General features: G+C 69.2%; 35 protein-coding genes, 2 tRNA genes and 1 pseudogene (1 of these 38 running past the window's edge). 23 read left to right on the plus strand and 15 right to left on the minus strand.

The genetic code is table 11. The features are described 5' to 3' along the window. The 7 genes from ACFPA8_RS15675 to trxA all read left to right on the plus strand — a co-directional run. Positions 1–283: the 3' end of a DUF6049 family protein gene (locus tag ACFPA8_RS15675; protein ID WP_386448585.1), read on the plus strand. The gene continues 2,276 nt to the left of window position 1, outside the view; the window shows 283 of its 2,559 coding nt (coding positions 2,277–2,559); its start codon lies beyond the left edge, outside the window; the stop codon is at positions 281–283. Between the two features lie 34 nt (positions 284–317). Next, positions 318–2,843: a murein biosynthesis integral membrane protein MurJ gene (gene murJ / locus ACFPA8_RS15680; RefSeq protein WP_386448588.1), complete on the plus strand. Its 2,526-nt coding sequence runs from the start codon at positions 318–320 to the stop codon at positions 2,841–2,843. A gap of 110 nt (positions 2,844–2,953) precedes the next feature. Continuing rightward, a complete protein-coding gene (locus tag ACFPA8_RS15685) occupies positions 2,954–4,846 on the plus strand; it encodes a protein kinase family protein (RefSeq protein ID WP_386448591.1) in 1,893 nt (630 codons plus the stop codon). Positions 4,847–4,905: 59 nt separating this feature from the next. After that, positions 4,906–5,706 carry an RNA polymerase sigma factor SigM gene (gene sigM / locus ACFPA8_RS15690; RefSeq protein WP_386448594.1) on the plus strand — a complete coding sequence of 267 codons (801 nt, stop codon included), beginning with the start codon at positions 4,906–4,908 and terminating at the stop codon, positions 5,704–5,706. Continuing rightward, positions 5,703–6,653, plus strand: coding sequence for an anti-sigma factor (locus tag ACFPA8_RS15695; protein WP_386448596.1), 951 nt, complete (start codon positions 5,703–5,705; stop codon positions 6,651–6,653). Before sigM ends, ACFPA8_RS15695 begins: the two co-directional genes overlap by 4 nt. Positions 6,654–6,774: 121 nt before the next feature. Beyond that, entirely contained in the window at positions 6,775–7,806 is a 1,032-nt protein-coding gene (gene trxB, locus ACFPA8_RS15700; protein WP_386448599.1) for a thioredoxin-disulfide reductase, read from the plus strand. Between the two features lie 66 nt (positions 7,807–7,872). Further along, complete coding sequence (trxA, locus tag ACFPA8_RS15705; protein WP_386448602.1) at positions 7,873–8,202, plus strand: thioredoxin; 330 nt, start codon at positions 7,873–7,875, stop codon at positions 8,200–8,202. A 187-nt stretch (positions 8,203–8,389) separates the two neighbouring features. On the opposite strand, the gene ACFPA8_RS15710 is transcribed toward trxA, so the two are convergent. The 9 genes from ACFPA8_RS15710 to rpmH form a co-directional block, all read right to left on the minus strand. After that, the gene (locus ACFPA8_RS15710) at positions 8,390–9,007 is read right to left on the minus strand and encodes a GNAT family N-acetyltransferase (RefSeq protein ID WP_386448605.1); all 618 of its coding nucleotides are present in this window, start codon (positions 9,005–9,007) and stop codon (positions 8,390–8,392) included. Between the two features lie 110 nt (positions 9,008–9,117). Next, positions 9,118–10,266 carry a ParB/RepB/Spo0J family partition protein gene (locus ACFPA8_RS15715; RefSeq protein ID WP_386448608.1) on the minus strand — a complete coding sequence of 383 codons (1,149 nt, stop codon included), beginning with the start codon at positions 10,264–10,266 and terminating at the stop codon, positions 9,118–9,120. Next, positions 10,263–11,333: a ParA family protein gene (locus ACFPA8_RS15720; RefSeq protein WP_386448610.1), complete on the minus strand. Its 1,071-nt coding sequence runs from the start codon at positions 11,331–11,333 to the stop codon at positions 10,263–10,265. Before ACFPA8_RS15720 ends, ACFPA8_RS15715 begins: the two co-directional genes overlap by 4 nt. A 352-nt stretch (positions 11,334–11,685) precedes the next feature. Then, complete coding sequence (gene rsmG, locus ACFPA8_RS15725; protein ID WP_386448613.1) at positions 11,686–12,474, minus strand: 16S rRNA (guanine(527)-N(7))-methyltransferase RsmG; 789 nt, start codon at positions 12,472–12,474, stop codon at positions 11,686–11,688. Beyond that, complete coding sequence (locus ACFPA8_RS15730) at positions 12,471–12,989, minus strand: Jag family protein (protein WP_386448615.1); 519 nt, start codon at positions 12,987–12,989, stop codon at positions 12,471–12,473. Before ACFPA8_RS15730 ends, rsmG begins: the two co-directional genes overlap by 4 nt. A gap of 18 nt (positions 12,990–13,007) precedes the next feature. Beyond that, positions 13,008–14,144, minus strand: coding sequence for a membrane protein insertase YidC (gene yidC / locus ACFPA8_RS15735; RefSeq protein WP_386449472.1), 1,137 nt, complete (start codon positions 14,142–14,144; stop codon positions 13,008–13,010). A gap of 8 nt (positions 14,145–14,152) precedes the next feature. Beyond that, the gene (gene yidD, locus ACFPA8_RS15740) at positions 14,153–14,443 is read right to left on the minus strand and encodes a membrane protein insertion efficiency factor YidD (protein ID WP_386448618.1); all 291 of its coding nucleotides are present in this window, start codon (positions 14,441–14,443) and stop codon (positions 14,153–14,155) included. After that, positions 14,440–14,817, minus strand: coding sequence for a ribonuclease P protein component (rnpA, locus tag ACFPA8_RS15745; protein ID WP_386448621.1), 378 nt, complete (start codon positions 14,815–14,817; stop codon positions 14,440–14,442). The genes yidD and rnpA overlap by 4 nt, the downstream gene beginning before the upstream one ends. Before the next feature lie 23 nt (positions 14,818–14,840). Beyond that, a complete protein-coding gene (gene rpmH, locus ACFPA8_RS15750; protein WP_027748981.1) occupies positions 14,841–14,978 on the minus strand; it encodes a 50S ribosomal protein L34 in 138 nt (45 codons plus the stop codon). Between the two features lie 441 nt (positions 14,979–15,419). On the opposite strand from rpmH, the gene dnaA reads away from it, so the two are divergent. The 9 genes from dnaA (at position 15,420) to ACFPA8_RS15795 (ending at position 28,258) form a co-directional block, all read left to right on the plus strand. Continuing rightward, on the plus strand, positions 15,420–17,360 hold the full coding sequence (gene dnaA / locus ACFPA8_RS15755) for a chromosomal replication initiator protein DnaA (RefSeq protein WP_386448624.1): 1,941 nt from the start codon (positions 15,420–15,422) through the stop codon (positions 17,358–17,360). 821 nt (positions 17,361–18,181) lie between these two features. Next, entirely contained in the window at positions 18,182–19,312 is a 1,131-nt protein-coding gene (gene dnaN / locus ACFPA8_RS15760) for a DNA polymerase III subunit beta (protein WP_386448627.1), read from the plus strand. A gap of 180 nt (positions 19,313–19,492) precedes the next feature. Continuing rightward, positions 19,493–20,425: a phosphogluconate dehydrogenase (NAD(+)-dependent, decarboxylating) gene (gnd, locus tag ACFPA8_RS15765; protein WP_386448630.1), complete on the plus strand. Its 933-nt coding sequence runs from the start codon at positions 19,493–19,495 to the stop codon at positions 20,423–20,425. A 10-nt stretch (positions 20,426–20,435) separates the two neighbouring features. Beyond that, positions 20,436–21,566 carry a DNA replication/repair protein RecF gene (gene recF / locus ACFPA8_RS15770; RefSeq protein WP_386448633.1) on the plus strand — a complete coding sequence of 377 codons (1,131 nt, stop codon included), beginning with the start codon at positions 20,436–20,438 and terminating at the stop codon, positions 21,564–21,566. Between the two features lie 125 nt (positions 21,567–21,691). Beyond that, a complete protein-coding gene (locus ACFPA8_RS15775) occupies positions 21,692–22,180 on the plus strand; it encodes a DciA family protein (RefSeq protein WP_386448636.1) in 489 nt (162 codons plus the stop codon). Between the two features lie 247 nt (positions 22,181–22,427). Then, on the plus strand, positions 22,428–24,530 hold the full coding sequence (gyrB, locus tag ACFPA8_RS15780; RefSeq protein ID WP_386448638.1) for a DNA topoisomerase (ATP-hydrolyzing) subunit B: 2,103 nt from the start codon (positions 22,428–22,430) through the stop codon (positions 24,528–24,530). A 67-nt stretch (positions 24,531–24,597) separates the two neighbouring features. Continuing rightward, positions 24,598–27,258 (plus strand): DNA gyrase subunit A, encoded by a 2,661-nt coding sequence (gene gyrA, locus ACFPA8_RS15785; RefSeq protein WP_386448641.1) that lies wholly within the window; start codon positions 24,598–24,600, stop codon positions 27,256–27,258. A 318-nt stretch (positions 27,259–27,576) separates the two neighbouring features. Beyond that, complete coding sequence (locus ACFPA8_RS15790) at positions 27,577–28,113, plus strand: DUF3566 domain-containing protein (RefSeq protein ID WP_417801321.1); 537 nt, start codon at positions 27,577–27,579, stop codon at positions 28,111–28,113. 68 nt (positions 28,114–28,181) lie between these two features. Then, positions 28,182–28,258, plus strand: a tRNA-Ile gene (locus ACFPA8_RS15795). A 69-nt stretch (positions 28,259–28,327) separates the two neighbouring features. On the opposite strand, the pseudogene ACFPA8_RS15800 reads toward ACFPA8_RS15795, so the two are convergent. The 3 genes and pseudogenes from ACFPA8_RS15800 to ACFPA8_RS15810 form a co-directional block, all read right to left on the minus strand. Next, positions 28,328–29,062 (minus strand): annotated as a pseudogene (locus ACFPA8_RS15800) (tyrosine-type recombinase/integrase); the annotation flags it as partial. Then, entirely contained in the window at positions 28,944–29,966 is a 1,023-nt protein-coding gene (locus ACFPA8_RS15805; protein WP_386448647.1) for an IS110 family transposase, read from the minus strand. The pseudogene ACFPA8_RS15800 and the gene ACFPA8_RS15805, both read right to left, overlap by 119 nt. Positions 29,967–31,997: 2,031 nt before the next feature. Continuing rightward, on the minus strand, positions 31,998–32,768 hold the full coding sequence (locus tag ACFPA8_RS15810) for an IS5 family transposase (RefSeq protein ID WP_386449476.1): 771 nt from the start codon (positions 32,766–32,768) through the stop codon (positions 31,998–32,000). A gap of 408 nt (positions 32,769–33,176) precedes the next feature. Here ACFPA8_RS15810 and ACFPA8_RS15815 point away from each other — a divergent pair, with 408 nt between their 5' ends. Together ACFPA8_RS15815 and ACFPA8_RS15820 are read left to right on the plus strand one after the other, a co-directional pair. Beyond that, complete coding sequence (locus ACFPA8_RS15815) at positions 33,177–33,944, plus strand: hypothetical protein (RefSeq protein ID WP_386448649.1); 768 nt, start codon at positions 33,177–33,179, stop codon at positions 33,942–33,944. 82 nt (positions 33,945–34,026) lie between these two features. Further along, positions 34,027–34,632: a hypothetical protein gene (locus tag ACFPA8_RS15820; protein ID WP_386448652.1), complete on the plus strand. Its 606-nt coding sequence runs from the start codon at positions 34,027–34,029 to the stop codon at positions 34,630–34,632. A 22-nt stretch (positions 34,633–34,654) separates the two neighbouring features. Here ACFPA8_RS15820 and hemC read toward each other — a convergent pair whose 3' ends face one another. Continuing rightward, positions 34,655–35,644: a hydroxymethylbilane synthase gene (hemC, locus tag ACFPA8_RS15825; RefSeq protein WP_386448655.1), complete on the minus strand. Its 990-nt coding sequence runs from the start codon at positions 35,642–35,644 to the stop codon at positions 34,655–34,657. Positions 35,645–35,838: 194 nt separating this feature from the next. On the opposite strand from hemC, the gene ACFPA8_RS15830 reads away from it, so the two are divergent. The 4 genes from ACFPA8_RS15830 (at position 35,839) to ACFPA8_RS15845 (ending at position 40,174) form a co-directional block, all read left to right on the plus strand. Then, positions 35,839–36,051 (plus strand): hypothetical protein, encoded by a 213-nt coding sequence (locus ACFPA8_RS15830; RefSeq protein ID WP_386448663.1) that lies wholly within the window; start codon positions 35,839–35,841, stop codon positions 36,049–36,051. Between the two features lie 174 nt (positions 36,052–36,225). After that, entirely contained in the window at positions 36,226–36,360 is a 135-nt protein-coding gene (locus tag ACFPA8_RS15835; RefSeq protein WP_386448666.1) for a DLW-39 family protein, read from the plus strand. 210 nt (positions 36,361–36,570) lie between these two features. Continuing rightward, positions 36,571–38,553 carry a vWA domain-containing protein gene (locus ACFPA8_RS15840; RefSeq protein ID WP_386448669.1) on the plus strand — a complete coding sequence of 661 codons (1,983 nt, stop codon included), beginning with the start codon at positions 36,571–36,573 and terminating at the stop codon, positions 38,551–38,553. Positions 38,554–38,626: 73 nt separating this feature from the next. Further along, positions 38,627–40,174 carry a hypothetical protein gene (locus ACFPA8_RS15845; protein ID WP_386448672.1) on the plus strand — a complete coding sequence of 516 codons (1,548 nt, stop codon included), beginning with the start codon at positions 38,627–38,629 and terminating at the stop codon, positions 40,172–40,174. Between the two features lie 59 nt (positions 40,175–40,233). On the opposite strand, the gene ACFPA8_RS15850 is transcribed toward ACFPA8_RS15845, so the two are convergent. Continuing rightward, positions 40,234–41,577: a serine/threonine-protein kinase gene (locus ACFPA8_RS15850; RefSeq protein ID WP_386448675.1), complete on the minus strand. Its 1,344-nt coding sequence runs from the start codon at positions 41,575–41,577 to the stop codon at positions 40,234–40,236. Positions 41,578–41,809: 232 nt separating this feature from the next. Further along, positions 41,810–42,364, minus strand: a complete 555-nt coding sequence (locus tag ACFPA8_RS15855) for a helix-turn-helix domain-containing protein (RefSeq protein WP_386448678.1) — start codon at positions 42,362–42,364, stop codon at positions 41,810–41,812. A 127-nt stretch (positions 42,365–42,491) separates the two neighbouring features. On the opposite strand from ACFPA8_RS15855, the gene ACFPA8_RS15860 reads away from it, so the two are divergent. Next, a tRNA-Ala gene (locus tag ACFPA8_RS15860) sits at positions 42,492–42,564 on the plus strand. The last annotated feature ends 74 nt before the right edge of the window (positions 42,565–42,638 follow it).

The raw sequence follows: 42,638 nt of genomic DNA on the forward strand, positions 1-42,638 counted from the left end.
CGACGGCACCGAGGGCCCCGGAGACGGCGACGAGGACGGCGACGGCGACGGCGACGGCGACGGCGCAGGTGACAGCGGTCAGCCGGAGGAGCCCGCGAAGACCGGGACCGCCGAGCAGGCCGCGATGGCCGGTTCGGCGGAGGCGGCCGGGCCGGCAGAGGAAACGGAAAACGCCCGGGCCGGGACGCCCGAGAAGCCCGGCGCCCTCGGCGGCGCAGGCGAGCACGACACCGGTCATGGAAGCGACAGCGCCTCCGACGCGGGTGAGAAAGTGGACCGTTGAGTCAGCTGGCGAGCAGGGGCAGGGATCAGTAGCGATGAATGCGCCGCACGACGGTCACGGGGGCCGTGGCACTCCGGACGACGGCTCGCAGCCGCCGGAGGACCCCTACGTGCGGGACGCGTACACACGCGACCCGTACGAGGACCGCGACCCGGCCGCGAAGGACCCTGTCGGCGAAGCTCTCCACGACAGGGCCGCCAACCCCCCTCCTCCGCCCGGCACGCTCCCCGACCCGCAAGCCCTCTACGAGCAGCCCGAGCCCGGTCCTCACGCCCCCGACCCGCGCCGCTGGGCTCCCACACCGGCGCCCGAGCCGGAGGGCCCGTCGCGCCGGCTCCCCCACGGCGACGACCCCGCCACCGTGCAGTACACCGGACTCGACGGCCTGCTGAGCGGCCCCTCCGACGCGTCCGACCGGAGCACCCCGGACCCGGAACGGGCGGAGCGGACGGGCCCGCCACAGGAGCAGCCGAACGCACCGCAGTCCACTCAGCCCACCCCGGACGACGCCTTCGCCCATCTCTTCCGCGACCAGGGCCGTACGGCCTCCGGCGGCCCGGCCGCGCCCCACCCCACCCCTCGGCCCTCGGCAGCGCCGCCGCAACCCCGCTCGGAGAGCGCTCCCGCGCCCACTCCGGGCTCCGGCTCCGGCTCCGCACCCCAGCCGTCCGGACCCGCCGCACCCGCCGCCCCACCCGCCACGCCCGCCACGCCCGCCACGCCCGCCACCACACCGCCGACCGCCTCCGCACCACCGCCGGCCGGGCCGGAGCAGGGCGCGGCCCGGCAGCCGCTCCCCGCGGAAGAGCCCGCCGGGCCCGGTCAGGGCCCCGGATTCGAAGCAGCGCACGCGGCACCGTCAGAGGTCACTCCGCCCCCTCCCGAACCGGACGAGGAGCCCGCTCCCGAGTCCGGCGGCGGAGGCAAGGGCGGGGGACTGCTGCGCTCCAGCGCCATCATGGCGGCCGGCACGATGGTCTCCCGGCTGACGGGCTTCATCCGTTCGGCTCTGATCGTCGCCGCCCTCGGCGCCGCCGTCCTCGGCGACACCTATCAGCTGGCCATCACGCTGCCGACGATGCTGTACGTGCTGACCGTCGGCGGCGGCCTGAACTCCGTCTTCGTCCCGCAGCTCGTCCGCGCGATGAAGGAGGACGGCGACGGCGGTGAGGCCTACGCGAACCGCCTGCTGACGCTGGTGTCCGTCATCCTCGGGCTGCTGGCCGCAGTGGCGGTCTTCGCCGCTCCGGCGCTGGTGTGGGTCATGTCGCCGAAGTTCGCCTCCAATCCCGAGGCGAACGAGGTCACCGTCACCTTCGTGCGCTACTGCCTGCCCTCGATCTTCTTCATGGGCATCCACGTGGTGATGGGTCAGATCCTCAACGCCCGCGGCCGGTTCGGCGCGATGATGTGGACGCCCGTCCTGAACAACATCGTCATCATGGCCACCGTCGGCGCGTTCCTCTGGATCTACGGCAGTGCCGACGACTCCGGACTCGGCGTCGGCAGCATCCCGCCCGAAGCCGTCCGGCTGCTGGGCGTCGGCACGCTGCTGGGCCTCGTCGTCCAGTCCCTCGCGATGATCCCGTACCTGCGCGCCTCCGGTTTCCGCGTCCGTCCGCGCTTCGACTGGCGGGGGCACGGGCTGGGCAAGGCCGCACGGCTGGCCAAGTGGACGGTCTTCTTCGTACTCGCCAACCAGGCGGGCATCCTCGTCGTCACCCAGCTCTCCACCTGGGCGCAGGCGACCGCCGCGTCCGAGGGACACGCCGGCGCCGGCTGGACCGCCTACTCCCAGGCGCAGCTGATCTGGAACATGCCGCAGGCCATCATCACCGTCTCCGTGATGGCGGCCCTCCTGCCCCGCCTCTCCCGCGCCGCCAACGACGGGGACACCGGCGCCGTCCGCGACGACATCTCGCAGGGACTGCGCAACTCGGCCGTCGCGATCGTCCCCATCGCCTTCGGCTTCCTCGCACTGGGCGTGCCGATGTGCACCCTGATCTACGGATCCTCCGGCACCGGTGCGGCCCGCTCGATCGGCTTCGCGCTGATGGCCTTCGGCGTGGGCCTGATCCCCTTCTCGGTCCAGTACGTGGTCCTGCGCGCCTTCTACGCGTACGAGGACACCCGCACCCCGTTCTTCAACACCGTCATCGTGGCCCTGGCGAACGCCGCCGCCTCGGCTGCCTGCTTCCTGCTGCTCCCCGCCCGCTGGGCCGTCGTCGGCATGGCGGCCTCCTACGGCCTCGCCTACGCCGTCGGCGTGGGGATCGCCTGGCGGCGCCTACGCCTCCGGCTGGGCGGCGACCTGGACACAGCGCGCGTACTCCGTACGTACATCCGGCTCGCGGGTGCCGCGGTCCCGGCCACCGTTGCCGCCGGCGCCGCGGTCTACGGCATCACCCAGGCTCTCGGCAGCGGAACTCTCGCCTCGATCGCCTCGCTGGTCGCGGGAGGGATCGTATTGGGCGCCGTTTTCGTCCTAGCCGCGAAGCGGATGCGGATCGAGGAGATGACCGCCATGGTCGGTATGGTGCGTGCCCGACTCGGGCGCTGACGTACAACCATCCGTGGTCACTGCGTGTCGTGCATAACGGCGGCCTGCGGGCACAATTGTCGAGCCGTTGCACACAGTGGCTGCAACGAATTGGGGAGGCAGGAACGACGGTGGCAGAACGGAGCACAGCTGCCGTCGGCGTGGCTGACAACAGCGGTGAGGAAGACGCACTCACCGCCAGGGCGGACGAAGCCCGCGCCGACAGCGCTACGGACGGACACAGCGGCGGCAGCCGCCCCTCCGAGGAGACGAGAACGGACGCCGAAGCCACCGGCGGCAACGCGGACACCAGCAGCCCCGACGCGGGCGGCAGCGACGTGAACGGGGCCCGGAGCGACCTCACAGCAGGCAGTGACACCCCGACTGAGACACTTCCCACCGACGCGGGGAGCCCCGCGGGAACCGCAGCCGCCGCCGGGGCCGACACCGCCCTCGGCGACTCCTCGGACGAGCCGGCCGCGCCTCCCGCGGCACCGGAACTGCACAGCGGTCACAAGATCGCCCGGAGGTACCGTCTGGAGGAGTGCGTCACCCGTCTGGACGGATACAGCAGCTGGCGTGCAGTCGACGAGAAACTGCGCCGCGCCGTCGGCGTCCACGTCCTCCCCTCGGGCCACCCCCGCGCCCGGTCGGTCCTCTCCGCCGCGCGCTCCTCGGCGCTCCTCGGCGACCCCCGTTTCGTCCAGGTCCTCGACGCGGTGGAGGACCACGACCTCGTCTACGTGGTGCGCGAGTGGCTTCCCGACGCCACTCCGCTCAGCGAGATCCTCGCCTCGGGGCCGCTGGAGCCGCACGACGCCTACCAGCTCGTCAGCCAGCTCTCCCAGGCGATGACCGCCGCACACCGCGAGGGGCTCGCACATCTCCGGCTGACACCGGGCACCGTGCTGCGCACCGGCTCCGGGCAGTACCGCATTCGCGGTCTGGCGGTCACCGCGGCCCTGCGCGGCATCCGCAGCGACACCCCGCAGCGCACGGACACCGAGGGCATCGGTGCCGTTCTCTATGCGGCGCTCACCCAGCGCTGGCCGTACGAGGAGGACGCGTACGGTCTCACCGGCGTCGGCTCACTCACCAAGGACAGCCTCCTCGCCCCGGAGCAGATCCGCGCCGGGGTCCACCGAGGGCTCTCCCAGCTCGCGATGCGGGCACTCGTCAACGACGGCGCCACCGCCTCCAGCGAGGCGCGCCCCTGCGCCACTCCCGAGGAGCTGGCCAAGGCGGTCTCGGGACTCCCGCGTATCCGGCCGCCGGAGTCCCCCTTCAGCGCGCCACGGCAGTACCAGCGCACCGCGTACCAGCAGGGCGCGCACGGGCCCGGCGGTCCGGCACGCAGCACAGCGGCGGTCCGTGGTCCCGGCGGGGAGCCCCCGGCGCCGCCCGCGCTCCCCGGCCGTACCGGCAAGGCGCTCAAGTGGGGCGTCTCGGCGCTCCTGATCGCCGCTCTCGGCCTCGGCAGCTGGCAGGTCGCCGACACCCTTCTCAAGGGCGACAGCTCCGCGAGCGACGAAGGCGGTCAGGTCAGCGGCCCGGACGAGCAGGGCACCGGCAAGCCGGTCAAGATCGTCGACGCCCAGGACTTCGACCCGCCGCCCGGCGGCAACGGCAGCGAGAACCCGGCGGACGTTCCCGACGCCTACGACGGCTCCCACAGCACGTACTGGCTCACGCAGGAGTACATCGGCCGACCCGACTTCGGGAACCTCAAGCCGGGTGCCGGACTCATCCTGGACCTCGGCAAGCAGCAGCAAGTGAGCTCGGTGAAGGTCGACTTCATCGGCGCCACCACGGCCGGTTTCCTCGCCGCGCCCAAGAGCGCGACGGGCATGCCGAGTTCACTGGGCGGTTTCAACAAGGTCAGCGAGGGGACAGGAGAGCACCTGACTCTCAAGGCGAAGAAACCGATCCGGACTCAGTACGTACTGGTATGGCTCACGAAGCTCCCACTCTCGGACGACGGCAACTACCGTGGCCGGATCACGGAGATCCAGGTCCAGAGCTGATACCTCGACACTGACGCACGGCCCAGCCGGCGGGCGAGGATGACGGGAGGCGTCCGACGGTGAGCGACGACCGCGGCGGCAAGGCGATACGCCGCCGCCCCAAGCGCAGGAGAGGCGGCCGCAACGCGGCCGACGCGCCCGCCGCCAGGCCCCCCGTCCCCGCGCAGGGGGGCAGTCCGGACGCACTCGACGACCGCGAGCTGCTCGCACGCCACGTCGACGGCGATCCCGAGGCGTTCGGCGAGATCGTCCGCCGTCACCGGGACCGGCTGTGGGCCGTCGCCGTACGCACCCTCGGCGACCGGGAAGAAGCGGCCGACGCCGTCCAGGACGCGCTCATCTCCGCCTACCGCGCGGCGCACACCTTCCGCGGCCAGTCCGCCGTCACGACGTGGCTGCACCGGATCACGGTCAACGCCTGCCTGGACCGCGCCCGCAAGGCCACCTCCCGGCGTACCTCGCTCACCGACGACACGGAGCGCCTGGACCTCCTGCTGGAACCGCACGAGTCGGCAGACCTGCCCGCGGAACGTGAGGACCTCCACCGTCAGCTCGTCACCGCCCTCGCGCAGCTGCCCGCAGAGCAGCGCGCCGCTCTCGTGCTCGTCGACATGCAGGGTTACCCGGTGGCCGAGGCGGCCGACGTCCTCGGCGTCGCCGTGGGCACGGTCAAGAGCCGATGCGCACGGGGAAGAGCCCGGCTGCTGCCGCTCGTCAGCCACTTGCGCCCGAACGGGGAGGAGAGGGGTACGTCACCGCACCAGGGGGGAAGGAACCGGAGCCAGGGACGATCCGTCCCACCGTCGGAAGGCGTCACAGGACCACCCGGAGCCGTGAAGGGAGGAGGAGAGCAGGCATGACATCCACCCCTTTCACGTCCGACGTGCACAGCACCGACGGCCACCCGGAAGTCGCAGAGATCTCCGCGCTCACCGAGGATCTGCTCAGCCCTGAGCGTGCAACGGCGGTCCATGCGCATCTCTCCGCCTGCGAGCTGTGCGCGGACGTACGGACGTCCCTCGAGGAAATCAGAAGCACGCTCGGCACACTGCCGGGCCCCGTGCGCATGCCGGAAGACATCGCGGGGCGCATCGATGCCGCGCTCGCTGCTGAAGCGTTGCTCGACGCGTCCCCGTCGGGCGCCTCCCGTGTTTCACGTGAAACCGACGCCGGTTCCCGGAGCTCGTCCCGCCCGGGTGCCGCCGTTTCACGTGAAACGAGCCTCGCTCGCAAGGGTCCGACCACCCATCCTGCCGGTCACCCCGGCGGCGCCAGCCGTCCAGGACGGCACCGCCCCACTCGCCGTTCGCGCCGTTGGCGCTCGGCTGTCCTGGCAGGCGCCGGTGCCGTCGTCGCACTCGGCATCGGCGGTCTGGTCCTCCAGTCACTCGATTCGCCGGCGCCTCCCACGGCGGCTGACGGCGCTGAGCACGGCAAGGAGAACGCCGCCGACGGCGCTCTCGAGAAGCAGGTCCACACGCTGCTGGCCCAGCAGCAGTCTGCTGAGAAGTCCCGGGGCTCGAAGACACCGGACCTCAAGAGCAAGCAGAGCCCTGGCGACACTCCGCTCGCCGGACCGGAGACGTCCGTCCCCTCCTGCATCCGAGAGGGCCTGGAGCGCGCGGAGACACCACTCGCCGTCGACGAGTCCGCCTCCCACAACGGCGACAGGGGTTACCTCGTCGTCCTGCCGCATCAAGGCGACTCCCAGCGCGTCGACGCCTACCTCGTCGAGGCCGCCTGCGTCAGCGGTGAGAAGCCCGGCCCGGCCGAGGTGCTCACGAAGCGCACCTACCAGCGACGCTGAGACGCGCCCCCGCCACGACCCCCGCCGGGCGCCCACTGGGAATGTCTGCCCCCTAGGATCCGTTGGGTGGGGTGAGAACCACACAGGTCCGGAAAGCAGTCGGCAGACAAGGAAGACTCCCGTGAGCGACCTCCGCAACGTGATCATCATCGGCTCTGGGCCCGCTGGCTATACCGCCGCGCTCTACACAGCACGCGCGTCACTGAAGCCGCTGGTCTTCGAGGGCTCCGTGACCGCGGGCGGTGCGCTGATGAACACCACCGAGGTGGAGAACTACCCCGGCTTCACCGACGGCATCATGGGTCCGGAACTCATGGACCAGATGCGCGGCCAGGCCGAGCGCTTCGGCGCCGAGCTGATCCCGGACGACGTGACTTCCGTCGATTTCTCGGGCGAGATCAAGAAGGTGACCGACTCCGCGGGCACCGTGCACGAGGCACGCGCCGTCATCGTCTCGACGGGATCCGCCTACCGGACGCTCGGTCTTCCCCGCGAGGAAGAGCTCTCCGGCCGTGGCGTCTCCTACTGCGCCACGTGTGACGGCTTCTTCTTCCGCAACCAGGCCATCGCCGTCGTGGGCGGCGGGGACACTGCCATGGAGGAAGCGACGTTCCTCTCCCGGTTCGCCGACTCCGTCACGGTCGTCCACCGCCGGGACACGCTCCGCGCCTCCAAGGCCATGCAGGAGCGCGCCTTCGCCGACCCGAAGATCTCCTTCGCCTGGAACAGCGAGGTCGAGTCGATCCACGAGAAGGACGGAAAGCTCTCCGGCCTGACCCTCCGCGACACCGGGACGGGCGCCACGTCCGACCTCCCAGTGACGGGGCTCTTCGTCGCCATCGGCCACGACCCGCGTGTGGAGTTGTTCAAGGACGTCCTGACGATGGACGAAGAGGGTTACCTCAAGGTCGACGCTCCCTCGACGCGGACCAACGTGCCCGGTGTGTTCGCCGCCGGCGACGTGGTGGACCACACCTACCGGCAGGCGGTCACCGCTGCGGGCACCGGATGCGCCGCAGCGCTCGACGCCGAGCGCTACCTCGCCGCCCAGCTCGACGGCACCCAGGTGTCCGAGCCGGAGATGGCCGAGGAGTCGGAGCGGGCAGCCGAAGAAGCCGCCAAGGAGGCGGCCAAGAAGACCGCGGCGGCCTGACGGGCCGCTGCCACCCGGACTCACCCTCACCCCCTGAAAGTTCACGAGAAACAAGGAGAGCCCACAATGGCCGGTGCCACCGTGACCGCCACCGACGCCGACTTCGACGAGGTCGTGCTCAAGAGCGACAAGCCTGTGCTCGTCGACTTCTGGGCTGCCTGGTGCGGTCCGTGCCGTCAGATCGCCCCCTCCCTGGAAGCGATCGCCGAAGAGAACAGCGACAAGCTCACCGTCGTGAAGCTCAACATCGACGAGAACCCGGCTGTCGCCGCCAAGTACGGGATCATGTCGATCCCGACCATGAACGTCTACAAGGGTGGCGAGGTCGTCAAGACCATCGTCGGCGCCAAGCCGCGAGCAGCCATCGAGAAGGACCTCGCCGACTTCATCGGCTGAGTCGCATGGCGTGAACCCAGCGAGGCCGGTTGACGACCGGCCCGCAGCAGAAACGGCCCGACGTTCGCGTCGGGCCGTTTCACGTGAAACCACCGAGGGACGGCGGTCCGGCCCCGTGGCATGCCGTCGCCCGGAGGTTCCGGGGCGCCGCAGGGGGTTCGCCCAGCGCGCCTCAGCCGTCCCGCCCTCAGAGCGGACGCAGCATCGGATCCTTCTGGACCGCCCCCAGCAACTGGTCGAGGGCCCTCTCCATGTCCTCCCGCCAGGAGACAGTCGAGCGCAGCTCCAGTCGCATCCGGGGATACGAGTGATGCGGCCGTACGGTCTTGAAGCCGACGGCCAGAAGATGATCCGCCGGGATCACGCACGCCGGTTCAGTCCAGCGCGCGTCCCCGAATGCTTCGATCGCCTTGAAGCCCCTCCGCAGGAGATCCTTGGCCACCGTCTGAACGATGACGCGTCCCAGCCCCTGCCCTCGGTGGCTCGGAGAGAGCCACGCCGTCATCAGCTGCACCGCGTCCGGCGCCACAGGGCTGGTCGGGAAAGCCAGCGAACCGGGTACGTATGCCGGAGGCGCGTACAGCACATACCCCACCGGCTTCTCATCGACGTAGACGACGCGGCCGCATGAGCCCCACTCCAGAAGCACGGCGGAGATCCATGCTTCCTTCTCCACCTCCGGTCTGCCCCCTCGCACCGCCGCCTCACCGGACACAGGGTCGAGCTCCCAGAAGACGCAGGCACGGCAACGCCTGGGCAGATCCGGGAGGTTGTCCAAAGTGAGCGGAACGAGCTGTCGCCCCATGGATCCATCGTATCCATGGGGCGACGCATCTTCCGGTCGAGCGGAGGCCGATTCAATCCGGACGAATGAACTCCCGCGAGTCGACGACGTCCGACCGCTTCCGCTGTGTGTCAGCTCTCATCGGTCTCCACCTCGGCTTCGGCGGCCTCGGCCGACAGCTGCTTGCCCAGCACGCGGCCCTCCCCCGGAGCGAACTGCCCGAGGATCCGCTCCAGGTCGTCGACAGAGGCGAACTCCACGACGATCTTGCCCTTCTTCTGCCCGAGGTCCACCTTCACCCGTGTCTCGAAGCGGTCGGAGAGACGGCCGGCGAGTTCGTCCAGTGCGGGGGAGACCCGCTTGCCTGCCCGGGGCTTCGACTTGGGGGCGCTCTTGGGCGACGACCCCATCATGGTGACGATCTCTTCGACCGCCCGCACCGACAGTCCCTCTGCCACGATGCGGTGAGCGAGCCTGTCCTGCTCCTCACCGTCCTCCACGGACAGCAACGCACGCGCGTGCCCCGCCGAGAGCACCCCCGCAGCGACGCGCCGCTGAACCGACGGCGACAGCCGCAGCAGACGCAGCGTGTTGGAGACCTGGGGCCGCGAGCGCCCGATGCGGTCGGCGAGTTGGTCGTGCGTGCAGCTGAAGTCCTTGAGCAGCTGGTCGTACGCCGCCGCCTCCTCGAGCGGGTTCAGCTGAGCCCGGTGCAGGTTCTCCAGCAGCGCGTCCAGGAGCAGCTTCTCGTCGTCGGTCGCGCGGACGATCGCCGGGATGCGCTCCAGGCCGGCCTCACGGCAAGCCCTCCAACGCCGCTCGCCCATGATGAGCTCGTAGCGCGAGGGCCCCAACTGCCGTACGACGACCGGCTGAAGCAGGCCCACCTCCTGGATGGAGGTGACCAGCTCCGACAGAGCGTCTTCGTCGAACACCTCACGCGGCTGACGCGGGTTCGGCGTGATCGCTTCGAGCGGCACCTCTGCGAAGTGCGCTCCGACGGGCTCACCTTCGAGGTTCGGAGTGCTGTCCGTGCCTGCCTCCCCTTCGGGCCGGCCAGCCGTTTCACGTGAAACGTCGTCCCGCGCTTCACTGTCCGGCAGTGACGTGACCTTCGCGGCTGCCACCCCCCGCTCCGGTGACATCACCGGCACCGCGCTGGGTGAGGTCGCGCCATTTCCGCCGACGGCCGGTCCGCCGGATTCATCGGCGCCGGGCGCCGGTGCCGCCGGGATCAGTGCGCCAAGACCCCGGCCCAGTCCCCTACGTCGATCACTCACTGCGTGCCCTCCGACATGGTGCTGTTCTGCTGCTGCAGTTGCTGAACCGACTGCTCGTGGCGCCTCTGGACGTTCGGATCACGCAGCGCGATCTCGCGAGCCGCCTCCAAGTAGGACAGCGAACCACTGGAACCAGGATCGTAGGTCAGCACTGTCTGCCCATAACTGGGGGCCTCCGAGATACGGACGGAGCGGGGGATGTTGGTGCGCAGAACCTCCGCGCTGAAGTGGCTCCGCACCTCGTCGGCCACCTGCGAGGCAAGTCGCGTCCGCCCGTCGTACATCGTGAGGATGATCGTCGAGACGTGCAGCTTGGTGTTGAGGTGCCCCTTGACCAGATCGACGTTCCGCAGCAGCTGTCCCAGGCCCTCCAGCGCGTAGTACTCACACTGGATGGGGATGAGGACCTCGGCTCCGGCCACGAGCGCGTTGACGGTGAGCAAGCCCAGAGACGGCGGACAGTCGATCAGGACATAGTCCAGGGGCTGTTCGTAAGCGCTGAGCGCCCGCTCCAGCCGGCTCTCACGCGCCACCAGCGACACCAACTCGATCTCCGCACCGGCGAGATCGATGGTGGCCGGTGCGCAGAAGAGCCCTTCGACGTCCGGAACCGGCTTGACGACATCGGCAAGCGGCATGCTCTCCACCAGGACGTCGTAGATCGACGGCACTTCGGAGTGGTGGTCGACGCCGAGGGCGGTGGAGGCGTTGCCCTGCGGGTCAAGGTCGATGACGAGAACCCTCGCCCCGTGAAGGGCCAGGGAGGCGGCCAGGTTCACGGTGGTGGTCGTCTTCCCGACTCCACCCTTCTGGTTGGCGACGACCATCACCCGCGTCTGTTCGGGCCTGGGCAGGCCTTCACCGGCGCGGTTCATCGCCTCTACCGCCTGCTGGGCGGCGCGGCCGATCGGCGTATCGTCCATCGGAGGCGGCGTTTCACGTGAAACGTCGACCGTTTCTGAACGGGGGCCGGGGACCGGATCGGCCATCGGTCCCGCGGTATTGGCGTCGGACCGCAAGGGTTCACTCTCCTCGACATCAGGCTCGTGCTGAACAGAGCCTGCCATGCTTTCGGCGTTATGAACCAGCGAGCCCCGCTCAGTTGTGGACGAATCCACCTTGGAACGGGATTTGTGGGTGGGTTTCTGGTCGCGCTGCTCGGCCTGTGCGCGTCCGCGGCTGATGATTCCATGCAAGAGAGAGCGGCGTTTCACGTGAAACACGATGCACAGTCGGCGACCGCACACCAGGGCGACACACCGCGATGCCTAACCGAAAGGGCTTTTATGGAGTAGACGGACATAACTATCGGGAGGTGTCCACCCTCGTCCGTCTCTCTGATCCCTCGTTCTGCTCTTCGGTTTCTGCGACGGTGCAGCGACGCACAGCACGGCCGACGCCGTGCTGTGCCATCAGGGATCAGCGCCTACGTCGCCCGCCTCGCGCCGCTCTCCCCGAGCGCGCCTTCTGGGCCTTGGCCCTCCGGGCCGCGAAGCGCACACCGCCCGGACTCTCACCGACCTCGGCCCGCACCACTGTCGACAGGGGGTCGACCACACCCTCGCCCACCTGCACCACGGACGTCTCCACCACGCCGAGCTTGTGCAAGGCGTCCCGGGCGCCGCGCAACTCCTCTTCGGCCGTGTCGCCCTTGATGGCCAGCATCTCGCCGTACGGCCGCAGCAGAGGGACACCCCAGCCCGCCAGCCGGTCCAGCGGGGCAACGGCCCGAGCCGTCACCACGTGGACCGGGTTCAGTGAACCCAGCATCTCCTCGGCCCGGCCACGCGCCACGGAGACGTGGTCGAGCCCGAGGAGCTCCACGACCTCTTCCAAGAAGGTCGTCCGACGCAGCAGGGGCTCCAGCAAGGTGATGTCGAGGTCCGGGCGTACGAGCGCCAGGGGGATGCCCGGCAGGCCCGCACCGGATCCCACATCACAGACCGTCACGCCTTCGGGCACGATCTCCGAGAGCACCGCACAGTTCAGCAGGTGCCTCTCCCACAGCCGCGGCACCTCACGCGGTCCGATCAGCCCCCGTCGTACGCCCGAATCCGCGAGGAGCTCGGCGTAGCGCCGCACCTCCGGCAGGCGGTCACCGAAAAGCCGGTGAGCCGCCTCGGGCGGCGGCGCGAGCTCCGCAAGTTCCCCCGCCTTCGCGGGGCCCCCGTCCGGCGGCCCCGCCTGGCCGGCTGACCGGTCGGTCACGGCAGCACGACCACGCAGCGCTGTGGCTCCTCGCCCTCGGACTCACTGCTCAACCCGGCTGCCTTGACGGCGTCGTGCACGACCTTGCGCTCGAACGGCGTCATCGGACGCATCTTGACCGGCTCGCCGGTGCCCTTCGCCTCCTGCGCCGCCTTGGCCCCGAGTTCCGCGAGTTCCTCCCGCTTGCGCGCACGGAAGCCGGCGATGTCCAGCATCAGCCTGCTGCGGTCGCCGGTCTCCCGGTGCACCGCCAGACGCGTCAGCTCCTGCAGCGCCTCCAGGACCTCACCGTCCCGGCCGACCAGCTTCTGCAGATCCCGGCTGGGACCCTCGCTGATGATCGACACGGCGGCACGGTCTGCTTCGACGTCCATGTCGATGTCACCGTCGAGATCGGCGATGTCGAGGAGCCCCTCGAGGTAGTCGGCCGCGATCTCACCTTCCTGCTCCAGGTGGGACAGCGAGTCCGTCTCCTCCACGGCAGTCGCTTCCGAGGTGTCTGTCGTCTCCGTCACGGCTTGGGCTCCTTCTCGCTACTTCTTGGAGGGGTGCTTGGGACGCTGCGGGCCACCCTTGCGCTGCTGCCCCGACTTCTTCTGTCCGGACTTCTGGCCGCCCGACTTCTGACCCGTACGCTGCTGCGACTTCGGCTGCTGGGTCTTCGCCTTCGGCTCGCCCTCGCCGGACGAGTTCGTCGTCTCACCCTCGGCGCTGCCCGTACCACCAGCGGCACCCGGCCGTGCCTGCTGCCGCTGGGACTTCGACTGCCGCTTCGGCTGCTGCCGGCGGGCACGCGCCGCCTCGACGGCTTCCCGCGCCTCGACCTCCTTCGGGTCCTCCTTCAGCTTCCCGGCGGCACGGAGCTTCTCCTGGCGCTGCTGGAAGGCGATGGAGCCCGGCGTCGGGTTGCGCTTGATGACGAACATCTGCTGGCCGAGCGTCCAGACGTTGGTGGTCAGCCAGTAGACGAGCACACCCACGGGGAAGTTGATGCCGAAGACGGCGAACATGATCGGGAAGATGTACATCAGCATCTTCTGCTGCTGCATGAACGGCGTCTTGACCGTCAGGTCGACGTTCTTCGTCATCAGCTGGCGCTGCGTGTAGAACTGCGACGCCGACATCAGCAGGATCATGACCACCGTGACGACGCGCACGTCGACGAGCGAGGCGCTCAGCTCGGCGACCTTGTCCGCGCTGTCGAGGAACTTCGCAGCGATCGGGGCACCGAAGACGGAGGCGTTACGCGCGCTGTCGACCTGCTCCGCGCTCAGCACACCGACCGGCTTGTTGTTCGCGATGTGGTTCAGCACCTGGAAGAGCGCGATGAAGAACGGCGACTGCGCCAGAATCGGCAGGCAGCTGGAGAGCGGGTTCGTACCCGTCTCCTTGTACAGCTTCATCATCTCTTCGGACTGACGCTGCTTGTCGCTCTTGTAGCGCTCCTGGATCGCCTTCATCTTCGGCTGGAGCGCCTGCATGTTCCGCGTCGACTTGATCTGCTTCACGAAGAGCGGGATCAAGGCGATCCGGATCACGACCACCAGGAAGAAGATGGATAGACCCCAGGCCCATCCGCTGTCCTCGTCGAAGAAGAGGCTGAACAGCGAGTGGAACTGGACAATGATCCAGGAGACAGCGGTATAGAGAGGACTCAGGATCGTGTCCAGGAAGTTCATCAGGCTCCTTGGGCGTTGGACGGGGTCCGTTGATGCTGCCGGCGGTCACGCAACCGCTGGTGCCAGACCGGGTGCTTCCGGGCGGGTACGTGGTCGACGCCACCGGGCGACCACGGATTGCAGCGCAGGATGCGCCAGGCCGTCAGTGCCGTCCCCTTCACAGCCCCGTGCCGCCCGATGGCGGTGTAGCCGTAGTGCGAGCACGACGGGTAGTAGCGGCACACCGGCCCGAGCATCGGACTGATGGTCCACTGGTACAGCTTGATCAGCCACAGCAGCGGGTACTTCATGACGAAGGCCCTCCAAGCAGCCGCCCCAAGGCGGCCTCCAGGTCGCGCACCAGCTCCTCGTGGACGGCCTCGCCCGCGCCCGGCAGCGCCCGTACGACAACCAGGCTACCTGCGGGCAACTGGGTCAGACGCTCGCGCATCAGATGCCGGAGGCGCCGCTTGACGCGGTTGCGCACCACCGCGTTCCCGACCGCCTTGCTGACGACGAAACCCGCACGCGCGGGGGGAGCCTCTCCCCCCGCCTCGTGCGGGTCCGATGAGCTGCTGTTGCTGCGCAGGTGTACGACCAGGAGCGGGCGACCCGCCCGGCGTCCTCGGCGTACCGCGGCCGCGAAGTCCTCGCGCCGCCTCAGCCGGTTCTCGGTAGGCAGCACGGCATGGACCTGTGGTCAGGCGCTCAAGCCGACAGGCGGCTGCGACCCTTGCTGCGACGGTTCGCAACAATCGCGCGGCCGGCGCGGGTCCGCATGCGCAGCCGGAAGCCGTGGGTCTTCGCGCGACGACGGTTGTTCGGCTGGAAGGTGCGCTTGCTCACTCGGGGGCTCCAGGAATGCTTCGTGTCCCGCGGGCGGCCGCGAGAACGTGGACGTGTGTCGTGTGTGGCATCGACAAGCTGTCACCGTGCGCCCACGAGTAGCTCGCAACGCTCGAGTGTGCTCCGCTTCATGATCCGCAAAAGCTCTCTCGGATCTTGCCCATCGGAGGCAGGCGGCAGCAGCCGTCGACAACTCGACCTCGTTACGGTACGCGCGGCTACGCCATTCGGTCAAACCGCCGGTGAGCCCCCCGATCGGCTTGCCCGTGGGGCGGAGGCCCGCCGTGCACAGCCTGTGGACAACGACTTGAACGGGGCGCGTCGGCCTGACTACCGTGACTGAACCTCCCATCCCTCCCGACCGACCCAGAACTGCACATTCGCGGGATCCGGCCGGCGTCACCGAACCACCACACCCAGCGAGTGAGAGAAGCGTGCCCCGTGGCTGACCTGCCTGCCGATCTTGCCGCAGTGTGGCCGCGCGTGCTGGAACAACTCCTCGCGGAAGGGCAGGGAGTCGAAGCCAAGGACCAGCGCTGGCTCCGCGACTGCCAGCCGCTCGTCCTCGTCTCGGGCACCGCACTCCTCGGGGTGCCGAACGAATACGCGAAGGGCGTGCTCGAAGGCCGCCTCGCGCCGATGATCAGCGATGCTCTCAGCCGCGAGTGCCAGCAGCCCATCCGGCTCGCGATCACGGTCACCGGGCCCAGCCAGGACGCCGCCCCCTCCGCCGCGGAACAGACGCCCGCCTCGCCCGCAGGGCATGAGGCACAGCCGGCCGGCCCTTCCCTGCCGTCGCAGCACAGCCCCGGACAGCACAGTCCGGCACAGCAGGACGGCAGCGGCAGCGGCAGCGGTTACGACAGCGGCAGGTACGAGCAGCAGCACAGCGGCTACGACGGCGGCAGGTACGACAGCTACCCGGGCCCCGACCTGCCCAGCCCGCGGCCTGCCTACCCGGACTACTCGCAGTCGCCGCGGCAGCCGGGCGCCTGGCCGCAGCCCGACCGCGACCAGTACCCGCCGCCGCACCAGCATCCGCAAGCGCAGCACCACCAGCAATCGCAGCAGCCGCATCAGCAGCAGACGTACGACCAGCACTACGACCAGCGTGGGCCCGGCCCGGCGCAGCAGTACGAGCGTCCGCAGTCACCGTACGAGTCGTACGAACAGCACCAGCAGCACCAGCAGCAGCGGCACCCTCAGCAGCAGTTGCCCCAACCGCAGGTGCCGCCGCAGGGCCAGCCTCCCGCTCCCCGCTACGACGGTCCTTCCCAGCTGCCCGCCCCCAGCGGGGCGCCCGGTCCGCTCGCGGCACAGCCCGCCCCGGCGACCGGACCGGGGGAGCCCACCGCGCGGCTGAACCCGAAGTACCTCTTCGACACCTTCGTCATCGGTGCGTCGAACCGCTTCGCGCACGCGGCCGCCGTCGCAGTGGCCGAGGCGCCGGCGAAGGCGTACAACCCGCTCTTCATCTACGGGGAGTCCGGGCTCGGCAAGACGCACCTGCTGCACGCGATCGGGCACTACGCGCGGAGCCTCTACCCGGGCACGCGGGTCCGCTACGTGAGCTCCGAGGAGTTCACCAACGAGTTCATCAACTCCATCCGCGACGGCAAGGCGGACGCGTTCCGCAAGCGCTACCGCGACATGGACATCCTGCTCGTGGACGACATCCAGTTCCTGGCCGACAAGGAGTCGACGCAGGAGGAGTTCTTCCACACCTTCAACACCCTGCACAACGCCAACAAGCAGATCGTGCTCTCCAGCGACAGGCCGCCGAAGGCGCTCGTCACCCTGGAGGACAGGCTCCGCAACCGCTTCGAGTGGGGCCTCATCACGGACGTCCAGCCTCCGGAGCTCGAGACGCGCATCGCGATCCTGCGGAAGAAGGCGGTGCAGGAGCAGCTCAACGCACCACCGGAGGTCCTGGAGTTCATCGCCTCGCGGATCTCGCGCAACATCCGGGAGCTGGAGGGGGCGCTCATCCGTGTCACTGCGTTCGCCTCGCTCAACAGGCAGCCGGTCGACCTGGGCCTGACCGAGATCGTCCTCAAGGACCTGATCCCGGGCGGTGAGGACGCCACTCCGGAGATCACGGCGCCGGCCATCATGGCGGCCACCGCCGACTACTTCGGGCTCACCGTGGACGACCTCTGCGGCTCCTCACGCAGCCGCGTGCTCGTGACAGCGCGGCAGATCGCCATGTATCTCTGCCGCGAACTCACCGACCTGTCACTGCCCAAGATCGGCAGCCAGTTCGGCGGCCGCGACCATACGACCGTCATGCACGCGGACCGCAAGATCCGGGCGCTGATGGCCGAGCGCCGCTCGATCTACAACCAGGTCACCGAGCTGACCAACCGCATCAAGAACGCGTGACCGCGTAGAAGGACCGCGTCCGCGCGTCCCCGAGCCCTCCGGGAGCAACTCCCGGAGGGCTTTTCGCTGTTCGAATCCACAGCCTGTGGTGGACGTGGTCCACAGCTGGAGGCCGTCGGCGGGGTCCACACCCTGTGGGCCCCTGAAGTTGTCCCGAAAGCGTCCACAGACCCTCCTGTCAACACCGCGTCCTCCGAGGTCACCTGCCTGTGTACTTGTGCGCAACCCGGGTCCACAGGATGTGGAGCAGTTCCGCGGCAAGCGACGGGGGTCCGGCTTTGTCCACTGCCCGCCCACAGACTTCGCCGTCTTGTCCCCAGCCGCAGCTGTCTTCTCCACAGCGCTGTCCACTGTTCGGCAACACAACGCGCCCGCTCACTGGTCCGAGTGAAAGGCGTCACACCAGAGCGCCGGTTTGGGGTGTGGGAAACATGGGGAAACCAACGCCTGTTGCTGTGGGCAAGTCGCCTCTGCCTGTGTACCGGGTGTGCAGAACTTTTCCGCGTCCACAGATACCCCTGAGTACTCCACCGCTGCGCCCACAGGCCCGGTGGACAAAATCTCCGCGCTGAGCTGCGAAAACAGGGTTTTCCACGGTTTCCACAGGCCCTACTACTACGACCACCTATATAAAGCGGGGAATCTGTTTCGAAGTTGGGGCTGTGCACAACTCGCTCGGGACGTCTCCTGGCCGCTGCGCAACGACTTGACCCACACCTGCGCCGACTGTCATCGGAGTGCGTCAGACTGGTCCCCGGCGACGAGCCGACCACGACAGGCAGCAGGGGCGAGCAGCCAGGTACAGCAGGAGGCGGCTGAAGGTGAAGATCCGGGTAGAGCGCGACGTTCTGGCGGAGGCGGTGGCCTGGGCGGCGAAGAGCCTCCCGGCACGTCCGCCCCAACCTGTCCTGGCCGGCCTGCTGTTGAAGGCGGAGGACAGCTCGTTGAGCCTCTCGGGCTTCGACTACGAGGTCTCGGCGCGGGTGTCCGTGGAGGGCGAGGTCGAGGAGGAGGGCACGGTCCTCGTCTCCGGCCGGCTGCTGGCCGACATCTGCCGTTCGCTCCCCAACCGTCCGGTGGAGATCTCCACAGACGGTGTACGGGCGACGGTCGTCTGCGGCTCCTCGCGATTCACACTCCACACACTGCCTGTGGAGGAGTACCCGGCGCTGCCCGAGATGCCCACCGCGACCGGGACCGTGCCGGGTGAGGTCTTCGCAGCCGCCGTCTCCCAGGTGGCGATCGCCGCGGGCCGTGACGACACGCTGCCCGTGCTCACCGGCGTCCGCATCGAGATCGAGGGCGACACCGTCACGCTGGCCTCCACGGACCGGTACCGCTTCGCGGTGAGGGAGTTCCTGTGGAAGCCGGAGACGCCGGACGTGTCCTCGGTGGCGCTCGTCCCCGCGAAGACGCTGCTGGAGACCGCCAAGTCCCTGAGCAGCGGCGACAGCGTGTCGCTGGCGCTCTCCGGCTCCGGCGCGGGCGAGGGGCTGATCGGCTTCGAGGGCGCCGGCCGGCGTACGACGACGCGGCTGCTGGAGGGCGATCTGCCCAAGTACCGCACGTTGTTCCCCACGGAGTTCAACTCGGTCGCCGTGATCGAGACGGCGCCTTTCGTGGAGGCGGTGAAGCGCGTCGCCCTGGTCGCCGAGCGGAACACCCCGGTCAGGCTCAGCTTCGAGCAGGGCGTACTGACGCTGGAGGCGGGATCGAGCGACGACGCACAGGCTGTGGAGCGTGTGGACGCGGAGCTGGAGGGCGACGACGTCTCGATCGCCTTCAACCCGGGGTTCCTTCTCGAGGGTCTGAGCGCCATCGACTCCCCTGTCGCACAGCTCTCCTTCACCACCTCGACCAAGCCGGCCCTGCTCAGCGGGAAGCCCGCGAAGGACGTCGAGGCGGACGACGCGTACAAGTACCTGATCATGCCGGTGCGTCTGTCGGGCTGAGCCGTTCCCGGCTGCCGCACCCCCTTCCCACAGGCGCCCCGAGCCGTGCCGCCGCGCCCGTCCCGGAGTTCCCGGACGGCCGCCTGACCGGCAACTTCTGAGCGGCCGGAGCCCACAGGTGTGCACGAACCTGTGGGCGTAGGGTCGGGCCAGGTACGAATCGTGAGAGAAGGGGCACTGATGGAGCTCGGTCTCATCGGTCTCGGCAAGATGGGCGGGAACATGCGCGAGCGCATCCGCCGTGGGGGCCACACCGTCATCGGCTACGACCGCGATCCCGGACTCGCGGACGTGCACAGCCTCGAAGAGCTGGTGACGTCGCTGAAGACGCCCCGTGTGGTGTGGGTGATGGTCCCGGCGGGGGCCGCCACCCAGTCGACCATCGACCAGCTGGCCGAGCTCCTCTCGCCCGGCGATGTGGTCGTCGACGGCGGCAACTCCCGCTGGACCGAGGACGAGCAGCATGCCGGCGAGCTGAGCGCCAAGGGTGTGGGCTTCGTCGACTGCGGTGTCTCGGGCGGCGTCTGGGGCCTGGAGAACGGCTACGCCCTGATGTACGGGGGTTCGTCCGAGGACGTCGCCAGGGTGCAGCCGGTCTTCGACGCGCTGAAGCCGGAGGGCGAGTTCGGCGCGGTGCACGCGGGCAGGGTCGGTGCGGGCCACTTCGCGAAGATGGTCCACAACGGCATCGAGTACGCGATGATGCAGGCTTTCGCGGAGGGCTGGGAGCTGCTGGAGGCCGTGGACGCGGTGACGGACGTGCGCGAGGTCTTCCGGTCGTGGCAGGAGGGGACGGTCATCCGTTCGTGGCTGCTGGACCTGGCCGTCAAGGCGCTGGACTCGGACGAGCACCTCGAAGAACTGCGGGGCTATGCGGCCGACTCGGGTGAAGGCCGGTGGACTGTGGACGCGGCCATCGACCACGCTGTGCCCCTTCCCGCGATCACCGCGTCGCTCTTCGCCCGCTTCTCCTCCCGTCAGAAGGATTCGCCGCAGATGAAGATGGTGGCCGCGCTGCGCAACCAGTTCGGCGGCCATGCGGTCACCGCGACCGGCGCCCATGTGGACGGGGACACTCCGGGAGCGGACGTCCTTCCGCCGGTGGGCGGCTGACGGGTTCGCGATGCACGTCACGCATCTGTCGCTTGCCGACTTCCGCTCGTACGTCCGGGCCGAGGTGTCTCTCGGGCCGGGCGTGACGACGTTCGTGGGGCCGAACGGCCAGGGCAAGACGAATCTCGTGGAGGCCGTCGGCTATCTGGCCACGCTGGGCAGCCACCGGGTCTCGTCGGACGCGCCGCTGGTGCGGATGGGCGCCCAGCGTGCAGTGGTACGGGCGGCGGTGCGGCAGGGCGACCGGCAGCAGCTCGTGGAGCTGGAGTTGAACCCGGGCAAGGCGAACCGGGCCCGGGTCAACCGGTCTTCGCAGGTCAAGCCGCGGGACGTGCTGGGCATCCTGCGCACCGTGCTCTTCGCGCCGGAGGACTTGGCGCTGGTGAAGGGCGACCCGGGTGAGCGGCGCCGGTTCCTCGACGAGCTGATGACTGCGCGGTCGCCGCGGATGGCGGGTGTGCGCTCGGACTACGACCGGGTGCTGAAGCAGCGGAACTCGCTGCTGAAGTCGGCGGCGATGGCCCGCCGGCACGGCGGCCGGGAGCTGGATCTGTCGACGCTGGACGTGTGGGACGAGCATCTGGCCCGGGTCGGTGCCGAGTTGCTGGCTCATCGGCTGGAGCTCATATCCGCGCTGCGGCCGCTGGCCGACAAGGCCTACGAGTGCCTGGCGCCGGGGGGCGGCCCTGTGGGTCTGGAGTACAGGGGTTCGTCGGGCGGCGCCGGCGACGCGGCTGCTTCCCGCGAGGAGCTGTACGCGCAGGTGAGGTCGGCGCTGCTGGAGGCGCGCAGGTCGGAGATCGAGCGGGGCGTGACGCTGGTCGGGCCCCATCGGGACGACCTGGTGCTGAAGTTGGGGGAGCTTCCCGCCAAGGGGTATGCGAGCCACGGGGAGTCGTGGTCGTTCGCGCTGGCGCTGCGGCTGGCGTCGTACGAGCTGCTCAAGAGCGAGGGGAACGAGCCGGTTCTGGTTCTGGACGACGTCTTCGCGGAGCTCGACGTGAAGCGGCGGGCGCGGCTCGCGGAGCTGGTGGCCCCGGGTGAGCAGGTTCTGGTGACGGCAGCGGTCGGGGAGGACGTGCCGGCGGTGCTGGAGGGAGCGCGTTTCTCGGTCTCGGACGGGGAGGTCGAGCGGCAGTGAGTCACGAACCCCCGCCTGCGGCCGATTCGGAGCCCCCCGGGCCTGCCGGGGAGTCGCCGGGACCGGCTGCGGCGGGGTCGGCGGATGCCGGGCCCGACCGTCCGCAGCCCCCGGAGGCGACGGGCGTGGACCTGGCGAGGGTCGCGCTGCGCGCGGCCAAGGAGCAGGCGAAGGCCCGGGGTGCCGCTGCCCAGCAGAAGCGGGACGTACGGCGTGGGCGCGGACCGCGGTCGGGGGCGGGCCGGGACGGCCGGGATCCGGTGCCGCTGGGGGCGGCGGTGCAGGGTCTGATCACGGAGCGGGGCTGGGAGGCCCCGGCTGCGGTGGGTGGCGTGATGGGCCGGTGGCCGCAGCTGGTGGGTCCGGAGGTGGCTCAGCACTGTGAACCGCAGCGGTACGACGAGGAGGAGCGGACGCTCACGGTCCGGTGCGATTCGACGGCGTGGGCGACGCAGTTGCGCCTGCTGGCACCGCGGTTGGTGGCCCGGCTGAACGAGGATCTGGGGCAGGGCACGGTCGTGCTGCTGAAGGTGCGGGGGCCGGAGACGGGGGCTGCGCGCGGTGGCCGGCTGCGGGCTCCCGGCAGCAAGGGACCGGGTGACACCTACGGGTGATTCGTGACGGCGCTCACGGTGATGGAGCGTTGACAGGCCGAAGCGCTGAGCGCCCCCGTGAGCGTTCTGGCCCCCCGGTCCGTATATGGGGAGTCGGTGGACGCCAGTTCAGGTCGGCACATGCGGACTCAGGCACCCGCAAACCCCCATTCACGGTCTGGCCACCGGTACACTGATGGAAGAATCCGTCCCCGTTGGGGAACATGTCGAACGACGCAGCCGCTCCACTCTGCCCTGGAGGCGGCCTGTGCTGTGCCAGAAAGGGCGCTTCGTGGCCGATTCCGGCGATCTCAACGAGCACGAGAACAACTCCTCCGACACGGGAACCGACGGTGCCCCTGTGGACGGCGCCGGTGTCGAGGTGCAACCGGTCGGTCCCCCGGTCTCGCCGGTCACGGCGGAGGCCGAGCCGTCGTACGACGCGAGTGCCATCACCGTCCTCGAGGGTCTGGAGGCGGTCCGGAAGCGTCCCGGCATGTACATCGGATCGACCGGTGAGCGTGGCCTGCACCACATGGTGCAGGAGGTCGTGGACAACTCCGTCGACGAGGCGCTGGCCGGGCACGCGGACACGATCAACGTGACGCTGCTGGCCGACGGCGGCGTCAGGGTCGTGGACAACGGCCGTGGCATCCCGGTGGACATCGTGCCGTCGGAGGGCAAGCCCGCGGTCGAGGTCGTCCTCACGGTGCTGCACGCGGGAGGCAAGTTCGGCGGCGGCGGTTACGCGGTCTCCGGTGGTCTGCACGGCGTCGGCGTCTCGGTGGTGAACGCGCTTTCGCAGCGCGTCGCGGTGGAGATCAAGCGTGACGGTTACCGCTGGACGCAGGAGTACAAGCTGGGTGCTCCCACGGCGCCGTTGCAGCGCAACGAGAAGACCGACGAGACGGGCACCGTCGTCACGTTCTGGGCCGACGGGGAGATCTTCGAGAGTACGGACTACTCGTTCGAGACGCTCTCGCGCCGCTTCCAGGAGATGGCGTTCCTCAACAAGGGCCTGACGATCGAGCTCACGGACGAGCGTCCCGAGCATGTGGACGAGGAGGGCAACCAGCTCTTCGTCCGCTACCACTACGAGGGCGGGATCATCGACTTCGTGCGCTATCTCAACTCCCGCAAGGGCGAGTTGGTGCACCCCACGGTGATCGGCGTGGAGGCCGAGGACAAGGAGCGGCTGCTCTCCGTCGAGCTGGCGATGCAGTGGAACAACCAGTACAGCGAGGGCGTGTACTCCTTCGCGAACACCATCCACACGCACGAGGGCGGCACGCACGAGGAGGGTTTCCGTGCGGCGCTCACCGGTCTGATCAACCGGTACGCGCGTGACAAGCGGCTGCTGCGGGAGAAGGACGACAACCTCACCGGCGAGGACATCCGCGAGGGTCTGACGGCGATCATCTCGGTGAAGCTGGGTGAGCCGCAGTTCGAGGGCCAGACGAAGACGAAGCTGGGCAACACGGAGGCCAAGACCTTCGTGCAGAAGGTCACCCATGAGCACCTGTCGGACTGGCTGGACCGCAATCCCAACGAGGCCGCGGACATCATCCGCAAGGGCATCCAGGCGGCGACGGCCCGCGTGGCGGCCCGTAAGGCGCGCGATCTCACGCGCCGCAAGGGGCTGCTGGAGACGGCGTCGCTGCCCGGCAAGCTGAGTGACTGCCAGTCGAACGATCCGGCCAAGTGCGAGATCTTCATCGTGGAGGGCGACTCGGCCGGCGGTTCCGCCAAGTCGGGCCGCAATCCGGAGTTCCAGGCGATCCTCCCGATCCGCGGCAAGATCCTCAACGTGGAGAAGGCCCGTATCGACAAGGTTCTGCAGAACGCCGAGGTGCAGGCCCTGATCTCGGCGTTCGGCACGGGTATCCACGAGGACTTCGACATCGCGAAGCTCCGCTACCAGAAGATCATCCTCATGGCCGACGCCGACGTCGACGGCCAGCACATCAACACCCTGCTGCTGACGCTGCTGTTCCGCTTCATGCGTCCGCTGGTGGAGGCCGGGCACGTGTTCCTGTCGCAGCCGCCGCTGTACAAGATCAAGTGGGGTCGTGACGAGCACCAGTACGCCTACTCCGACCGCGAGCGCGACAGTCTGATCCAGCTCGGCCGCGAGCAGGGCAAGCGCATGAAGGACGACTCGATCCAGCGCTTCAAGGGCCTGGGCGAGATGAACGCGGAGGAACTCCGCATCACGACGATGGACGCCGATCACCGGGTGCTGCGCCAGGTGACGCTGGACGACGCCGCCGCCGCGGACGACCTGTTCTCGATCCTGATGGGCGAGGACGTGGAAGCGCGCCGTTCGTTCATCCAGCGGAACGCCAAGGACGTCCGCTTCCTCGACATCTGAGCACGTCGGCCCGTACACCGCCGTGGAGTTCGGCGCGCCGCACACACAGAAGGACTTGAGCTGAGCAATGGCCGACGAGATTTCCCCCACCCCAGAGGGTCCCGAGGGCGACAACGGCATCGAGCCGGTTGTCGCGGGTGATCCCGCACCGGTGCAGATCGAGGGCGCGGCTTCCCGCGTGGAGCCGGTGAGCCTCGAGACCGAGATGCAGCGGTCGTATCTCGACTACGCGATGAGTGTCATCGTCTCGCGTGCCCTGCCCGACGTCCGCGACGGCCTGAAGCCGGTGCACCGGCGCGTGCTGTACGCGATGTACGACGGGGGTTACCGGCCCGAGAAGGGCTTCTACAAGTGCGCCCGCGTCGTCGGCGACGTGATGGGCACGTACCACCCGCACGGTGACTCCTCGATCTACGACGCGCTGGTGCGTCTCGCGCAGCACTGGTCGATGCGGATGCCGCTGGTCGACTCCAACGGCAACTTCGGCTCGCCGGGCAACGACCCGGCGGCGGCCATGCGGTACACCGAGTGCAAGATGACGCAGCTGTCGATGGAGATGCTGCGGGACATCGACGAGGGAACCGTCGATTTCCAGGACAACTACGACGGCCGCAACCAGGAGCCGACGGTGCTGCCGTCGCGCTTCCCCAATCTGCTGATCAACGGCAGTGCGGGCATCGCGGTCGGCATGGCCACCAACATCCCGCCGCACAACCTGCGCGAGGTGGCAGCGGGCGCGAAGTGGTATCTGGAGCACCCCGACGCGTCCAACGAGGAGCTGCTGGACGCGTTGATGGAGCGCATCAAGGGCCCGGACTTCCCGACCGGTGCGCTGGTCGTGGGCCGTAAGGGCATCGAGGAGGCATACCGCACCGGACGCGGCTCGATCACGATGCGCGCGGTCGTGGAGGTCGAGGAGATCCAGGGACGGCAGTGCCTGGTGGTCACCGAGCTGCCGTACCAGACGAATCCGGACAACCTGGCGCTGAAGATCGCCGAGCTGGTGAAGGACGGCCGTGTCGGCGGCATCGCGGACGTGCGTGACGAGACCTCTTCGCGTACGGGCCAGCGGCTGGTCATCGTCCTGAAGCGGGACGCGGTCGCGAAGGTGGTCCTGAACAACCTGTACAAGCACACCGATCTGCAGACGAACTTCGGCGCGAACATGCTGGCGCTGGTGGAGGGCGTGCCGCGCACGCTGTCCCTGGACGCGTTCATCCGGCACTGGGTGAAGCACCAGGTCGACGTCGTCGTCCGCCGTACGCAGTTCCGGCTCCGCAAGGCGGAGGAGCGGGCGCACATCCTGCGTGGCCTGCTGAAGGCGCTGGACGCGATCGACGAGGTCATCGCGTTGATCCGGCGCAGCCAGACCGTCGAGGACGCCCGCGGCGGCCTGATGGGGCTGCTGGAGATCGACGAGATCCAGGCGAACGCGATCCTGGAGATGCAGCTGCGCCGGCTGGCGGCGCTGGAACGGCAGAAGATCACCGCCGAGCACGACGACCTGCAGGCGAAGATCGACGAGTACAAGGCGATCCTGGCGTCCCCGGCCCGTCAGCGGCAGATCATCGGTGACGAACTCGCGGCGCTGGTGGAGAAGTTCGGCGACGACCGCCGTACGAAGCTGATCCCCTTCGAGGGCGACATGTCCATCGAGGACCTGATCGCGGAGGAGGACATCGTCGTCACGATCACGCGTGGCGGCTATGTGAAGCGGACGAAGACGGTCGACTACCGGGCGCAGAAGCGCGGCGGCAAGGGTGTACGCGGGACGAAGCTCAAAGAGGACGACATCGTCGACCACTTCTTCGTCTCGACGACGCACCACTGGCTGTTGTTCTTCACCAACAAGGGGCGCGTCTACCGGGCGAAGGCGTACGAACTCCCCGACGCGGGGCGGGACGCGCGTGGTCAGCACGTAGCCAACCTGCTGGCGTTCCAGCCCGACGAGCGGATCGCGGAGATGATCGCGATCCGTGACTACGAGGCCGTGCCGTATCTGGTGCTGGCCACCAAGTCGGGCCTGGTGAAGAAGACCTCGCTGAAGGACTACGACTCACCGCGCTCCGGCGGCGTCATCGCGATCAACCTCCGGCAGATGGAGGACGGGCGGGACGACGAGCTGATCGGCGCGGAACTGGTCTCCCCCGAGGACGACTTGCTGCTGGTCAGCCGCAAGGCGCAGTCGATCAGGTTCACGGCGACCGACGAGTCGCTGCGGCCGATGGGACGTGCGACGTCCGGAGTGAAGGGAATGAGTTTCCGGGAAGGTGACGAACTCCTCTCGATGAACGTCGTCCGCGCGGGTACGTTCGTCTTCACCGCCACGGACGGCGGATACGCCAAGCGCACGAACGTCGACGACTACCGGGTGCAGGGTCGCGGCGGTCTGGGCATCAAGGCCGCCAAGATCGTTGAGGACCGGGGTTCGCTGGTGGGCGCGCTGGTCGTGGAGGAGAGCGACGAGATCCTCGCCATCACGCTCAGCGGCGGTGTCATCCGTACACGCGTGAGTGGGGTCAGGGAGACGGGCCGTGACACCATGGGCGTCCAACTGATCAACCTGGGCAAGCGGGATGCGGTGGTCGGTGTTGCGCGCAACGCCGAAGCCGGTCGTGAGGCCGAGGAAGTGGAAGCGGCTGCGGAACCCGGCGAGTTGTCGGATCAGGAGCCCCAGGCCACGTCGGAAGAGCCGGACCAGCCGGATGACGCGGACGACGAGGAGTAAGGCGTGAGTGGTGCCCAGCCACAGCCACGTACGCAGCAGGAGGCCGAGGCACAGCAGGAGGCCGGGGCTGTGCAGTATCAGCAGCAGGCGCAGCAGCACGCACAGCCCCAGCAGCAGGCCCAGTCTCAGGCCCCGGCACAGTCGCAGCCTCTGCCTCAGCCGGAGCCGCACCGCCCTCCGCAGGCCTATCCGGCTCCGCCGGTGACTCCGCCGGCGGCGGGGGCCGCCGGGGCGGTGGGTGGTCCGGGCGGCGCCCCGGTGGGGCCGTCCGTCTCGCCGCGTCTGTCCGAGCCGCCGGAGCCGTTGAACCTGGCCGGTATGCCGGGTCCGGCAGGTTCCGGGCAGAGTGCCGGGCCGTCCGGCGCGGCTGCGGGTGAGGGCCCGGGTACGGGTACGGGCCCTGGTCCTGCTTCGGCTGCGGGGCCCGGCGTCACGGCGGGCACCGATGCGGTACGCCGGCCGCGTACGGGCGCCCGTACGGTGCCGCGGACCCGCAAGGCGCGGCTGCGGGTGGCCAAGACCGACCCGTGGTCGGTGATGAAGGTGAGCTTCCTGCTCTCCATCGCGCTGGGCGTGTGCACGATCGTGGCCGTGAGCGTGCTGTGGATGGTCATGAACGCCATGGGCGTCTTCTCCGCGATCGGCGGCACACTCAGTCAGGCCACGGAGTCCGGCGAGGGCGGCTTCGACCTGGAGTCGTTCATGTCGCTGCCCAGGGTGCTGCTGTTCACGTCGGTGATCGCGGTGATCGACGTGGTGCTGGCGACGGCTCTGGCGACGCTGGGTGCCTTCATCTACAACATCTCCGCCGGCTTCGTCGGGGGCGTCGAGGTCACCCTGGCCGAGGACGAGTAGGACCTGCTGAGGCCCCGGAACCGATTTGGGGGCTCGGATGGAAGTGCGCTAATCTTTCGGTGCAGCGCGGGGCTATAGCTCAGATGGTTAGAGCGCATCCCTGATAAGGATGAGGCCGGAGGTTCAAGTCCTCCTAGCCCCACCAGCGCAAAAAGCACCGTGGGACGTCCCACGGTGCTTTTTGACACCCACAGGTGACACCAACGGCGAGATATCAGCCGATGAGTGGGTCTTCCAGTAGCTCAGCGAGCATCGAGACGGCTTCCCGCTCGCCGTCACCGACCACGTGCGTGTAGATGTCCATGGTCATGCTGATCTGGCTGTGCCGCAGGATCGCCTGAGCGACCTTGGGGTGCACCTTCAAGAAGGCGAGCAGGGAGCCGCACGTGTGCCGGGCGAGCCGGACCGTGATGCGCCGGACGCCGGCACGCTTCACCAAGCGGTCGAAGGTGCGGGAGAAGCCGACCGGATCGGTCAGCCCTCCGTGCTCCGACGAGAAGATCACGTCATGGTCCGGCGGTTGGGTCCAGTGATCACCGGCGATCTTGCGTTCCAGCTCTTGCAGCTCGCGCCGTTCTTCCAGGGCACGAGCACAGAACTCCGGCAGCGGCAGGGCGGCTTGTGAGGACTCCGTCTTAAGATCCTTGAGGACCAGGCCGACGCCCTTCCTCCGGTGTACCTGCATGACCGGCGTGAACTGGCGGTTCTCGAAGTCGATGTCTTGCCAGCGCAGGCCGAGCAGCTCGCTCCGGCGGAGACCGAGGACGAGCACCAGGACGCACGCCGCATAGAAGCGGTGAGCGCGGACCGCGCGAAGGAACGTGATCGCCTCAGGCGCGCTCCATGCCGAGCCCTTGTCCTTGCTCACCTTCGGCATGTCCACCAGCAGCGCGACGTTCCGCGTCAGGATCTCTTCTTTGATTGCCCTGTTCAGCGCGTTCCGCAGCAGGCCGGAGGTCCCGGCCGTGTGGGCCTTGTGTTGCTGGTCGTGGAGCAGATTGCGGTAGACGACGTCGGCCAGGCGGCGTTTGAGGACACGCAGGGCCTCGGGCCGGGTCTTGCCATTCGCCCTCAGCCGGTCGTAGAGAGCGCGGGCCGGCGGGTGGATGCCGGGTCTGAGCTGGGTGAGCGCGATGACGTGAGCCGCATTCAGCTGCCGGTTCCCGCCGCGGTTGAGGCGGACGCGAACGTTGTTTCCGCTCCAGACCGGTATCGGAGCCGCTCCGGCATGCAGGGGCGAAGGCCGCCTTGCTGGTGAAGCGGTCGACCCCGGCCGTCTCGCTGACCAGCACAGCCGCGGTCACCGCGCCCACCCCCGGCACGGCCGCAAGATTCGGTGCCAGCGGAGTCACCCGAAGTGTCAGCCGCCGACCCAGCGCCGTGATCTTCTCGGTCAGCGCCCGGATGTCTTCCACCAGCTCCACCGCGATCTCGCGACGCACCGAGACCGGGCACGCGTCCAACCTGCGCAACAGCTCGGCCTGAGCACATTTGCGGCTCAGCTCCCGCAGCCCCGGTGCCAGATCGGGGTCCAGCGCATGGCAGTGCCAGCGAAGGCGGTTGATGATCCGGGTGCGTTCGGCAATCAGCGTCCGGCGATGGTCGACCAACAGCCGCAACTCCAGGGCCTCTTCATCCCGCCGGGCCGCCGGCAACCCCGGCTCACGCTGTGCTGCGCGGGCCACGGCCAGGGCATCGATCGGATCCGACTTCCCGCGCTGACGCACCGAGGCACGAGTCCGGGCCATCAGTATGGGCGGCACCGCCACCACGCTCTGACCACCGGCCAACAGGCCGCAACAGACCGCCGGCCACGTGGCGGCAGTCCTCCACCGCCCACCGCACCGGCTCACCGAACCGATGCGCCCAGCTCACCGCCCGCAGATGACCGTCCTGGCGGGCAGGCATCGTGAGTTGTCCACGTTTGCATCCCGCACCATCCACCGCGACCAGCGTGTGGCTGTCCTTGTGCGGGTCCACCCCGATCACCAGCATCGCCCTGCCACCCTTCGCGCCGAAGTGACGACCGACCGGGGGCATACCTCAGTTGGGGCTGCTGCCACTCTCCTATCAGGCCACTCCGGTCAGCCCGAGCCGCAGCCAGCGGGGACAAATCCCAAGCAAGCCCCGTCACCAGGACAGCGAGCCTCCGAGCCACCCACCGACTACGACCGACCCTGCGCCAACGAAGACGACCAGGCCACAACCACACTCACACTGAGGCGAGCCTCGAAGATCAGGGACCCATCTCGGGCTATTGCGGGCAGGTCAGGAGACTGCCCGAGTCGCGGCAACCTTACGAGCCCCTGATCTCTCGCCCCAAGGCAGTTCCTGCGTAAAGCCTCTCCGCGCCGCAGCTGCATCCTGACCAGGAAGGGGGCAACGCAGCCGCAGCCGCAGCCGCCCGCCGCGACGGGAAACGGGCCGTGGCCTGCATCTTCACGCGATCACATACTTTTATCATTTACTCACTCACCTGATCAGAGTTGAAGTGAACGCGCTCGACAGTCCCGCGAGAACATCGTCTTCTGCTTCCCTCGAACCAGAACTACTAACTGGATCCTGGCATGAAACCGTGAACTTGGGGTGCGCGAAAACTCGCGTATCTGTGATGGGGAACTGTGCACTGGAGGGCGTGAAAGCCGTGGAGGAAACTGCTATCGGAAACCGTGAACTTGGGGTGCGCGAAAACTCGCGTATCTGTGATGGGGAACTGTGCACTGGAGGGCGTGAAAGCCGTGGAGGAAACTGCTATCGGAAACCGTGAACTTGGGATGCGTAAACTCGCGAATCTGCGACGGAAATCGGAGGGAGGGTACTCGGGCGACCGGCCGTTCGGCAGCCCGGCTGGGCGGGAACCCGGCCGTTCGGCAGCCCGGCTGGGCGGGAACTCGATAGGTCCCAGGATTGCGGCGTGCAGCTTGAGGTGCACTACGTCTGCGGAGGCTAGAAAACCGCAGGTGGGAAAGCTTTCCTGGCTTTAATTCGAAGCGGTGGAATCCGTGAAGTGGGGTGCGCCCTGAGCTTGGTCATCATGCAAATGTGATGCGCCTTTGAAATGCTGGCCGTGATGATGTTTACTAATCGCCGTCACGGCCGCCGGGAGGTGGCCCATTCACGAATGCGGCCACCCGCGGAGTCGCTCTTGCCCAGGGACTCGCGGGTGGCCGTGTTCCACTACAGGAACGAGGTGATTATGGTCCACGCGCAGGGAGGAAGGCCAGAGGCCATCCCAGGCACGGGGGAGGACGGCGCGGCTCGGAGTGACTTCGGGCCCACCGTCTTGGTCTTGGTAGCCCAACAGGTTGCCGCGGACGATGCAACCGCCGGGCGGGGCAAGGCGGATTGGAATAGCAAGTTGAACAGGGCGGGTTTGCTTCTCGCCACGGCGACGGTGCTCGTAGTCACGGCCCTGGGCGTGCAGCCATTCCTGGCTTGGAACTGGTACGAAGCCTGTGATGCATGGAGTCGGCCGTGGAGCACATCGCCTGGGCATCCCGGTGACGAGGACATGTTGAGGACGGATGGTGGTCCCTTGACGCCGGGGGCGACATCACCGGTGCCGAGTCCGACTAGCCAGCGCAAGACGCACGCCGCTCCTGGCTGACACCAACAGAGACGGACCCCGGTGGTCGGAGCCGAACCCGGACGGACCACTCTTCGAGGTCCGCAGTGGGTTGACCGAGGGCCACGGCCCCAGGTGTTCGACCTGATAAGGATGAGGCCGGAGGTTCAAGTCCTCCTAGCCCCACCAGCGCGAAGGCCACCGCAGGAATCCTGCGGTGGCCTTTTGACACCCACGACTGACACCGACGGCGGGCTTTCCGTGCTCCGACGAGAAGATCACGTCATGGTCCGGAGGCTGACGCGCCAGTGAGCTGTTTTCAATCTGAGCTTGAGCAGGTCAGGTGGAGGGTGAGGACGGCCTGAACGAGTCCGGTGATCCGCGTGGTCGAACAACGGAGCTTGCGCAGGAGTCGCCAGGTCTTGAGAGTGGCCATGGCCTGCTCAACGAGCGCGCGGATCTTCGCGTGCGAGCGGTTGTCGGCCTGCTGACCTGCGGACAGCGTCTCCCAACGCCCCCAGTAGGGCACCCGTATGGCGCCGCCGGCGCCCCGGTAGCCCTTGTCGGCCCAGCACTTCACGCCGGCTTCAGTCAGGGCGTCGATGATGCCGTGGGTACGTGCGGCCTTGATGTCATGGGCTGCCCCGGGCAACGCGGGTGATGCCCACAGCAGCCGGCCGACGGGATCAGTGATGACCTGCACGTTCATGCCGTGCTTCTTGTGCTTCCCGGAGTAGAAGGGCCGGTCGGCGGCGATGCGGTCGATCGGCAGCAGCATGCCGTCCAGGATCACGAACGCCTTGGTTGAGGCGGTCTTCATCGTGTCGGCGAGGCTCGGGGCGCGAGCAGCCAGGACATCGATGGCCTCGGCGATGTACCGGTATGCAGTAGTGGTGCCGATATCGAACTCGGCGGCGAGCTGGGCGTAGGTGTGGCCGGAGCGCAGGTGCGCGAGAACGAGCAGCGCCTGGCCGCCCACGCTCAGGCGGCGCCACCGTGTTCCGCGTTCCTGCCGGCGGGTCCGCAGGCAGGCAGACAGGTACCGCAGAGTCGAAGTGGACACATCGATGCCGGACGGGTAGACAAGCACGCGGAAGCTCCTGGCAGGACAGTTGATCTCGACAATCACCCGTCTACCAGGAGCTTCTTCACGTCCGGACAGCGCCCCAGCCCAACTACCCACTCACCGGGTCAGGTTGGAAACGGCTCAGTGCCACAGGCGATCTTGCGTTCCCGTTCGTGAAGGTCGCGACGTTCCTCAGAAACGTGATTGCCTCGGGCCGCTCCATGCCGAGCCCTTGTCCTTGTCGGCCTCGGGCATGTCCACCAGCAAGGCGACGAGTCCCCGATCTCCCGCCCCGAGGCAGTGTCAGCCCAGAGCGGCTACGCCGGCCTCAAGTTCGCTGTGGGCGCGCCTGTTTGAAGCACCCGACCGGCCGCCGACGCTGCACACGGGGCGCCACAATGGAGACGTGCGCACGCCGTGAATGGAGCCGGGTTGAGCGGGACGGATGCTGTGACATGGGTGGCGGCCGGGGTGTCGCTGGCGAGTGCCGTGGCAACTGTGGTGCTGGGTGCGTTGTTCGAACAGCGACGGCAGCGTGCGCTCCGCGAGGAAGCCCGTCGCGACACGGTCGGCCGGTACGCCGAGCCGCTGTTGCAGGCCGCCACGGCACTCCGACTACGGCTCGCGAATGCGGTGGAGAGAGACCTGGGCGGTCTGCTGGACGAGCCTGCCGAAGGGGCTGCCAACCGGTACCGGCACCAACGGGACGTGGACTACTACCTCTACGACACCCTTTACCGCATCGGCTGCTACCTCGGATGGTCGCGGGTGCTGCACCAGGAGCCGCGCTATCTGGACGTGGGCAGCCGGAAGCGCAATGTCGAACTGATGCGGCGTATCGGGGCGGTGTCCGCAGCGGCCTCCGAGGAGACCGAGGACTGGACATTCCAGCTGTGGACCGGGGAGACCTGGGTGCTGGGTGACCTGATGATCGACCCGGACACCTCACCAGGAGACGCCAACCGAATCATCTCCGCCCTGCGGTTCCATCACGAGATCCGTGAGAACCCCGACTTCGTCCGGTGGTTCGCGCCGCTGATCGAGGACTTCGGGCGCTTCGCCGCTGACCGGAACGCCGGCAGGCTCCGGCTGATCCGGCTGCACAACGCGCTCGGGGAGCTGATCACGTTCCTCGACCCTCACGGGTCTGATACGAGGTCATCGTTCGAGCCGTTGCCGCTCGACGACGGCACTCCCTGACCCTGCTCGGGGCCCACTTGGATACCGTCCGACTTATTGGGTTGGCCCGGTTGCCCCGACTCGCATAACCCATGATTCCGGTATGGACATGGGGGCACCCGCGATGATCGCCGCTTACGTGACATCCGGATCCGTGCTGGTCGCGGGCCTGGTCACGATCGTCGCCCAGCTGTGGATCGCGCGTACGCACACCGCCTGGGAAGCCGCCCTGGAGATGGTCAAGCACGACGTGGCGAGGTTCGAGAAGGCGCAGGACCACCTGATAACCGCTGTGGACTCGGCGAACCGGTACATGTTCTACATCCCCGACATCGATGTGACGGACCATCATCAGCGGGAGCCCTACATCCTCCCGATCCTCGACTCCATCGGCAGGGCGAGGGAGGAGGTGGCCGCTCTGCCGTCCTTCGACGGGATGGACAAGGTCGAGTGCGCGCTCACGGCAATCGAGACGCTGCTCGTTCCGCCCGAGAGCGGACGCGCCGTGCGGGCGAGCTGGGATCACCAGTGTGTGCGGGACGGCGTAAGGGCGCTCAACCAGGCACGGAGCAGCCGCATACACGCCCTCACGCACCGGGGCGGTGTCACGCAGCTGCGGAAGGAAGGGCCGCCGGGTCCGCGGCACGGGGCCGGCATCAGGGCGGGCAGCGTGCCGGGACAGAGCGTCGGGCCCTCCGGGGACGGCTGAGGACGGTCCCCGCCGTCCGTCGTCACGCTCCGATGATGTGCCGGGCCCCCTGCCGCGACAGTTCGGCGCACACGCGTCTCCCCAGTGCCGCGGGGTCGTCGGCGGAGCCGGCCGACAGGTGGGCGCGTGCGAAGCGGGTGCCATCGCCGGAGAAGACGAGGCCGCGCAAGGAGAGCCGGCCGTCCGGTGCGGTGGTGCAGTGGCCCGCGATCGGGGAGTTGCAGTGGCCCTGCAGGCCGTGGAGCATCGAACGTTCGGCGTCCGCTTCGGCGTGCGTGGCCGGGTCGTCGAGCTGGTGCAGGAGTGCTGCGGCTGTCTCGTCCTCCTCGCGGCACAGCAGTGCGAGGACGCCCGCTCCGACTGCGGGCAGCATCTCTTCCAGCGGGAACTCGTAGCGGACGCGTGCGGTCAGGCCCAGGCGACGGAGTCCCGCCCGGGCCAGCACCATCGCGTCCGCCGGGGTGCGGTCGCCGTCGCCGTCGGGCCCCGGGGGGCGTGGCGAGTCCAGCTTCGCGAGGCGGGTGCCGACGGTGCCGCGTACGGGCAGTACGCGCAGGTCGGGCCGGACGGCGAGGAGTTGGGCCTTGCGGCGTACCGCGCTGGTGGCGACCGAGGCGCCCTCGGGGAGCTCGGCGGGCGAGGTGACCGGGGAGCCTTCGGGGACGACCAGTACGTCGTGCACGTCGGCGCGGGGCAGCATCGCGGCGATGGTCAGACCGTCCGGGAGGGGCCGGTCGCCGGGGACGTCCTTGAGGCAGTGGACTGCGATGTCGGCCTCCCCGCGCTGGAGTTGCTCGTCGATCGCCTTGACGAACAGTCCCTTGCCGCCGAGCCGGGTCAGGTCACCGGGCCAGGTGTCGCCGGCGGTCGTGGTCGCGACCGTCTCGGTGCGCAGTCCGGGATCGAGGCGTTGCAGCAGGCGGACGACGTGTTCTGTCTGCGCGAGGGCCATCGCGGAGCTGCGGGTGCCGATGAGCAGGGGGGACCCGGGTGGTCGGCGGCGTCGGGTCATGGAGCGCGTCGTCCTCCGGAGTTGTGGCTCTCGCGGGTGTGGGCCTGTTCAAGGGCGGTACGGGCAGGTGCTGTCAGCACACTATGTGTCCGATTCGGTACTCTCCGCCTCTGTTTCGTGGTGAGGCGCCGCCGGGATTCCGTGGTGAGTCGCCCCGGGATGCGGAAGTCGCCGAACCGTCGCAGGCTTTCCGTATGACTGCGTCGATAGTCGTGCATCCGCCCTCTCCGGCGGGCGGGCGCCGCATCACCGCCGACCGGCCCGACGGGGACGAACTCGGCCACGCCCACGGCATCGCCGACCTTGTGGAGATCCTGCGCCGTGCGGGGCTCGACCCGGACCAGGTCCGCCTCGACGATCCCGTACGGATCCAGTGGCGCGGCGGCAAGGCGGATGTGTGGGAGTAGCCCGTCGCCCTGGTACGCGGGCTTTCCGACGTGCCGGGGGCCACGCGCGGGGACGGGGCGGCGGTCGAGAAAGATCGTCACGCGTGGGGGCGGACCACCGTCCGGGCAGAGGCGGTTGGGTATCATCGGGCGCCAAGATGGTCCCAACGTCTCTGAGAAGGACGAGGTAGCGCGGTGAAGAAGCTACTCCTGGTCGTACTGGCCGCCATCGGCGGGCTCCTCGTGTACCGCCAGATCCAGGCGGACCGCGCCGAGCAGGATCTGTGGACGGAGGCGACCGACTCCGTGCCGTCAGGTTCGAGTGTGTGAAAAAAACCAGAAAGCCTGCGCTGAGGCCCTGACCGTCCAGACGGCCAGGGCCTCTTCGTGTGTGTGCACCGCATCTTCCGCCCGGCGCGCGGTGGCCCGGTTGCTGTTGCGGTTCCGTGACGCTCTATCGCTTGCAGTGTGCGAGAGCAAAGTCATAGAGTCCGGCGCAAAGACGTAACGGGCACTGCGCGTGCGAGGGGGACGGTGCACATGAGGTCGGTGGGGTCACGGCGAAGCCGTGTTAAGGGGATCTTCGCGGGTGTCGCCTCGGTGGGGGCGCTGCTTGTGCTGGGTGCCGCAACGCCCGCGGTGTCCGCACCGAGGGGCGTTGCAGAAGACAACAGCTCGATGATCATGGTGCTGGATTCGTCCGGCTCGATGGCGGACGAGGACGGCTCGGGCGGCACGCGCATCGCGTCCGCGCGCAAGGCCGTCGGTACCGTCGTCGACAGTCTGCCCGACGGGCATCCGACCGGACTGCGGCTCTACGGTTCCGAGAAGGAGCAGGGCTGCACCGACACGAGGCTCGCCGAGCCCGTACGTCCGCTCGACCGGGCGGCGATGAAGAAGGCCGTCGCCCGGGTACGTCCCAAGGGCGACACCCCGATAGGACACTCGCTGCGCAAGGCCGCCGAGGACCTGCCGGAGGTGCGGGACGGCGCGGTCGGGCAGCGCACGATCCTGCTGATCTCGGACGGCGAGGACAACTGCGGGAACCCCGAACCGTGCGAGGTCGCGGAGGAGTTGGCCGGCCGCGGCATCGATCTGAGGATCGACGCGATCGGTTTCCAGGTCCGCGGCAAGGCCCGTGAACAGCTCGAATGCATCGCCCGTGAGGGCGACGGCGCGTACTACGACGCACCGGACGCCGACGCGCTCGCCCGTCAGCTCCAGCGCGCGGGCCGGCTCTCCGCCGACGGCTACCGCTTCAAGGGGAAGAGGATCGAGGGCGGCGGCGAAGCGGGCGAGGCCGCGGGGCTCGCCGCCACGTCCGGCCAGTATCTGGACACCATCGCGTCCGGTGAGAAGCGCTGGTACGAGGTGCGCGCGGACCGCGCCTCGACGCTGTCCTTCGCCGCCACGGCCGTGCCCGAGCCGGGCTCCCACGTCGGTCAACTCGACGGGCTGCGCACGGAGATGACCGCGCCGGACTCCTCCGGCAACTGCACGTCGAGCACAGAGCGCTTCGGCCAGGACGAGGGCGGTGTGCCACTGGTCTCCGGCGTGAGCCGCATCCCGGGCGGCACGGACTCCAGCGGTACGTGCGACCGTGGCGCCGGCCGCTATCTGCTGTCCGTGGAGCGGGTGGAGAGTGAGGACGGTCCGGACGGTGCGCGCTGGCCGCTGGAGTTGACGTACCGCGTCGAGAAGCCCCTGGAGAAGGGCGTCACGCCCGCACAGTCGCAGCCCGAGTTCGGCGAGGGCGGCAGGGACGCGGAACTCCCGCAGGGCAGGCCGCGGACGGTGCACGGCGGGACGGGCTTCAACGACGCGACCGCCATCGGCAAGGGCGTGTGGCGCGACAAGGTGCTGCCCTCCCAGACCCTCTGGTACCGGGTGCCGGTCGGCTGGGGCCAGCAGCTCCGCTACGACGTGGAGTTCAGCAACGAGCCCACGGCGCACGAGTACGGCCCGGAGTTCACCTTCAGCCGTACCGACACCTACACACCGGCCAGGCAGCCGGTCACCAAGGGGCTCGGCGAACTCTCCACCAGCGACACGTACGACGGCGACCCGGGCAAGGTGTCCGGCGGTACGGTGCCCGTCTCGTGGACCAACCGCTGGGAGAGCAGCCAGAACGTCGTCCCCGTCCACACCAGGGGCAGCTATTACATCGCGGTCACTCTCGGCGCCGGCGCCGCCCGCATCGCGGAGAATCCGGACGTACGCATCACTCTCCGCGTCGACGTCAAGGGCGAGGCCAAGGCGGGACCGGAGCACAACTCGCCCGCCGTGAAGGCCGGTACGGGCAGCGGGAGCTCCCGCAGCGACGGGCAGGCGGACAGCGCCGCGCGGGGCGGGGCAGGATGGAGCAGCTTCACGGTCGGGGCGATCGCCTCGGGTGTGGGCGTGCTGCTGGCGGGACTCGCGCTGTGGTTCGTACGGGCACGGCGCGGCGGCAGCGGCCGGAGCGGGCCCGGCGGACCTGCCGGACCCGGTGGACCGGCCGGGTACGGCGGTCACGCCGCGTAGGACGCGAGCGGTGCGCGGGACGGGCGACGAGGGGGCTGTGGCGGCGATGGCGGCGAGTGCTGATGAGGGTGGCGTGGGCGATGAAGGGCGACGAGCGGTGAAGCGGAACGCGAGGAGACGGCCGGCGGTACGAGCGGCAGCCGCCGCGGCGGCCATGTGCGCGATGGCGGCGCTGCCCGGCCAGGCGTGGGCCGCGCCGTCGGACGGTCCAGGCGGTGTACCGGGATACAAGGCGGCCGAGGACGCGAAGGAGATCAAGGGTGCCGTGAGCAGCGGCGACGGACCCGAGATCCGGCCGGGTGTGTACAGCGACACGATCGGCCGGGGGGAGAAGAAGTACTACAGCGTCAGCCTCGATGCGAGAACGAGCGCTTTCCTCTCCGCCGTGGCAGCTCCCAAGCCCGGTGCGCAGGTTCAGACGGCGGGTGAGGGGCTGAAGCTCTCGCTGGAGACCGTCGACGGCAGTTCCTGCGACGGCTCGAACGAGCCGGACTTCTCAGGCGACGGCTCCGCCTACCCCATCGCCGACTACGCCACCCGCACCGTCGGCGCGGACGACGAGTGCCAGAAGGCGGGCCCGTACCTCTTCTCCGTCGAACGCACCGGCGGGGAGACCTCCGATCCGACGCGGTGGCCGCTGGAGATCCGGTACATGTCGGAGCCGGCCGTCAAGGGTTCCCTGCCGTCCGTACCCACCGACAACGGAGCCGACGACGAGCCGCCTGCGCCCCTGTCCGGCAGTGCGAAGAAACGCGCACACGGCGGCACCGGCTTCAACGACGCGGGAGCCGTCTCCGAAGGAGTGTGGAAGGACCGCATCAGGCCCGGCGAGACGCGCTTCTACCGGGTGCCCGTCGACTGGGGCCAACGGCTCAACGCCGCGGTGGAGCTGAGCAGCGTCAAGTCGTCCGGAGACCTGCCGCCGACGATCTACAACGGTCTCGGGCTCACGGCGTACAACCCCGCCCGCGGTCGCTTCGACGACGAGAGCTTCGTCTCGTACAGCCCGGACAAGTCGGCCCAGACGCTCGCCTACACGCCGGTCGTGGACTACGGCAACCGGTTCGCGGACGACGGGTACGACGCCGCTTTCGCGGGATGGCACTACCTCGCGGTGACGGTCTCGCCGAAGGCCGCCCAGGTCATCGAGACCACCGCGCCGCTCACTCTCCGCATCGACGTCAAGGGGAAGGCGAAGCCGGGTCCCGACTACGACGGGGACGCCGCGGCAGCCGGGTTCGGGGTCAGCGACGAGGACAGGGAGCAGGCCGAGAGCGGCCAGACCGCCGCGGAGGGAGAGCGCAGCGACACCCTTCGGACGGTCGCGTACGCAGGCATCGGGACGGGAACGGCGCTGATCCTCGCCCTCGTCGTCTGGACGCTCGCGGCGCGGCGGCGTGCGGCGACAGCGGGTACGGGCGCTCCCGTACAGGGGCCGCCCGCGGGTCCGTCGCACAGTGGCGGGGGGCAACCGGCTGCTGCGCAGGGGCAGTCGGGGACTGCGCCGATGTGGCCGCAACCGCAGCAGTCGCCCGAGCAGCATCAGACGCAACAGGCGCACGAACTGCATCAGCAGCACCATCCGCAGCAGGGGCACCCCGCACCGCCGGACTGGCGTTAGGGCCGGGGGGCCTGGCAGGCGCCGGGGGTTCCGGCGGGGCGGGTCCCAGCCAGGTCCGCTCAGGCCGCGGTCAGCGCCCAGACGCCCACGGCCAGGCAGAGCAACGCGACGATCAGCACCGGGACCGCCACCTTCGGGGGCGGTCCCGGTCTGCGTGCGGCGACGGACCCGCCGGGGACCGTGGCGGCCGTGCCCGCTGCCGTCCCCGTTCCCGCTCCGGGAACGTACGTTCCCTGCGGTACGGGCTGATACGGCTGCGTCGGTGCCTGTCCGGGTGGGCCTGCCGGTGACGACGCGGCCGGCTGCGCGGGCATGGGGACGGGTGTGGGAGTCGGAGGCGTGCCGGGCTGCTCGGGAATGCTGCCGAACCCGCCCTGGGGAGGCGGCAGATGGAAGCTGCCCGTCGACGACGGGGACGGCGGCGGCGAGGGTGCGGACGCTGCCGCGCCGGTGGCCGCCGCCCCCGCGGCCGGCGCCCCGGCCCCCGGCGTGGTCGTCGCCGCACCGCCGGAGCTGCCGTCCCGGGCCGGCCCGTCGGGTCCGAAACCCTGGGGAAGCGGCCCGATCTGGTCGAAGACCTCGACGATCTCCTGTTCCGCAGTCGCATCCGGCGGGAGCAGCTCCACAGCGCTCGCCAGCGCCTTGCGCGTACCCGTCGCCGTGCGGAAGCGGTGCTCCGGGTCGGGCTGCAGGAGCTGCCCGAGGACCTGCCAGAGAGGCTCGGGGACCCGCTCGGGGGCGGGCGGCACGCCGTGCTCGTACCGGGCCAGCATTTCCATGGAGTCGGACTTCTGCCCCGTCAGCAGGTACAGCCCGACCAGGCCCACCGCGTACAGGTCCGCGGTGAAGTCCGGGTCCGCGCCCATCATCTGTTCCGGGGCGAAGTAGCCGGGCGTACCGACGATGAAGTTGGTCTCGGTCAGGCGGGGTTCGCCCTTGCGCATCGAGATGCCGAAGTCGGACAGGCGCAGGTGCGGCCGGCCCTTGCCGGTGGGCTCCAGCAGGATGTTGGCGGGCTTGATGTCCCGGTGGACGACGTCCTCGGCGTGCACCGCGGTCAGTCCCGCCAGCAGCTGATCGAGCAGCGTGCAGACGAACGTGGGCGGCAACGGGCCGTAGTCGCCGATGAGATGGGCCAGCGAACCGCCGCTGACGAGATCCATCGTGAAGAGGACCTTGTCGTCGTCGGCGGCCCAGCTCGCAGGGGCGAGAACGTGCGGATGGTCGATGCGCAGGGCCTGTTCGCGCACGAACCGCAGCAGCGAATGCGCGTCGCTCTGCTGGAGGACCTTGGCGGCGACGTACCGCTTGCGACGACGGTCCCAGGCGCGCCACACCGCGCCTGCTCCGCCGCGTCCGATCGGGTCGGCCAACTCGTAGCGGCCGGCGAAGACCTCACCCATGACCCTGTGCCCCTGCCCCTTGTTCCGATGACGCGGTTGCCCGCTGCCCGCCGGGCTGATCGCCCGGATTCTCCGATGAGCGGGCGGTCCGGTGGCCCGGCTGCCCGTCGGTACGTGCGCCCGTGCCCGTGCCGGCGCCCGTGCGCGGGTGGTGCTCGTGCTCAGCGCGGCTGTGTACCGGTGAACGGCCGGGAGGACGCCGCTGCCCGCCTTTCCGGCCGGCCCGCCCGGATCAGTCCTGGTGGGACTCGTAGTGCTTGACGGCGTCGGCGGTGCGGCCCGCGCCGTACACCCGGAGGAACTCTGCCAGCTCCGGATGGGCCGGGGCGAGCGCGGAGGAGGCTTCCAGGATGTCAGCGGCGTCGGCGACGGACCGGAGGAGCGACTGGATCTCCCGCACCACCCGCTTCACGGGCGTCTGCGACGCGCTGCCCGAAGAGGCCGTCTGCGCCGTGCTGTTGAGGACGCTGCCCCCCGCGGTGCGCCGCACCTCCTCCATCCGCTGGGTGGCGTCCGCCGCGCTCACCTCGCCGCGCGCCACCTCGGCGGCCAGCTCCTGCAGCGCCTGCACCCGCTGTACGACGGCGGGGTTGCCGATCTTCGCGCGCTGCCCGCTCATCAGCTGGGAGAGCATGGGCGCGGAGAGGCCGAGGACGGTGGCGAGGCGCGCCTGGTTGAGTCCGAGGTCGTCGATGAGGCGGCGGAAGAGCGTCCCCAGCGGTTCCCCGTACCACTGGGTCTGCAGCTCACGCGCTTTCGCGGTGGATTCCTGCTGTGCTGCGTCCATCTCGTCTCCCCTGGACTCCCCTGGCGCTTCGCTGGCGCGAACTTGCGAGCATCCTACGGACGGCGGCCGACGGGGGGCGATACCCGGTCGGAATTCGCTCTGCGGACCCGGTACTCTTGTGCGCAGCGGGGCCTTAGCTCAGTTGGTAGAGCGCTGTCTTTGCATGGCAGATGTCAGGGGTTCGACTCCCCTAGGCTCCACCCGAGCTCCACACCGCGAGGGCCTTCGAAGTGCGCGTACGCCGCTTCGGAGGCCCTGTTCGCGTTCCGGGGGC

Origin of the sequence: Streptomyces ovatisporus (assembly GCF_042653885.1) — a bacterium.
Taxonomy (GTDB): Bacteria; Actinomycetota; Actinomycetes; order Streptomycetales; family Streptomycetaceae; genus Streptomyces; species Streptomyces ovatisporus.

Coding starts and splice junctions, on each gene's coding strand:
- yidD (WP_386448618.1), bottom strand. CDS start 14,443: ATGAAGTACCCGCTGCTGTGGCTGATCAAGCTGTACCAGTGGACCATC.
- ACFPA8_RS15855 (WP_386448678.1), bottom strand. CDS start 42,364: ATGGACGCAGCACAGCAGGAATCCACCGCGAAAGCGCGTGAGCTGCAG.
- murJ (WP_386448588.1), top strand. CDS start 318: ATGAATGCGCCGCACGACGGTCACGGGGGCCGTGGCACTCCGGACGAC.
- ACFPA8_RS15695 (WP_386448596.1), top strand. CDS start 5,703: ATGACATCCACCCCTTTCACGTCCGACGTGCACAGCACCGACGGCCAC.
- ACFPA8_RS15710 (WP_386448605.1), bottom strand. CDS start 9,007: ATGGGGCGACAGCTCGTTCCGCTCACTTTGGACAACCTCCCGGATCTG.
- trxA (WP_386448602.1), top strand. CDS start 7,873: ATGGCCGGTGCCACCGTGACCGCCACCGACGCCGACTTCGACGAGGTC.
- hemC (WP_386448655.1), bottom strand. CDS start 35,644: ATGACCCGACGCCGCCGACCACCCGGGTCCCCCCTGCTCATCGGCACC.
- ACFPA8_RS15820 (WP_386448652.1), top strand. CDS start 34,027: ATGGACATGGGGGCACCCGCGATGATCGCCGCTTACGTGACATCCGGA.
- ACFPA8_RS15850 (WP_386448675.1), bottom strand. CDS start 41,577: ATGGGTGAGGTCTTCGCCGGCCGCTACGAGTTGGCCGACCCGATCGGA.
- ACFPA8_RS15830 (WP_386448663.1), top strand. CDS start 35,839: ATGACTGCGTCGATAGTCGTGCATCCGCCCTCTCCGGCGGGCGGGCGC.
- ACFPA8_RS15790 (WP_417801321.1), top strand. CDS start 27,577: ATGCCGGGTCCGGCAGGTTCCGGGCAGAGTGCCGGGCCGTCCGGCGCG.
- recF (WP_386448633.1), top strand. CDS start 20,436: ATGCACGTCACGCATCTGTCGCTTGCCGACTTCCGCTCGTACGTCCGG.
- gyrA (WP_386448641.1), top strand. CDS start 24,598: ATGGCCGACGAGATTTCCCCCACCCCAGAGGGTCCCGAGGGCGACAAC.
- gnd (WP_386448630.1), top strand. CDS start 19,493: ATGGAGCTCGGTCTCATCGGTCTCGGCAAGATGGGCGGGAACATGCGC.
- ACFPA8_RS15720 (WP_386448610.1), bottom strand. CDS start 11,333: ATGGCAGGCTCTGTTCAGCACGAGCCTGATGTCGAGGAGAGTGAACCC.
- ACFPA8_RS15840 (WP_386448669.1), top strand. CDS start 36,571: ATGAGGTCGGTGGGGTCACGGCGAAGCCGTGTTAAGGGGATCTTCGCG.